At 44.3% G+C, this 49172-nt stretch carries 46 protein-coding genes; 45 read left to right on the top strand and 1 reads right to left on the bottom strand.

All coding sequences use genetic code 11. From position 1 onward, the window contains the following. Window positions 1–118: 118 nt before the first annotated feature. Complete coding sequence (locus BUA79_RS10060) at window positions 119–1723, bottom strand: CTP synthase (RefSeq protein WP_073994299.1); 1605 nt, start codon at window positions 1721–1723, stop codon at window positions 119–121. 181 nt (window positions 1724–1904) lie between these two features. On the opposite strand from BUA79_RS10060, the gene ftsH reads away from it, so the two are divergent. The 45 genes from ftsH to BUA79_RS10285 all read left to right on the top strand — a co-directional run bounded on the left by ftsH (window position 1905) and on the right by BUA79_RS10285 (window position 48851). Next, window positions 1905–3800 carry an ATP-dependent zinc metalloprotease FtsH gene (ftsH, locus tag BUA79_RS10065; protein ID WP_073994300.1) on the top strand — a complete coding sequence of 632 codons (1896 nt, stop codon included), beginning with the start codon at window positions 1905–1907 and terminating at the stop codon, window positions 3798–3800. Then, window positions 3793–5649 carry an excinuclease ABC subunit UvrC gene (uvrC, locus tag BUA79_RS10070; RefSeq protein ID WP_073994301.1) on the top strand — a complete coding sequence of 619 codons (1857 nt, stop codon included), beginning with the start codon at window positions 3793–3795 and terminating at the stop codon, window positions 5647–5649. The genes ftsH and uvrC overlap by 8 nt, the downstream gene beginning before the upstream one ends. Before the next feature lie 56 nt (window positions 5650–5705). Beyond that, window positions 5706–6632, top strand: a complete 927-nt coding sequence (gene hprK, locus BUA79_RS10075) for an HPr(Ser) kinase/phosphatase (RefSeq protein ID WP_073994302.1) — start codon at window positions 5706–5708, stop codon at window positions 6630–6632. Window positions 6633–6634: 2 nt separating this feature from the next. Beyond that, a complete protein-coding gene (locus tag BUA79_RS10080; RefSeq protein WP_073994303.1) occupies window positions 6635–7585 on the top strand; it encodes an ROK family glucokinase in 951 nt (316 codons plus the stop codon). A 7-nt stretch (window positions 7586–7592) separates the two neighbouring features. Continuing rightward, the gene (murB, locus tag BUA79_RS10085; RefSeq protein WP_073994341.1) at window positions 7593–8498 is read left to right on the top strand and encodes a UDP-N-acetylmuramate dehydrogenase; all 906 of its coding nucleotides are present in this window, start codon (window positions 7593–7595) and stop codon (window positions 8496–8498) included. 13 nt (window positions 8499–8511) lie between these two features. Then, the gene (gene rapZ / locus BUA79_RS10090) at window positions 8512–9357 is read left to right on the top strand and encodes an RNase adapter RapZ (RefSeq protein WP_073994304.1); all 846 of its coding nucleotides are present in this window, start codon (window positions 8512–8514) and stop codon (window positions 9355–9357) included. Between the two features lie 18 nt (window positions 9358–9375). Next, window positions 9376–10359, top strand: coding sequence for a DNA-binding protein WhiA (whiA, locus tag BUA79_RS10095; protein WP_073994305.1), 984 nt, complete (start codon window positions 9376–9378; stop codon window positions 10357–10359). After that, a complete protein-coding gene (locus BUA79_RS10100; protein WP_073994306.1) occupies window positions 10334–10597 on the top strand; it encodes an HPr family phosphocarrier protein in 264 nt (87 codons plus the stop codon). The genes whiA and BUA79_RS10100 overlap by 26 nt, the downstream gene beginning before the upstream one ends. 99 nt (window positions 10598–10696) lie before the next feature. After that, window positions 10697–14182: a DNA polymerase III subunit alpha gene (locus BUA79_RS10105; protein WP_073994307.1), complete on the top strand. Its 3486-nt coding sequence runs from the start codon at window positions 10697–10699 to the stop codon at window positions 14180–14182. Further along, window positions 14179–15165: an ATP-dependent 6-phosphofructokinase gene (locus BUA79_RS10110; RefSeq protein WP_073994308.1), complete on the top strand. Its 987-nt coding sequence runs from the start codon at window positions 14179–14181 to the stop codon at window positions 15163–15165. The genes BUA79_RS10105 and BUA79_RS10110 overlap by 4 nt, the downstream gene beginning before the upstream one ends. Before the next feature lies 1 nt (window position 15166). Then, entirely contained in the window at window positions 15167–15937 is a 771-nt protein-coding gene (locus BUA79_RS10115; protein WP_073994309.1) for a TrmH family RNA methyltransferase, read from the top strand. Between the two features lie 101 nt (window positions 15938–16038). Next, on the top strand, window positions 16039–17208 hold the full coding sequence (locus BUA79_RS10120) for a cell wall hydrolase (protein ID WP_073994310.1): 1170 nt from the start codon (window positions 16039–16041) through the stop codon (window positions 17206–17208). Between the two features lie 129 nt (window positions 17209–17337). Next, window positions 17338–17784, top strand: coding sequence for an NfeD family protein (locus tag BUA79_RS10125; RefSeq protein WP_073994311.1), 447 nt, complete (start codon window positions 17338–17340; stop codon window positions 17782–17784). Then, on the top strand, window positions 17777–18691 hold the full coding sequence (locus tag BUA79_RS10130; protein WP_073994312.1) for an SPFH domain-containing protein: 915 nt from the start codon (window positions 17777–17779) through the stop codon (window positions 18689–18691). Before BUA79_RS10125 ends, BUA79_RS10130 begins: the two co-directional genes overlap by 8 nt. 92 nt (window positions 18692–18783) lie before the next feature. Further along, the gene (gene argF, locus BUA79_RS10135; RefSeq protein ID WP_073994313.1) at window positions 18784–19731 is read left to right on the top strand and encodes an ornithine carbamoyltransferase; all 948 of its coding nucleotides are present in this window, start codon (window positions 18784–18786) and stop codon (window positions 19729–19731) included. A gap of 12 nt (window positions 19732–19743) precedes the next feature. Continuing rightward, window positions 19744–20028, top strand: a complete 285-nt coding sequence (locus BUA79_RS10140) for a DUF6637 family protein (protein ID WP_073994314.1) — start codon at window positions 19744–19746, stop codon at window positions 20026–20028. A gap of 13 nt (window positions 20029–20041) precedes the next feature. After that, window positions 20042–20368 (top strand): DUF6145 family protein, encoded by a 327-nt coding sequence (locus BUA79_RS10145; RefSeq protein WP_073994315.1) that lies wholly within the window; start codon window positions 20042–20044, stop codon window positions 20366–20368. 18 nt (window positions 20369–20386) lie between these two features. Further along, on the top strand, window positions 20387–21157 hold the full coding sequence (locus BUA79_RS10150) for a type III pantothenate kinase (protein WP_073994316.1): 771 nt from the start codon (window positions 20387–20389) through the stop codon (window positions 21155–21157). An 8-nt stretch (window positions 21158–21165) separates the two neighbouring features. Continuing rightward, window positions 21166–22119 (top strand): tRNA dihydrouridine synthase DusB, encoded by a 954-nt coding sequence (dusB, locus tag BUA79_RS10155; protein WP_073994317.1) that lies wholly within the window; start codon window positions 21166–21168, stop codon window positions 22117–22119. Window positions 22120–22223: 104 nt separating this feature from the next. Continuing rightward, window positions 22224–22706: a transcription elongation factor GreA gene (gene greA, locus BUA79_RS10160; RefSeq protein ID WP_073994342.1), complete on the top strand. Its 483-nt coding sequence runs from the start codon at window positions 22224–22226 to the stop codon at window positions 22704–22706. A 67-nt stretch (window positions 22707–22773) separates the two neighbouring features. Then, window positions 22774–24213 carry a lysine--tRNA ligase gene (gene lysS, locus BUA79_RS10165; protein ID WP_073994343.1) on the top strand — a complete coding sequence of 480 codons (1440 nt, stop codon included), beginning with the start codon at window positions 22774–22776 and terminating at the stop codon, window positions 24211–24213. Between the two features lie 24 nt (window positions 24214–24237). Further along, window positions 24238–24690, top strand: coding sequence for a hypothetical protein (locus tag BUA79_RS10170; protein ID WP_073994318.1), 453 nt, complete (start codon window positions 24238–24240; stop codon window positions 24688–24690). Further along, a complete protein-coding gene (locus BUA79_RS10175; RefSeq protein ID WP_073994319.1) occupies window positions 24668–25639 on the top strand; it encodes a hypothetical protein in 972 nt (323 codons plus the stop codon). Before BUA79_RS10170 ends, BUA79_RS10175 begins: the two co-directional genes overlap by 23 nt. Before the next feature lie 26 nt (window positions 25640–25665). Beyond that, window positions 25666–26544 (top strand): diadenylate cyclase CdaA, encoded by an 879-nt coding sequence (gene cdaA / locus BUA79_RS10180; RefSeq protein WP_073994320.1) that lies wholly within the window; start codon window positions 25666–25668, stop codon window positions 26542–26544. Next, the gene (locus BUA79_RS10185; RefSeq protein WP_073994321.1) at window positions 26525–27769 is read left to right on the top strand and encodes a CdaR family protein; all 1245 of its coding nucleotides are present in this window, start codon (window positions 26525–26527) and stop codon (window positions 27767–27769) included. Before cdaA ends, BUA79_RS10185 begins: the two co-directional genes overlap by 20 nt. A gap of 2 nt (window positions 27770–27771) precedes the next feature. Further along, the gene (locus tag BUA79_RS10190) at window positions 27772–28041 is read left to right on the top strand and encodes an HPr family phosphocarrier protein (protein WP_073994322.1); all 270 of its coding nucleotides are present in this window, start codon (window positions 27772–27774) and stop codon (window positions 28039–28041) included. Between the two features lies 1 nt (window position 28042). After that, entirely contained in the window at window positions 28043–29389 is a 1347-nt protein-coding gene (gene glmM / locus BUA79_RS10195; protein WP_073994323.1) for a phosphoglucosamine mutase, read from the top strand. Continuing rightward, window positions 29386–30300 carry a glycosyltransferase family 2 protein gene (locus BUA79_RS10200; RefSeq protein ID WP_073994324.1) on the top strand — a complete coding sequence of 305 codons (915 nt, stop codon included), beginning with the start codon at window positions 29386–29388 and terminating at the stop codon, window positions 30298–30300. Before glmM ends, BUA79_RS10200 begins: the two co-directional genes overlap by 4 nt. Then, on the top strand, window positions 30297–31328 hold the full coding sequence (gene galE / locus BUA79_RS10205) for a UDP-glucose 4-epimerase GalE (RefSeq protein ID WP_073994325.1): 1032 nt from the start codon (window positions 30297–30299) through the stop codon (window positions 31326–31328). Before BUA79_RS10200 ends, galE begins: the two co-directional genes overlap by 4 nt. A gap of 48 nt (window positions 31329–31376) precedes the next feature. Beyond that, window positions 31377–33047, top strand: a complete 1671-nt coding sequence (gene leuA, locus BUA79_RS10210; protein WP_073994326.1) for a 2-isopropylmalate synthase — start codon at window positions 31377–31379, stop codon at window positions 33045–33047. Then, window positions 33037–33450 carry a GtrA family protein gene (locus tag BUA79_RS10215; protein WP_073994327.1) on the top strand — a complete coding sequence of 138 codons (414 nt, stop codon included), beginning with the start codon at window positions 33037–33039 and terminating at the stop codon, window positions 33448–33450. The genes leuA and BUA79_RS10215 overlap by 11 nt, the downstream gene beginning before the upstream one ends. Window positions 33451–33488: 38 nt before the next feature. Beyond that, window positions 33489–34331, top strand: a complete 843-nt coding sequence (gene rfbD / locus BUA79_RS10220; RefSeq protein ID WP_073994328.1) for a dTDP-4-dehydrorhamnose reductase — start codon at window positions 33489–33491, stop codon at window positions 34329–34331. Between the two features lie 89 nt (window positions 34332–34420). Continuing rightward, complete coding sequence (gene rfbB, locus BUA79_RS10225; protein WP_073994329.1) at window positions 34421–35497, top strand: dTDP-glucose 4,6-dehydratase; 1077 nt, start codon at window positions 34421–34423, stop codon at window positions 35495–35497. A 66-nt stretch (window positions 35498–35563) separates the two neighbouring features. Further along, window positions 35564–36433 (top strand): glucose-1-phosphate thymidylyltransferase RfbA, encoded by an 870-nt coding sequence (gene rfbA, locus BUA79_RS10230; RefSeq protein WP_073994330.1) that lies wholly within the window; start codon window positions 35564–35566, stop codon window positions 36431–36433. A 22-nt stretch (window positions 36434–36455) separates the two neighbouring features. Then, on the top strand, window positions 36456–37013 hold the full coding sequence (gene rfbC / locus BUA79_RS10235) for a dTDP-4-dehydrorhamnose 3,5-epimerase (RefSeq protein ID WP_073994331.1): 558 nt from the start codon (window positions 36456–36458) through the stop codon (window positions 37011–37013). A gap of 177 nt (window positions 37014–37190) precedes the next feature. Then, complete coding sequence (locus tag BUA79_RS10240; protein ID WP_073994332.1) at window positions 37191–38483, top strand: lipopolysaccharide biosynthesis protein; 1293 nt, start codon at window positions 37191–37193, stop codon at window positions 38481–38483. Between the two features lie 104 nt (window positions 38484–38587). After that, window positions 38588–39298 (top strand): glycosyltransferase family 2 protein, encoded by a 711-nt coding sequence (locus BUA79_RS10245; RefSeq protein ID WP_073994333.1) that lies wholly within the window; start codon window positions 38588–38590, stop codon window positions 39296–39298. A gap of 25 nt (window positions 39299–39323) precedes the next feature. Further along, window positions 39324–39665, top strand: a complete 342-nt coding sequence (locus BUA79_RS10250) for a DUF2304 domain-containing protein (RefSeq protein WP_073994334.1) — start codon at window positions 39324–39326, stop codon at window positions 39663–39665. 252 nt (window positions 39666–39917) lie between these two features. Beyond that, window positions 39918–40739 (top strand): ABC transporter permease, encoded by an 822-nt coding sequence (locus tag BUA79_RS10255; RefSeq protein ID WP_330389251.1) that lies wholly within the window; start codon window positions 39918–39920, stop codon window positions 40737–40739. A 9-nt stretch (window positions 40740–40748) separates the two neighbouring features. After that, window positions 40749–41483 carry an ABC transporter ATP-binding protein gene (locus BUA79_RS10260; RefSeq protein ID WP_073994335.1) on the top strand — a complete coding sequence of 245 codons (735 nt, stop codon included), beginning with the start codon at window positions 40749–40751 and terminating at the stop codon, window positions 41481–41483. 72 nt (window positions 41484–41555) lie between these two features. Then, the gene (locus BUA79_RS10265; RefSeq protein WP_073994336.1) at window positions 41556–43325 is read left to right on the top strand and encodes a hypothetical protein; all 1770 of its coding nucleotides are present in this window, start codon (window positions 41556–41558) and stop codon (window positions 43323–43325) included. 305 nt (window positions 43326–43630) lie between these two features. Next, window positions 43631–44542 (top strand): NAD-dependent epimerase/dehydratase family protein, encoded by a 912-nt coding sequence (locus BUA79_RS10270; protein ID WP_073994337.1) that lies wholly within the window; start codon window positions 43631–43633, stop codon window positions 44540–44542. Window positions 44543–44692: 150 nt separating this feature from the next. Further along, window positions 44693–46828, top strand: a complete 2136-nt coding sequence (locus BUA79_RS10275; protein ID WP_073994338.1) for an RICIN domain-containing protein — start codon at window positions 44693–44695, stop codon at window positions 46826–46828. Window positions 46829–46838: 10 nt separating this feature from the next. After that, window positions 46839–48143 (top strand): glycosyltransferase, encoded by a 1305-nt coding sequence (locus tag BUA79_RS10280; protein ID WP_094757422.1) that lies wholly within the window; start codon window positions 46839–46841, stop codon window positions 48141–48143. 348 nt (window positions 48144–48491) lie between these two features. Further along, complete coding sequence (locus tag BUA79_RS10285) at window positions 48492–48851, top strand: hypothetical protein (RefSeq protein WP_073994340.1); 360 nt, start codon at window positions 48492–48494, stop codon at window positions 48849–48851. Window positions 48852–49172: the final 321 nt, after the last annotated feature.

Genomic DNA, 49172 nt, shown 5'->3' on the forward strand with positions numbered 1-49172 from the left:
ATTTGCTTTTTAAATTCAAAACTATATTTTGCCATAAAAAAACTGACCTCCCATAAGTTAGATTTTTAGGTCTAACTTATGGGGGTCAGTTCAAATCCGGCGGTCCATCTTTTTTATACTAGGACTGAAATTTAATGGCTGCGTTTATGAATCCGTTGAAAAGGGGATGAGGCCGGTTGGGTCTGGATTTCAGTTCCGGATGCGCCTGTGTGGCCAAAAACCATGGATGATCCTCTAATTCTATCATTTCCACGATTCGTCCATCCGGGGATATTCCGGATAAAATCATCCCTTTTTCTCTCAGTACGTTCCTGAAATCGTTATTTACCTCATAACGGTGTCTGTGGCGTTCATGGATAACATCTTGTCCGTATAATATATATGCTTTGGAATTTTGATCCAGTACGCAAGGATAGGAGCCGAGGCGGAGTGTTCCTCCCAGGTCCGTGATTCCATTCTGCTCCGGCATGATATGGATTACCGGATGGGTTGTGGATGGATCCAGTTCCGTACTGTGTGCATCGGCGAATCCGACCACATCACGGGAAAACTCCACAATGGCAAGCTGCATTCCCAGACAAAGTCCCAGGAAAGGGATCTTGTGTTCTCTTGCGTATTTGATGGCAAGGATTTTTCCTTCCACGCCTCTGTCGCCGAATCCTCCTGGAACCAGGATTCCGGACACATCCTTGAAAACCTCGTTAATATTGCATTCATTCAGCTTTTCGGAATCAACCCACTCAATACAGACATTGGCCGCATTGGCGACGCCGGCATGTTTCAGGGATTCCACAACGCTTATGTAAGCATCATGAAGCTGGACATATTTACCTACCAGAGCAATTTTTACAGTATCAGTCAAATGCCTTGCGGCCTCAACCATGAGCTTCCATTCCTCCAGATCCGGTTCAGGACATGGAAGTTTCAGGCATTCGCAGGCTGCCTGTGCCAGGTGTTCTTCTTCCATCGCCAGAGGAACCGCATACAGGTTATCCACATCCAGGTTCTGGATGACACGGTTGTTAGGAACATTGCAGAATAATGCAATTTTATCCTTCATCTGCTGGCTGATCGGGTGCTCCGAACGGCAAACCAGGATATCCGCATGAAGACCCATGGATTGGAGCTCCCGGACGCTGGCCTGGGTCGGCTTTGTTTTTAATTCACCGGAAGCCGTGAGGTAGGGAATCAGAGTCACATGCAGAAGGATGGCATTTTCGGGCCCTACATCATGCTGGAACTGACGGATTGCCTCCAGAAAAGGCTGGCTTTCTATATCGCCGACGGTTCCGCCGACTTCAATAATGGCGATCTCTGTTTTGGTCTCTCCTGGATTCCGGTAGAATCTTCCCTTGATCTCATTGGTGATATGAGGGATTACCTGTACGGTTCCGCCGCCGTAATCGCCCCTGCGTTCCTTGGATAATACGGACCAGTAGATTTTGCCTGTGGTGACATTTGAGTTTTTGTTTAAATTCTCATCTATAAATCTTTCATAATGGCCCAAATCCAAATCGGTTTCGGTGCCGTCGTCTGTTACAAATACTTCCCCATGCTGTATTGGATTCATGGTACCCGGATCCACATTGATATACGGGTCAAATTTCTGCATGGTTACTGCATAGCCTCTGGCCTTCAAAAGACGGCCCAGAGAGGCTGCCGTGATACCCTTGCCGAGACCGGACACAACACCTCCGGTTACAAATACGTACTTCACTGCCATGTAATGACCTCCCAAATAAAATAAACTTAATTATACACCATAGAAGCATGAAGTCCACCATTTTTTTGAGAGTTTGTGAAATATGTTTGAAATATATACGTTCCTTATTGATTTATAATTCGGATGAATCTATAATAAATAGAACAATGGTTCTTAAACTAGTATTTAGAAAGAGGCTAATATGAATAACAATAACCGGGATGACAAAAAACCAAAAAATAATTCGACCATAATGATCATTATTATTGTGGGAATCATTACCATTCTGGGAATAAGTGCTTTATCCAGCATGTTGGAAAAAGCTACTTCAAAGGAAGTTACCTACAACGAATTCCTCACCATGATTGACGAAGGAAAAGTTGAATCTATTATTTTCAGCAACGACAACAAGATTATGATCACGCCAAAAGGAATGGATGAAGCCCTTGTGGGGTATACATACTGGACCACCAACCTGAATGATCCGGAGCTGATACCCCTTCTTAAAACGAAACCGGATATCAAATACACGGGTGAACAGGCGGATTCTCAATCCACTCTTTTGAATTTCGTTTTTGTATGGGTGCTGCCCTTTGTGGCAGTCTATTTCGTGATGGGGATCATATTCAAAAAAATGGGAAAAGGCGGCGGAGTAATGGGCGTCGGCAAGTCGAACGCCAAGATTTATGTGGAAAAATCTACCGGAGTGACCTTCCGGGATGTGGCCGGATGTGATGAAGCCAAGGAATCTCTTACGGAAATCGTGGATTTCCTGCACAATCCGGGCAAGTATTCCCAAATCGGCGCAAAGCTTCCCAAAGGAGCCCTTCTGGTCGGACCTCCGGGAACCGGCAAGACACTCCTGGCCAAAGCGGTTGCAGGAGAGGCCAAGGTGCCATTCTTCTCCCTGTCCGGATCGGATTTTGTGGAGATGTTTGTAGGCGTCGGAGCATCCCGTGTGAGGGACCTTTTCAAACAGGCCCAGCAGCAGGCACCCTGTATAATATTTATTGATGAGATTGATGCTATCGGCAAGAGCAGAGATACGAAGTTCGGCGGCAACGACGAGCGTGAACAGACTCTGAACCAGCTGCTTTCTGAGATGGATGGTTTTGATTCTTCCAAGGGAGTATTCATACTGGCGGCTACCAACCGTCCGGAAGTACTGGATAAGGCCCTGCTCCGTCCAGGCCGTTTCGACAGGAGAATCATCGTGGACAAGCCGGACCTGAAGGGCCGGGTGGAAATCCTGAAGGTACACTCCAAAAATGTGGCCATGGATGACACGGTGGATCTGGAGGCAATCGGACTGGCTACCAGCGGTGCTGTAGGATCGGATCTTGCCAATATGATAAATGAGGCAGCTATCAATGCAGTCCAGAACGGAAGAAGCGCCATTTCTCAGAATGACCTTTTTGAATCCGTGGAAGTAGTCGTAGCGGGCAAGGAAAAGAAGGACAGGATACTTAATAAGGAAGAAAAGAAAGTGGTTGCCTACCATGAGGTAGGGCATGCCCTGATAACGGCTTTGGAGAAAAAGGCGGAACCGGTACAGAAAATCACCATCGTTCCAAGAACCATGGGTTCTCTGGGATACGTCATGCAGGTGCCAGAGGAAGAAAAATACCTTATGTCCAAGCAGGATCTGGAGGCACGTATTGTTACCCTTCTGGGAGGCAGGGCTTCCGAGGAGATCGTGTTTGAGAGCGTGACTACAGGTGCTTCCAACGACATGGAAAAAGCAACCAAACTGGCAAGGGCCATGATCACCCAGTTCGGAATGTCCGAAAAATTCGGCTTGATGAGTCTGGAAACCATCGAAAACCAGTATCTGGATGGAAGGGCATCCCTGAACTGCAGCGAAGCCACAGCTGCGGAAGTGGACAAAGAAGTGCAGGAAATGCTGCGAACGAGCTATGGTAAAGCGAAAGAGCTGATACTGGCCAATCGGGCGGCATTGGATAGAATAGCAGAATATCTGTATGAGAAGGAAACCATTACCGGAGCCCAGTTTATGGAAATCTTCAATCAGGAGAATCTTGAGGGTCTGGAGACTGAAACAGGCGAACCGGTTGTGCAGAACGGGGAAAATGTTTAATATTGAGGAAGAATTAAAAAAGCTGCCGTCATCACCGGGTGTCTACCTGATGCATGACGGCAGGGATACAATCATATATGTTGGGAAGGCCATAAACCTGAAGAACAGAGTGCGACAGTATTTCCAGAAGAGCAGAAATGTGTCGTCCAAGATAGAGCAGATGGTCACCCGGATCACTTATTTTGAATATATTGTAACGGATTCGGAGTTGGAGGCCTTGATTCTGGAGAGCAATCTGATCAAGGAACACCAGCCCCGTTATAATACCATGCTGAAGGATGATAAAAGTTATCCGTATATCAAGGTGACGGTGCAGGAGGATTATCCCCGCATCCTTTTCTCTCGGGATCAGAAGAAAGACAAATCCAAGTATTTTGGCCCGTTTACAAGTGCGGGAGCCGTCAAGGACACAATAGAGCTACTGACAAAAATCTATAAAATAAGAACATGCAGCAGGGTCCTGCCAAGAGATATCGGGAAGGAAAGGCCCTGCTTGAATTATCATATCCAGCAGTGCGATGGACCCTGTCAGGGATATATCAGCAAAAGAGATTACGGACAGGCTGTCCAGAGCACCATGGAATTTCTGAAGGGGAATTTCAAGGATGTGCTGAATCTGCTGGAAGACAAGATGAACCAGGCTTCAGAGGAGCTGGAATTCGAAAAGGCCATCGAATACAGGGAGCTTCTGTTCAGCGTCAGACAGATTTTCCAGAAACAGAAGATGGAAGCAGACAATAACGAGAATAAAGATATTATTGCGTATGCGGCGGATGGTCTGGATGCCGTAGTACAGGTTTTTTTTATCCGGAATGGAAAGCTTCTGGGGAGAGAACACTTTCATCTCCGTATAGCACTTCAGGAATCAGGACGCCAGATACTGGGAAGCTTCATCAAGCAATATTATGCAGGCACTCCGTTTATTCCGAAGGAGCTTTTAGTCCAGGAAGAGCCGGAGGATGAAGAGGTCATTGAGGAATGGCTCTCTGGCAGACTCGGACAGAAGGTCCGGATTACCACCCCCAAGAAGGGCGGGAAGGAAAAGCTGGTGGAGCTCGCCAAAAAGAATGCGGACCTGATTATTTCCCAGGACAAGGAAAAACTCCGGATAGAACATATACGAACAGCCGGAGCCATGGAGGAAATAAGGGAACTGCTGGGACTAGAGAAACTGAACCGCATAGAGGCTTTCGATATTTCCAACACCAGCGGTTATGAATCCGTTGCGTCCATGGTGGTTTATGAAGGCGGGAAACCCAAGAGGAATGATTACCGTAAATTCAGGATAAAGTGGGTGAAGGGAGCAGATGATTATTCCAGTCTGGCAGAAGTGCTGACGAGAAGGCTTGCCCATGGCATCAAGGAAGCACAGGAACTGGAAGAAAAAGGAATCAGCCAGAACCTGGGGAATTTCACTAAATTTCCGGATCTTATCCTGATGGATGGAGGCAAAGGCCAGGTAAATATTGCTCTGCGTGTACTGGAAGAGATGGGTCTGGACATTCCGGTCTGCGGGATGGTGAAGGATGACAATCACAGAACAAGAGGGCTTTACTACCGGAATGAAGAGGTTCCCCTGAAGAAGTCCAGTGAGGGATTCCGTCTGATTACCAGAATCCAGGATGAAACCCACCGGTTTGCCATTGAGTACCACAGGAAACTCCGGGGAAAAGAACAGCTTCATTCTATACTGGATGACATAGAGGGAGTCGGACCGAAACGGAGGCTGGAGCTTATGAAAGCTTTTAAAAACATTGATAACATTAAAAATGCAGATATGGAAGAGCTGAATGCGGTGCCGGGAATGAACATGGCGGCTGCCAGAAAAATATATGAATTCTTTCATTAGTCTGATATAATCAGCTGAGTAGCTTTTATGGCTGTAAAGGGTCTGGAGGGTAAAATATGCAGAGTATTGCACTGACTGCGATTGCAGAGAAATTGGAACTGAAAAGTCTGACACCAGAGATGAATATCGAGAATATTGAGATCGTGGAGCCGGATATAAACAGGCCGGCCCTGCAGCTTGCAGGTTTCTTCGATCATTTTGACAGTGGACGTGTCCAGGTTATCGGACATGTGGAACACACCTTCGTCCAGACGTTGGAGAAGGATGTCCGGATCAAAAGATATGAGCAGCTGCTGAGCCACAATCTTCCATGCGTAATTTTCTGCCGTGACCTTATCCCGGATCAGGATTTTATGGATATCGCAAGGGACAAGAACATACCGGTGTTTTCCACCGGTAAGGTGACATTTCCGTTTATTGCCGAAATTGTTGCGCTTCTTTACAGACTGCTTTCTCCGAGTATGACGGTTCACGGGGTTCTGGTGGACGTTTACGGAGAAGGAATCCTTATCATGGGCGAGAGCGGCATCGGTAAAAGCGAGGCTGCCCTGGAGCTGATCCGAAGGGGACACAGGCTCGTAGCGGACGATGTGGTGGAACTGCACCGTGTTACACCGGAACAGCTGATTGGAAGGTCCCCGGATATTACGAGGCATTTCATTGAAGTCAGGGGCATCGGTATTCTGGATGTCAAGACCCTGTTCGGTGTTGGAAGCGTCAAGGACGAACATCCGGTAGATATTGTCATAAAATTCGAGGACTGGGACCGGGAAAGAAAATATGACAGACTCGGGCTGGAAGATGAATACATGGAATTTCTGGGGAACAAGGTCGTAGCCCATGCCATTCCAATCCGTCCGGGACGGAATCTGGCAGTCATCGTCGAATCTGCGGCAATCAACTGCCGCCAGAAGAAGATGGGTTACAATGCTGCCCAGGAACTGTACAAAAGGGTGCAGGAAAATATCAACAGGAAAAAGTGATAATGGAACGAATCGTATTTGGCGTGGACGTCGGAGGGACGACTATTAAAGCAGGCTGCTTCACGATGGAAGGCAGACTGCTTGAAAAGTGGACAATTCCCACAAGGACACAGGAGGAAGGAAGGGATATCCTTCCGGATATAAGTGGGCTGATACATGGGAAAATCAGCGGAAATACCGTTTTGGCCGGTGTGGGAATCGGTGTGCCGGGTCCAGTGACGGAAGCCGGTCTGGTGCTCGGCTGTGTCAACCTGGGTTGGGATACATTCCATCTTGAAAAGAAGTTCTCAAATATGTTGGGAGGCGTACCGGTGAAGGCCGGTAATGACGCCTCCCTTGCGGCTTTGGGTGAATATGTGATGGGTGCCGGCAGGGGATGCCCGGATATGGTTCTGGTAACCCTGGGGACGGGAGTCGGTTCCGGAATAATTATTGACGGGCACCTTGTCACGGGCTATAATGGAGCCGCAGGCGAAATTGGGCATATGCCTCTTGTGCCGGAGTGTGAAGACACATGCACATGCGGGAAAAAAGGATGTCTGGAGCTGGCTGCCTCGGCTTCCGGTATTGTCCGGCAGGCGAACAGACTTTTGGCAGGCACGGATACGGATTCGCAGCTCCGGGGAATAAAATCCTTTACGGCCAAAGATGTATTTGAACTGGCAAAAAAAGGGGATTTCCTGTCACTCAGTGTGATAGAGAGGGCAATGGATTACCTTGCATCCGGGCTTGCATGCACAGCGTCGGTGGTAAATCCGGGCCTGTTTTTGATTGGCGGAGGAATGAGCGGGGCCGGCATGTTTCTTGTGGACATGCTGGAAGAAAAATTCAGGGAAAAAGCATTTACGCCCTGCGGAGATGTGAAATTCGGCATAGCCTCCCTGGGACCGGATGCGGGCATATACGGAGCTGCAGCACAGATTATCCAATCGCTGAGAAATGAAAGGCTTTAAGACTGATATGGAAAAAGATATTATAAGACAATTTTGCGATATTGCAGGGACAGACAACGTGGAAACGGATGCGCCCATGAACCGATATACAACCTTCAGAACGGGCGGACCGGCAGACTGTATGGTTTCACCCGGAACCATAGAACAGATACGCCAGCTGCTGAAAATCTGCAGGGAAAACAAGATAAAATACTTTGTAATGGGAAATGGCAGCAATGTAATCGTAAGAGACAGCGGATACAGAGGGCTGATTATACGCATAAATAAAAATTTCAGTGGAATCAGGCTGGAAGGAGAAATGATAACTGCCCAGGCCGGCATGATGCTTTCCAAGGTCGCGGCAGCCGCCAGCACAGCCGGGCTGACAGGCATGGAATTTGCCTCCGGTATTCCGGGCACTCTGGGAGGAGCCCTGGGCATGAACGCTGGAGCTTATGGCGGGGAGATGAGCCAGATAGTCGAGTGGGTCAAAGTCATGGACCAGAACGGGGATTTACGGACCCTTTCCAGGGAAGAGCTGGAGTACGAATACAGGAACAGCAGAATTCTCAAAGAGAATTATATTGCACTGGAAGCGGGAATCCGGCTCGAAAAAGGAGACCCGGACCGCATCAAACAGACAACGGAGGAGCTTGGGAACTGCCGGAGGGAAAAACAGCCTCTGGAATACCCCAGTGCCGGAAGCACATTCAAACGGCCGGCCGGAAGCTTTGCCGGAAAGCTGATAATGGACGCCGGGCTTGCCGGACGCAGAGTAGGGGATGCCCAGGTGTCCGAAAAGCACTGCGGCTTCATCATCAACCGGGGGAATGCAACCTCTGGGGACATACTTGCGCTGATGCAGGAAGTAAAAGATATTGTATATAAAAAAACCGGTATCAGCCTGGAGTCGGAAGTAAAAATACTGGATTAGGGAGGAAGGCAGCATGTCGGAATGTGTCATTGTAACTGGAATGAGCGGCGCAGGAAAGACAACGGCCCTGCGGGCATTTGAAGACGAGGGATATAACTGCATTGACAATCTCCCCGTTGCCCTGATTGAGAAGCTTACTGAAATCGCCAGTTTTTCGAAGCTTGCCTTGTGTATCGACATACGGAGCGGGGACGCACTGGATGAACTGGAAGAAATGCTGGATATTCTCAAGAGGCGTGAATATTCATATAAAATCCTGTTTTTGGATGCGGACGATGAAATCCTCATCAACCGCTTCAAGGAGACGCGCCGGGCGCATCCCTTAGGAGAAGAGATGCGGGTAGGGGAAGTCATTGCCCTGGAACGTAAAAAAATGGATTTCCTGAGAAAAAAGGCCGATTATATCGTTGATACCAGCAGGATCAAGGCGAAGGACCTCCGGTCGAAAATAGAAGAGATATTCGTCCAGCATAAAGAATTTGACAATATGTTCATAACGATTTTGACTTTTGGATATAAACACGGCATTCCCCAGGATGCGGACTATGTGTTTGACGTAAGGTTTTTGCCGAATCCATTTTATATTCCGGAGCTGAAGCCACGAAGCGGGTTGGAAAAAGAAGTCAGGGGTTATGTGTTTTCCTTTGAAGAATCACAGATTTTTTGTGATAAGGTGGAGGAAATGATCCGATATCTGGTACCGATGTTTATAAGAGAAGATAAGAATCAGCTGGTCATCGCAATTGGATGTACCGGGGGCAGACACCGTTCGGTTGCCATGGCAGAGGAGATTTTTGACAGGCTGGATGACAATCGGGAATATGGAATCAATATTATTCACAGGGATATCAGCAGATAAAAGGAAAGGTACGGGAAGATGTCATTTTCGAGTGATGCCAGGGATGAAGTGGCAAGGGACATTGTAAAAGCAAGGCATTGCCGTCTTGCGGAATTATCTGCCATCATAGGTTTGAACGGCAGACTTTCAGTCAGCAGCGAAGGAAGATATTCACTGAGTCTTCATACCGAAAACATTGCAGTGGCAAGAAAGTACTTTACAATCATAAAAAAAACATTTAATATAGTTACTGTGATTTCAATTAAGAACAATGCCTACCTGAAGAAGTCAAGAACCTACACAATCACGATAGGAAAGCATGAAGGCGCGTTAGCCGTTTTGCAGGCTGCAAAGTACATCGACAGGGAAGGTAATGTATCCAAAAACCTGTTGCTGCAGGATAAGACGATCGTCATGAACGCCTGCTGCAAAAGAGCATTTCTGCGAGGAGCATTTCTGGCAGCTGGATCCATAAGCGACCCGGAAAAGTTCTATCATCTTGAGCTAGTGACATCCGATATGGAAAAAGCATTGGAATTGCAACACGTAATCACCGCATTCGGAATTGATGCAAAAATCGTCGGAAGAAAAAACAATTTTGTTGTTTATATCAAAGACAGTGACAGCATCGCTGAATTTCTGAATGTCATGGAAGCCCACGTGGCTCTTATGAACTTCGAAAACATAAGGATCCTCAAGGAAATGAGGAATTCGGTAAACCGTCAGGTGAACTGCGAAACAGCAAATATCAACAAGACGGTATCCGCTTCATTGAAACAGATAGAAGACATAACCTATATTAAAGAGACCGGGAATCTGCACACACTTACGGCAAATCTAAGGGAAATAGCTGAAATCCGGTTGGAATTTCCAGAACTGCCGTTGAAGGAACTAGGGACAATGTTAAATCCACCGATTGGAAAATCAGGAGTTAACCATAGATTGCGTAAGATAAGCGATATTGCTGATAGTTTAAGAGAGGTTAAGGAGGTACACAATGGTTACAAAGAACATGACAATTGAAATTAAGACAGGACTCGAGGCAAGGCCGGTCGCGCTGTTCGTACAGGTGGCAAGCCAGTTTGAAAGTTCCATTTATGTGGAAGTGGGTACCAAAAAGGTGAATGCCAAAAGCATTATGGGCATGATGACCTTAGGGCTTGCGGCAGGCGAGGAAGTGCATGTTATCGCCGATGGAAATGACGAAACAGAGGCCATCGAAAAAATAGAAGAATACTTAAGCTGCGGAAGCAGCAATTAATTTTCAAGTATACGGGCGCCGGTCAACGGTGCCCTTTTTGATTGTCGAAACAGCCTGTTTGTACTATAATGGTAACAATACTAAGCGGAGGTAAAGGAAATGGCGTTCACGCATTTACATGTACATACGGAATACAGCCTTTTGGATGGATCCTGTAAAATCAAGGAGCTGCTCAGGCAGGCAAAGGAGCTTGGAATGGACAGCCTGGCCATAACGGACCATGGTGTTATGTACGGAGCCATTGATTTTTATAAGGCCGCCAAGGAAATAGGAATCAATCCGATAATCGGATGTGAAATATATGTATCGCCCGGATCCCGTTTTGAAAAGGAAAGCAGCGCAGGGGAAGAACGGTACCACCATCTGGTTCTGCTGGCTGAAAACAATACCGGCTATGAAAACCTGATGAAGATAGTATCCTCGGGCTTTATAGAGGGCTTTTATTATAAACCCCGCGTGGATTATGAGATTCTGGAGAAATACCACGAGGGTATCATTGCCTTGAGCGCCTGCCTGGCGGGAGAAGTGCAGAGATATCTGTCGAGAGGCCTTTATGACGGCGGCCGGGAGGCGGCACAGCGTTACGAGAGCATCTTCGGGAAAGGCAACTTCTTCATGGAGCTGCAGGATCATGGCATTCCGGAACAGAAGCATGTAAACATGCAGCTGCTGAAGCTGAGCCGGGAAACCGGCATAGGGCTTGTGGCAACCAATGATGTCCATTACACCTTTGCGGAGGATGCGGAAGCCCACGATATCCTTCTGTGCGTGCAGACCAATAAAAAAGTGACCGACGAGGACCGGATGCGTTATGAAGGCGGACAGTTTTTCCTGAAGTCAGAAGATGAGATGAAAGCCCTGTTTCCCTTTGCCGTCGAAGCGCTGGAAAATACTGCCCAGATTGGGGCGAGATGCCATGTAGATATTGAATTCGGTGTTCTGAAGCTGCCGGAATACCAGGTGCCGGAAGGATATACCCCCGCCGGATACCTGCGGGAGCTCTGCAGCAGGGGTCTGGATGCCCGATATGGGGAAGAAGCGGATTCCCTGCAGGAAAGACTGGAATATGAACTGGATACCATTGAAAAAATGGGATTTGTGGAATATTTCCTGATTGTATGGGATTTCATTCATTATGCGAAGCAGCATGGAATAGCCGTGGGTCCGGGAAGGGGTTCTGCTGCCGGAAGCATCGTGTCCTACTGTCTGGATATAACGGACATCGACCCGATCCGTTACAGCCTCCTTTTTGAAAGGTTCCTGAATCCGGAGAGAATATCCATGCCGGATATAGATATTGACTTCTGCTATGAGCGCCGGCAGGAGGTCATAGATTACGTCATAGAAAAATACGGGAAAGAAAAGGTGGTGCAGATCATCACCTTCGGTACCATGGCTGCCAAGGGAGTCATCCGGGATGTAGGCAGGGCGCTGGATCTGCCTTATTCGTCCGTGGATGCCATTGCAAAGATGATCCCCAATGAACTCGGGATTACCATCGAAAAGGCCCTTAAAATGAATCAGGAGCTGCGCAGCGCCTATGAGATGGATGAAAGAATCCACTATCTGATAGACATGTCCAAAAGGCTGGAGGGGCTTCCGAGGCATGCCTCCATGCATGCGGCCGGCGTGGTGATCAGCCGGAAGGCCGTGGACGAGTACGTTCCCCTGTCCAGGGCATCCGATGGTTCCATCACCACTCAGTATGTCATGACCACGTTAGAGGAACTGGGGCTCCTGAAAATGGATTTTCTGGGCCTGCGGACTCTGACGGTCATCCGGGATGCCGTCTATCTGATCAATAAGGATCCGGACATCAGTCTGGATATCAACAAAATCGAATTCAACGATCCGAAGGTCTTTGAGCTGATCGGAAGCGGAAAGACGGAGGGGATTTTCCAGCTGGAAAGTGCCGGAATGAAGAGCTTTATGAAAGAGCTGAAACCGGAAAGCCTGGAGGATATCATAGCGGGCATTTCGCTGTACAGACCCGGACCTATGGACTTTATACCTAAATATATCCAGGGCAAAAACGACAGAAATGCGATCCGCTATGACTGCCCGCAGCTGGAACATATCCTTAAGCCTACCCATGGCTGCATTGTATACCAGGAACAGGTTATGCAGATTGCAAGGGATCTGGGCGGCTACACGCTGGGGCGGAGCGATCTGGTCAGGCGGGCCATGTCCAAGAAGAAGGCTTCCGTTATGGAAACGGAAAGACAGAATTTTGTATATGGAAATCCCCAGGAAGATGTAAAAGGCTGCATACAAAACGGGATTCGCGAGGATATCGCCCATAAGATCTGGGATGAGATGACAGATTTTGCCAAATATGCGTTTAACAAATCCCACGCGGCCAGCTATGCGGTCGTATCCTACCAGACGGCCTGGCTGAAGTGCTACTATCCGCTGGAATTCATGGCAGCCCTTATGACTTCGGTAATCGATAATTCCACAAAAATCGCGGAATATATTCTGGCCTGCCGGAATCTGGGCATCGCCATACTTCCGCCGGATATAAATGAAGGGGAGGGAGCTTTCTCCGTTTCCGGAAATGCCATCCGTTTCGGACTGCGGGCCATCAAGGGCGTAGGCAGAAACATCATCGAGGATATCGTCAGCGAAAGAGATATCAGGGGCAGATACGCCAGTCTGCGGGTTTTTCTGGAGAGGACATCCGGGATGAATCTGAATAAAAGGGCAATCGAAAACTTTATTAAAGCAGGAGCCCTGGACAGTCTGGAAGGCACCAGAAAACAGCTGATGCAGGTCTACGCGGCCGTGCTGGATGACGTAAACCAGGAGAAGAAAAATTCCATATCCGGGCAGATGAGCCTGTTCGATCTGGTCAGCGAGGAACAAAAGGCGGATTTTGAAATCAAGCTGCCGGACATAGGGGAATTTGCCAAGGATGTGCAGCTGGTTTTAGAGAAAGAGGTGCTTGGCGTTTACATAAGCGGACATCCTCTTCAGGAAGAGGAAGGCAAATGGAGGAAGAATGTAACTGCCATAAGCTCGGACTTTATCGTGAATGAGGACGGTGCCAGCAACGTGACGGACGGCGCGGATGTGGTAATCGGAGGGATCGTCTCGGGAATTTCCAGAAAAATAACCAAGAACAACCAGATGATGGCTTTTCTGACCATCGAAGATCTGGTAGGTACCGTGGAGGTTATCGTGTTCCCAAGGGATTATGAAAAATATCGGGACTTCATGCTGGAGGACGGGAAAGTCTTCGTCAGCGGCAGGGTTTCTGCCTCGGAGGACGAGCAGGGAAAACTGATTGCCAGGGAGGTCATCCCCTTCGAAAAAATCGCTAAAGAGGTCTGGGTAAAATTTACCGATATGGACCAATTCATGAACAGCGAAAAGGAGCTGGACAGGATAATCAGCATATATAAGGGTTCGGATACACTGATCGTTTACATTGAAAAGGAACGCCAGAAAAAAGTATATCCGTCGGCTTATCAGATAAATGCAAAGGAGTTTCTGGAGGTTGGAATCCGGGATATAATTGAAAAAGATGCGGTGCGTGTGGTGGACAAAGCCCTCAAGACCGCAGACAGGAGGAAAGGCAGATGAGCACCGATATGAAGACAATAGGCGTATTGACCAGTGGAGGAGATTCCCCGGGGATGAACGCAGCCATAAGGGGTGTCGTACGGACCGCTATTACTCTGGGTATGAAAGTTGTAGGAGTACGCAGGGGCTTTCAGGGCCTGATTGATAATGATCACGAGCATATGACGGGCAGAAGCGTGTCGGAAATCATCCAGAGAGGCGGAACAATCCTGTATACAGCCCGTTCGGACGAGTTCATGACCCGGGCTGGCCAGGAAGCAGCGGCAAAAACCTGCAGGGAGCTGAATCTGGATGCTCTCGTGATAATCGGCGGGGACGGCTCCTTCAAGGGGGCGGCAGATCTTTCAGATCTGGGAATCAATGTGATGTGCATACCCGGCACCATCGATCAGGATATTTCGTGTACGGAATATACCATCGGGTTTGATACGGCAGTAAATACAGCCATGGAGGCCATCGACAAAATCCGTGATACCTCCACCTCCCACGAAAGGTGCAGCATTATCGAGGTAATGGGAAGACACAACGGCCAGATTGCCCTGTGGTGCGGAATTGCAAACGGGGCGGAAGAGATTCTGCTTCCGGAAAATTATGATTACAATGAGCAGAAAATCGTCGAAAACATAATCAAAAGCAGGAAAAAGGGCAAGAGGCACCATATCATTATCAACGCAGAAGGCGTGGGGGATTCGGAAAAGATGGCAAAGCGGCTGGAGGCAGCCACAGGAATCTCTGCCCGGGCCACCATACTGGGCTACATGCAGAGAGGCGGCAACCCCTCCTGCAAGGACCGGGTTTATGCATCCATAATGGGAGCCATGGCGGTGGAGGCAGTCAGCCAGGGAAAGAAAAACCGCGTCATTGCCCGTGTAAAAGGAGAGTTCGTGGATATCGACCTGAAGGAAGGCCTTGCCATGGAGAAGAAATTCCCTCAGGAGTATTACCGGATCAGTAAACAGTTAGACAGAGTGAAGGAGAATTAAGTTGATATCATCAGCTGCAAACAGCAGGATAAAGAACATTGTCCAGATCAGAACCAAATCCTCCGCCCGCAGCGAACAGAATGCGTATGTGGTGGAGGGGAAGAAGATGTTTCTGGAAATCCCTCCCGAGGATATCCTGGAAGTGTATGTATCGGAAGGCTTTGAACAGGAGGGAGAAAACCAGGAACTGCTTGGGAATCTGTCCTATGAAGCGGTAAGCGACAAGGTGTTCAAATCCATTTCGGATACAGTTACCCCCCAGGGAATTCTGGCCCTGGTCCGCATGAAACATTATACTCTGAAGGACATGAAAAATAAGAATAGAAATATATATCTGGTTCTGGAAAACGTCCGGGATCCGGGCAATCTGGGCACCATGGTACGGACGGGAGAGGGCGCCGGGATTTCTGGAATCATCATGAGCCGGGAGACCGTGGATATCTATAATCCCAAGGTCATCCGCTCCACCATGGGTTCCATTTTCCGTGTGCCGTTCCTCTATACGGATAATCTGACGGAAACCATCCTGGAGATGAAGAAGGATGGAATCAGGATCTATACCGCCCACCTGAAGGGGGAAAGCCTCTACGAGAGAAGCCGTGACAGACAGGATGCGGCCATCATCATCGGCAACGAGTCTGCCGGAGTCAGCAATGGGCTTGCAGGGCTCTCAGATGCCCTGATCCGGATACCGATGTGCGGACGGGTAGAATCGCTGAACGCCGCTGTCAGTGCGGCTTTGCTCATGTACGACTTCCTTTGGAATTCCTGAAGGGTTGACAAACGCCTCTGAATTTGTTATATTACTTTTGCAACATGTTTAACAAATTCGTAACAATTATAAAACTAATTTGTAATTGTTGGAGGTTGCTTATGGAAATGAAAACAAACAAAATTAAATTCACGATAATGGCGATAGTATTAGGCTTCTCCGTTATGCTGACTTCACTGGGAACCAGTATGGCCAGCACGGCAAAGGAAGAGACTGTTTCTCAGACAGCCGGCACCGCAGTGGAAGCGAGAGCACTTTCCGCAACGAACCTGGACGAAACCCAGGCGGCGACTCTGGAGACAAAACCGGTATCCCCTTTTATGGGTAAATTCATCACGAATATTTCTGACTACGTGAATGTCCGTGCAGAAGCATCCGCAGACGCACAGCTGCTCGGCAAGCTTTATGCCGGTTCCGGCGGGGTTGTCCTCGAGCGGGGAGACGAGTGGTCAAAAATCAGTTCTGGAAACCTGACAGGATATGTCCTGAATGAGTTCATCGCAGTTGATGAAGCGGCAGAGGCCCTGGCAAACCAGATTTGTCCATGGATTGCAACGGTGAACACAGAGACCATGAAGGTCCGCAAAGAACCAGGAACCGATTCCGGTGTATGGGGACTGGCAAGCAGCGCAGAAACATTTACGGTTACCCAGATCCTTGACGGATGGGTTGCCGTCGACTATAACGGAAACACCGGTTACCTGTCTACTGAATTCATAACCCTGGCGCAGAAAATCGGCACAGGCGTAACTGTGGAAGAAGAAGCCGCAGCCGCCCAGGCAGAACAGGAAAGACTGGCAGCCATCGAGGCAGAGAAGCAAAGACAGGAAGCAGCAAAACAGGCCAAGATACAGCAGGCTATAGCAGCAAGTTCCCTTCCGATGACCGTGCAGACATCTGCATACGGCGTTACCGAAAATGATGCATATCTCCTGGCGTGTGTCGTTGCCTGTGAGGCCGGCAGCGAACCGTACGACGGAAAGCTGGCTGTGGCAAACGTTGTACTGAACAGACTGAACAGCGGACGTTATGGAAGCACCATCTCCAGCGTCGTATATGCCAGCGGACAGTTTTCTATTGTCGCATCGGGAGCCCTGGACAGAAAATTGCAGTCCGGACCAAATTCCGAATCCCTGAGAGCAGCACAGGATGCTTTATCCGGAGTGAACAATGTACCCGGCTTTACCAGCTTTTGCGCAACAAGTGTAGCCAATTACGGCTCATACAGTGATTACGCCGTAATAGGAAACCAGGTATTTTATCACAGATAATACATAAACATATTTGATCGGGCTTCCGCAGGGAGCCTGATTTTTAGTTGTGTGCCAGAATTGCTTGTCAAACCCTTTGAGATAATGTATCATAGGTCTAAATAAGCTCATGAACAGGGGGGTTATGCAATGGAATTTGTATATTGGCTTCTGTTATTTGCAGTATTCGTGCTGGTTGAAATTTTTACCCAGGGCCTCACGTCCATATGGATGGCGGGAGGGGCGCTGGCAGCATTGGCGGCGGCCTTTGCGGGAGCGGACTTTGTTGTTCAGGTTGTGCTGTTTCTGTTGATCTCGGCGGTTCTTCTCCTTTTTACGAGGCCATTTGCAAAAAAATACGTGAATGGCCGGTCAATCAAAACGAATGTAGACAGTCTTGTCGGAAAGACCGGAAGGGTATCCGAGACTATCGATAATCGGAAACCTGCCGGTACAGTATATATCAATGGACTGGAATGGATGGCCAGATCCGAAGAGGGCGACGTGATTGTGAAGGACAGTATCGTAACGATAGAGAAAATCGAAGGCGTTAAGCTGATTGTAAGAAAAACAGAAGGAGGAGATAAAAATGCTTAGTCCCAATAGTGGAATATTTTCAACAGGCGGTTCCGTCCTGGTAGTTCTGATTATAATCATTCTGGCGATAATCATCAGCTGCATCAAGATAGTGCCCCAGGCGAATGCTTTCGTTATCGAGAGGCTCGGAGGGTATAAGTCAACTTGGTCCGTAGGACTGCATTTCAAGGTCCCGTTCATTGACAAGATCGCCCGAAGGGTGAACATGAAGGAGCAAGTGGCAGATTTTGAACCCCAGCCGGTCATCACGAAAGACAACGTAACCATGCGGATAGACACGGTGCTGTTCTTCCAGGTTACGGACCCGAAGCTGTATGCCTATGGAGTGGAAAATCCCATAAGGGCGATCGAAAACCTTTCGGCAACCACACTCAGGAATATCATCGGAGACCTGGAACTGGATGAAACACTCACCTCAAGGGAAGTCATCAACACAAAGATGAGAGTTGCCCTGGATGTGGCCACGGATCCCTGGGGCATCAAGGTGAACCGGGTCGAACTTAAGAATATCATCCCGCCTGCAGCTATCCAGGATGCAATGGAGAAGCAGATGAAAGCAGAAAGAGAACGAAGAGAATCCATTCTAAGGGCTGAAGGAGAGAAGACCTCCACCATTCTCGTGGCCGAAGGAAACAAACAATCCGTCATCCTGGAAGCGGAAGCCCAGAAAGAAGCTACCATCAGGGCAGCACAGGGCGAAGCGGAATCCATACGTATGGTCCAGATGGCGTTGGCGGACGGTATCCGGTACATTAAAGAATCAGCACCGGATACGGCGGTAATCCAGCTTAAAAGCCTGGAGGCGTTTGCAAAAGCAGCGGACGGTCAGGCGACAAAGATTATTATCCCATCCGATATACAGGGAATTGCCGGCATGGTAAGAGCCATAACGGAAGTTGCAAAGTAAGATACCAGATCCGTGAAAGAATGGTTTTATATCCGGCGGGGTATAAGCCATTCTTTCACAACGTTGAAATAGTGAGTAGGAGGAATACCAACATGGACACAAGAAAAAACTTAAAAGGACGCAGTTTTCTGACACTGAAAGATTTTACGCCGGATGAGATCCAATATATGCTGGATCTGGCTGCAAACCTGAAGGCGAAGAAGAAAAAGGGAATAACGGGAACCACTCTGCAGGGAAAGAATGTGGCCCTGCTTTTTGAAAAGCCTTCTACCAGAACCAGATGTGCCTTTACGGTTGCCTGCATCGACGAGGGAGCCCATCCGGAATACCTGGGAAAAGACGATATCCAGCTTGGACACAAGGAAAGCGTGGAAGATACAGCCAGAGTTCTCGGAAGAATGTTTGACGGTATTGAATTCAGGGGATTTTCCCATGAAACCGTTGAAAAACTTGCAAAATACAGCGGTGTGCCTGTATGGAACGGCCTGACGGACACATACCACCCTACCCAGATTCTGGCGGATTTTCTGACCTTGATGGAAAACTTCGGGCATCTGAAGGGGCTCAACCTGGTGTATATAGGCGACGGAAGAAACAATATGGCCAACAGCATGCTGATCGGATCCGGAAAAATGGGCGTAAACATCACAATCATTGCGCCTAAGGAGCTGTGGCCGACCCAGGATATCGTGGATGTTGCCAAGGAATATGCCCAGGAATCCGGAGCCCAGATCCTTGTCACGGATGAAGTGTCTGCCGTGAAGGACGCAGATGCAATCTATACGGACGTTTGGACTTCCATGGGTGAAGAGGACAAGGCAGCGGAAAGAATCGGGCTTCTGCAGCCGTACCAGGTAAACCGGGAACTGATGGAAATGACCGGCAAGAAGGAAACGATTTTCATGCATTGCCTGCCTGCTGTAAAAGGAAACGAAGTTACGGAAGAAGTATTTGAATCAGAGAAATCCGTAGTTTTCGATGAGGCTGAAAACCGCATGCATACTATTAAGGCAGTTATGGTAGCGACTTTGGGAAGATAACGGTGGGACACCATGAATATTAAGAGGAATATCAGACTGGTCCGGAAAATCTTTAACGTGCTGGATTTGGTGAATATAGTTCTGAGCGTAGTGATCATAGTACTGGGGATATTTATATTTGTTAATATCAGCGGAAATAAGGCGCTTTTTCCCGTACTCTTTCTGATGGCGTTTGTGCTGAATCTCTCAATCGCCTTCAGAGCCTGGCTCAATGACAATAAAGGAAGATATATAATCCAGCTTGTGATCAGCGCATTTCTTCTTTGCGTCACATTTTTAGGATTTATTGCAGTCTGATGGAGGAACAATCATGAACAGGGAAAATGTGGTGCTCTGCGCATCGAATTTTTATGAAAAGAAATATTACTTTAACGAGGATTACGCATTGCTGCCGCAGATTGTAAGGGACGAACTCAAAATTATGTGCGTTACCTTCACGGAGGATATCGGCGGGATACTGACGTTGGAGTTTGATAAGAAAGGCAGCCTGCAGTTTCAGGTCAACTTTGATGAAGAAGATCTGTTCTTCGATGAGATTGGCTGTGAATTGAAAATAAAGCAACTGCAACAGGAAAAACAGGAACTTTTCGAGTCCCTGGAAGAATTTAACCGGGTTTTTTTCCGGGATGCTGAATGATTTGTGGAGGAATAAGATATGCTGCTGGCGATAGATGCAGGGAATACAAATATAACGATTGCGGTATTTGAAAAAGAAAAGATGGTCGCATCTTTCCGGCTGACAACCAAAATCCCAAGAACCTCGGATGAATATGGTCTGCTGATGCTGGACCTGCTTGCCCATAATAAAATTGATGCAACAAAGATTGACAGTGTCGTCATCGCCTCTGTCGTTCCAAACATCATGCATTCTCTGAACAATGGGATTACCCATTATCTGAAGACCAAACCGCTGATCCTGGGACCGGGGACAAAGACCGGCATCAAACTGACCAGTGCGAATCCGCATGAAATCGGGGCGGACCGAATCGCGGATGTGGTTGGGGCCTACGAGATATACGGAGGGCCTCTCATCGTGGTGGACTTTGGCACCGCGACAACCTATGATTTCGTAACAGCAGACGGAACCTTCGCGACCGGAATAACCTGTCCGGGCATCCGAACGGCCGCCCAGGCTCTGTGGCAGAATGCGGCGCAGATACCGGAAATCGAGATAAAAAAACCTACTTCCATCATGGCAAAGGATACGGTGACCAGCATACAGGCAGGCCTTGTGTACGGGTGCATCGGCCAGACGGAATACATCATAGACAAAATCAAGGAAGAGGCCGGCATACCGGGGATAAAAACGGTGGCCACCGGCGGACTTGGAAAAATAATCGCGGATGCAACCAATAAAATCGATATATATGACAGCGGCCTGACCTTACATGGCCTGCGTCTCATCTATAATAAAAACAAGAAATAAGAGCGGATATGAAGATAGGCAATTTAGAAGTAAAGAACAATCTATTCCTGGGGCCCATGGCTGGCGTAACGGATCTATCCTTCCGCCAGCTGTGCAGGGAACAGGGCTGCGGCTTTTCCTGTACGGAAATGGTAAGCGCCAAGGCCATTGTATATGAAAACAAAAGAACAATAGAGCTCATTAAGACAAACGAAAATGACAGTCCCCTGGGAATCCAGCTATTTGGATCAGAACCGGAAATCATGGCCAGGGCTGCGGCTCTGATTGAGGATGACAGCTTCGAGCTTTTTGACATCAACATGGGCTGCCCGGTTTCCAAAATCGTAAACAACCAGGAGGGCTCGGCCCTGATGAAGGACCCGAAGCTTGTGGGGGAAATCGTATCAGCCATGGTGCGTGCCGTTTCCAAACCGGTCACGGTGAAAATCCGCAAGGGCTTTGATGATGAGAACATAAACGCAGTGGAAATCGCCCAAATCGCTGAAGGTGCAGGTGCCTCGGCGGTTGCGGTCCACGGCAGGACCCGGACGCAGTTCTATTCGGGGGAGGCAGACTGGGAAATTATCCGGCAGGTAAAAGAGGCGGTTTCCATTCCCGTTATCGCCAACGGAGACGTCCGGGACGGGGCTTCCGCGCGGAAAATACAGGAAGTCACCGGATGCGACGGAATCATGATCGGCAGGGCGGCAAAAGGAAATCCATGGGTATTCTCCCAGATCAGGCAATATCTGGAAACGGGCACGGAGCCGGAAAAACCTTCCCTGGAAGAGGTCAAAGACACCATTCTGCGCCATGCGCGGATGCAGGTTGCGTATAAGGGCGAATATATCGGAATCCGGGAGATGCGCAAGCACATGACCTGGTATGTTGCCGGATTTCCCCATTCCGCAAGACTCAGAAGCCAGGTAAACGCAGTCGAGACCTTCGAGGAGCTGGTTGGGATTCTTGACATAATACATTGAGTATATTATAATACTCTGAAAGTTGCAGAACCGTCTGCGCTTGTTTTTTTAATGAAAAAAACAATATGTGCGGGATAATATATAATAGGGAAGGATGTATGAACATGATAGAGAAGAAAAATATATTGACGTATGAGGGACTCACGAGACTGGAGGGCGAACTGCAGGATCTGAAAGTGGTAAAACGTAAGCAGGTAGCGGAGAAAATCAAGGAAGCCAGGGAGCAGGGCGATCTTTCCGAGAATGCAGAATACGATGCTGCAAAGGACGAGCAGAGAGATATCGAGACAAGAATCGAGGAACTCGAGAAAATCCTCAAAAATGCCGAAGTGGTTGACGAGGACGAAGTGGATCTCGGTAAAATCAACATCGGATGCATGGTAAAACTTCTGGACAAAATTGACCAGGAAGAAGTAATTTTCAGAATCGTCGGATCAACAGAAGCCAACAGCATACAGCGTAAAATCTCCAATGAATCACCGGTAGGGAAAGCCCTTATCGGTAAAAAAGTCGGCCAGGTGGTGGACGTGGAGACTCAGGCAGGAACCTTGAGATATAAAGTACTCGATATACAGCGGGTAAAATAAAGGAGTGAAAATTTTGTCAGCACAGGAAAATAACGAAACTAAGCAGCAGGAGCTCAGCGAACTGCTGATGGTCCGCAGAAACAAATTATCAGAATTTATCGCAGAGGGAAAAAACCCTTTTGAAATAATGAAATACGATGTAAGCCACCACAGCCAGGATATCAAGGGGAATTTTGACACCCTTGCGGATGCGGAAGTAAGCATAGCCGGAAGAATCATGTCCAAAAGAATCATGGGAAAGGCATCCTTTACCAACGTTCAGGACGTGCAGGGAACCATACAGCTGTACGTGGCAAGAGACTGTATCGGACAGGATTCCTATGCTGACTTCAAAAAATATGATATCGGCGATATCATCGGCGTTAAAGGAAAGGTTTTCAAGACCAAGACGGAAGAAATCTCCATCCACGCAGAAGAAATCGTTCTTCTTTCAAAGAGCCTTCAGATTCTGCCGGAGAAATTCCATGGCCTGACCAATACGGATATACGTTACAGACAGAGGCACGTGGATCTGATAATGAACCAGGAGGTCAAAGAGACCTTTATCCGCCGTTCGAAAATCATCACCGAAATCAGGAAACACCTGGATGCGCAGGGATTTATGGAAGTAGAGACGCCGATTCTGGTGCAGAATGCCGGCGGAGCGGCCGCAAAACCGTTCCTGACCCATTACAACGCATTGGATGAAGATGTGCATCTGCGCATCTCTCTTGAATTATATCTGAAACGACTGATTATCGGAGGACTGGAAAAGGTTTATGAAATCGGAAGGGTATTCAGAAATGAAGGACTCTCCACGAGACATAACCCGGAGTTCACACTTCTTGAATTATACCAGGCTTATACCGACTATTACGGCATGATGGATCTGTGCGAGAACCTTTTCAGGGCCGTGGCACAAAACGTCCTGGGCTCAATGGTTATCAGCTATCAGGGCACGGAAATCGACTTATCCCAGCCTTTTGAACGCCTTACCATGGCGGAAGCTTTAAAGAAATACTCAGGTATTGATTTCAGCGGGATAAAGACCGAGGAAGAAGCAAAAGCCCTGGCCGACAAAAACAACGTACACTACGAAAAAAGACATAAAAAAGGAGATATCCTCAACATTCTGTTTGATGAATTTGTAGAGGATAAGCTGATCCAGCCTACATTCATACTGGATCATCCGGTGGAAACATCCCCACTGGCCATGAAAAAGCCGGGAGATCCGGAATACACCGAAAGATTCGAGCTTTACATCACAGGCCGGGAGATGGCAAATGCATTCTCAGAACTGAATGACCCGATTGACCAGAGGGAAAGGTTTGAAGCCCAGGAAGAATTGAAGGCCCAGGGGGACGAGGAAGCAAACAGCGTGGATGAGGATTTCCTTAACGCCATGGAAATCGGCATGCCTCCGACAGGCGGAATCGGAATCGGAATTGACCGTCTTGTCATGCTGTTTACGGATTCTGACGCAATCAGGGATGTGCTTCTCTTCCCGACCATGAAGACAAAAGAGTAGACCGTAATTCCGGGAGGGATGACCATGCTTAATGAAGAGAAAATAAAACTAATGACAAAATTAGCTTTATATGAACAGAAAAAAGGCAGTGCCGCCTTTCGGGCGAATAAGTATTACAGGGCTGACTTTGTCACTCTGCATGTCATAGCATCAGCCATTGCGGCAACAATAAGCTTTCTGCTGTTGTTGCTTATTTGGGTGATAGTGAAAGTGGATTATCTGATGCAGAACCTGACGAACCTGAACATTGTGTCCATGGGCGTGAAAGCTGCGGTAATTTTCGTAATATTGTTGATTTTTTATATGGTTTTATCGTATTATTTATTTACAAAGAAGTATGTGGACATAAAGAGCGAGTTGATTTCTTATAACGAAAATCTTAAAGAACTCCATAAGATAAACAATAAGGAAGAAAAGGCAAAGAAAGAAAAGCTTATGGGAGGGTACGACATTGATGGCGAAAATTTTAATGATTAAGGAACTTGCCAAGCAGATATACAACAGACATGAAAGATATGTGACAATGGGGCTCCGTTTTCTGTTGGTGCTTTGTTCACTTTTTGTTATCAGCTTTTTTGCCGGGTTCAGTTCAATATTTTCCAATCCGCTTATAATAGTGGTGGTTGCCATCGTATGCGCGTTTTTACCAATGAATATAGATCTGCTGGTGATTCTGCTGGTGATCCTTGCGCACTTTTATGCACTCGCGCCTGAGGTTGCCCTGGCCGCCATACTGATTTTTATAGTAATGTATCTTATGTATTTCCGGTACACGTTTCAATACAGCCTGGCTGTAATGCTGCTTCCAGTCCTGTTCTTTCTCAAGATACCGCTGGTAGTACCCCTTATTCTGGGATGTGTGGCCACACCGGTTACGATTATTCCTACCATATTCGGGGCAATCATATATTTTATGCTGCAGTACGCCTCGGAAAGTGCCTCTCTTCTCAACAGCCTTTCTTCCGGCTCAGGAGTCACGAAGATGACGATGCTGTTCGATGCGGTATTTTCCAACCAGGTGTTTTACCTGACCGTTATCGCCCTTGCAGCCGCCCTGACGGTAGTTTATGCCATCCGGAGAATGTCGGTGAATTACGCTCCTCTGGTTGCTGTGTCCGCAGGCGGGCTTGCAAATGTCATCATCATGCTGGGAGGCTATATTGCCCTTGGATTGTCAAAACAGATTTCAATTGCGGCAGTAATAGTGGGCTCCATCGTAGCTGTCGGTGTGGGGTATGTGATACAGGCGGTGGTGTTTTCTGTAGATTATTCCAGGACAGAATACACCCAGTTTGAAGACGAGGATTTCATTTACTATGTAAAGGCTGTTCCCAAGGTATCCCTGGGCGCCCAGAAGGTAAACGTCAAGAGGATCAATGTACAGAGAATCAATGTACAGAGAATCAAAGGAAGAAACAAGCGGTAGCAGCATTAAAGGAAGAAGGATAACCGATGGAAATATTTAACGCAATCACATATTTTTTTGAAAAATATTTTGCATTTCCTTCTATATCTGTAACGGATATTGTTGAAATTGTCATAATTTCATTTTTGTTTTATGAATTTATTATATGGATAAAAAGGACCAAGGCGTGGACGCTGGTTAAGGGTATCGCAGTTGTCCTTATTTTCACGCTCTTGGCCTTAATTTTTAATCTGACGACCATTCTCTGGATTGCGGAAAAAACGTTTAATGTGGGCGTCATTGCCATTATAATCGTTTTCCAGCCGGAGCTTAGGAAGGTCCTGGAGCAGCTGGGCCGGAAAAATATATTCGGTACTCTGTTTCCCGGCGATGAATCCAAAAATGTAAGCCAGAGGTTTAAGGACATTACCGTGAACGAAATCGTAAAGGCTGTCCTGGAAATGAGCAGGGATAAGACGGGGGCGCTTATAGTCATTGAGCAGGAGGTAATCCTGACGGATTATGAACGTACCGGAATCACCATAGATGCAGCACTGAGCAGCCAGCTTCTGGTCAATATTTTCGAACATAATACTCCGCTTCATGATGGGGCGGTTATTATCCGGGGAGACCGGATCGCGTCTGCGACCTGTTACCTTCCTCTGTCGGATAACATGGAGCTCAGCAAGGAGCTGGGAACCCGTCACCGGGCTGCTGTGGGAATCAGCGAGGCAACGGACGCTCTTACCATCGTGGTTTCGGAGGAGACCGGCAAAATTTCCATTACACTGGGCGGAAAGCTGCTGCGCGATCTGGACGGGGAGAGCCTGAAAAAGAAACTGGTTTATGTGCAGAACAAGTCTATTGACGTGAAACGTTTCAGATTCTGGAAGGGAAGAAGAGGCCATGAGAAAACTCCTGACTAACAATATCGGTATTAAGCTGCTGTCCATTGTGTTTGCGGTTATCCTCTGGCTGGTGGTTGTGAATATTGACGATCCTTCCGTTACGAAGACCATAACGGGGATTCCGATTACAATACTAAACGAAGATTCCATTACCGCACATGATTATGTCTACACGGTGACATCCGGGGAGACCGCCACGGTCCGTGTGAAGGGTCCCCGTTCCATACTGGATAATCTGGATAAGACCGATTTTACGGCCACGGCAGACTTTTCAGAAATGTCCATCACCAACTCCGTGTATGCTACTGTGGAGCTGACGGATGAAAATGCTAAATATTCGAGCAAGATCGAGTTCTTAAGGAATTCAAGCGTAATGAGCATCCAGCTGGAAAGCATCCAGACCAAAGAGATGAATGTGACAGTCACTTACAGCGGGAACCCGGAAGAAGGTTTTGCTGTGGGTACCCAGGAACTATCCGTTCCTTCCGTGGTTGTATCTGCACCGGAATCCATCCTTAAGACTATTTCCAGCGTCGAAATCAATATAGATACGACTGGTAAAAATGCAGAGTTTACGACCTATGAGGAACCGGTCCTTAAAACGGCGGACGGGGTAACCATAGATTACAGCGACAATGTAACCATAAGCAGCAGCCGGATATCCGCAAAAGTCATTATGCACCGCATTAAAGAAGTACCCCTTGTCTTCCAGACAGTCGGAACGCCTGCAGAAGGATATGCATTCCTGGAACTGGATTATGAACCGACATCCGTCAGTGTCCATGGACTCCAGGAGAGTCTGGATGGACTGGCAAGCCTGGTGATTTCTGGAACACCTATAAACATAGAGGGTGCCAGGGAAAACGTTACGGTTCAGATAGATATAAGCCAGTATCTTCCTGCAGGGGTGATGCTGCAGGATGAAAACCAGAAGATGATAAATGTGACGGCTGTGATTCAGGGACCTGTCAGTCAGATCTTTACGCTGGATCCATCGGCTATAACCCTGCAGAATACACCTGCCGGATATACGGCAAAGATTACCACATCTTCCATCCAGGCATCCCTGCAGGGGACTGCCACAACCCTGGACCAGCTGAGCAAGAGCGGGCTGACCGGCTATCTGGATCTGTCTGCCGCCAAGGCAGGAGCAAATGAGGTAAATCTGAAACTGAACCTGCCAGCCGGGGTGACAATGGAGAAGGCCGTGGATATAACGGTGGAACTGACTCAGGGAGGATGAGAATGATTAGGGAAAGATTAGACATAACAAACCCATCCGGACTGGATCTTGCCCCGGCGGGACTGCTATGCCACACGGCCACGAGATTCCTGTCCAGGATTGAAATCTGCTGTGCGGAAGGAAATACCATCAATGCGAAGAGCATCCTGAGCGTCCTGGGTGCATGCGCAAAGTGCGGCGATGACATAGAATTAATCTGCGAAGGGCCTGATGAAGAAGAGGCCTTCCTTGCAATATCTGACTTGATAAAAAATGGATTGGGAGAAAAGTAATATGGGCAAATATTTTGGAACGGACGGATTCAGGGGAGAAGCAAATGTGGAGTTGACGGCGGAGAAAGCCTTTAAGGTTGGCCGTTTTCTGGGAGCCTATTTTGGAAATGGTGAAAAGGCCAGGATAGTCATTGGAAAGGACACCAGGAGAAGCAGCTACATGCTGGAATACGCTCTGGCAGCCGGTCTGACCGCATCTGGAGCGGAGGCTTACCTTCTGCACGTAACTACCACGCCCAGTGTCTCCTATGTGGTCCGCACGGAAGGGTTTGACTGCGGCATCATGATCTCGGCCAGCCATAACCCGTACTACGACAATGGACTCAAGCTGATCAATGGAGCCGGACAAAAAATCGAGGCAGAGATTGAAAATAAGATTGAAGCCTATATTGATTCAGAGAAGGAGACTCTTCCCTATGCTACCAGGGAAGAAATCGGAAGAACCATCGATTATACCGCGGGGAGAAACCGGTACATCGGATATCTGATTTCCCTGGCCACCAGATCCTTCAAAAATATGAAGGTAGGACTGGACTGCTCCAATGGCAGCGCCTCTGCGATCGCCAAGAGTGTATTTGACGCATTGGGTGCGAAAACCTATGTGATCCACTGCGAACCGGACGGAACCAACATCAACAGGGACTGTGGATCCACCCATATGGAACCATTGCAGAAATTTGTGGTGGAGAATCAGCTGGATATCGGATTTGCCTATGACGGGGATGCGGACCGTTGCCTGGCGGTGGATGAACACGGCAAGGTCGTGGACGGGGACGCCATCCTGTACGTATGCGGAAAACACATGAAGGACCGTGGCCAGCTGGAGAAAAACACGGTTGTAACCACCATAATGTCGAACATAGGATTATACAAGGCTTTTGACAAAGCCGGAATCAGCTACGAACAGACCGGGGTGGGCGACAAATATGTCACCGAAAACATGGTGAGCAACGGCTACAGTCTAGGCGGAGAGCAGTCCGGACATGTGATTTTTCTGAAGCACGCCACCACCGGAGACGGCATACTGACTTCCCTGAAAATAATGGAGGCCGTAATTGAAGGCAAGTCCACCTTGGGAACATTGACACAGGATCTCAAACTTTACCCGCAGATACTCAAGAACATCCGGGTAAAGGACAAGAATCTGGTAATGAACGACGCCGACGTGCTGGCCGCCGCGAAGCAGGCGGAGGAAGACCTGGCGGGTGACGGCAGGATCCTTCTGAGATCCAGCGGTACAGAATCCCTGATCCGGGTGATGGCAGAAGCCGGCAGCGAAGAACTGTGCAATGAATCCATAGAGAAAGTGACAGACGTAATCAGGAAAAAGGGATATGAATCATTATGACAGACGTAATCATACCCACATATAAACCAGGAAAAGCTCTTGGCATATTGCTGGAAGCACTCAACCGGCAGACGATACGGCCGGATAATATATTTATCATCAATACAGACGAGAAATGCCTGCAGGAAACAGACTATGCAGGTTTTTCTAATGTCAAAGTGCACCATATCTCCCAGTCGGAGTTTGATCATGCAGCTACCAGGAATATGGCAATCCGGATGTCCGGGGCTGAGTATGTCATACTGATGACCCAGGACGCCATCCCGGCGGATGACAGGCTTATCGAGGAGCTGATAAAACCTTTTGCGGATGAGGAGGTCGTCCTCACCTACGGGAGACAGCTGCCCAGGGAGGACTGCAACCCGGTGGAAAGTTACACCCGGTCCTTCAACTATCCGGCTCAGGATATGATGAAAACAAAGGAAGACATTCCCAGACTGGGAATAAAGGCCTATTTCTGTTCTGATGTATGCGCAGCCTACCGGGTAAGCAGCTATAAAAGCCTGGGCGGTTTCGTGCCAAGGACCATCTTCAACGAGGACGCCTTGTACGCTGCCAAGGCCCTGAAAAATGGATATAAGGTATATTATGCGTCCAAAGCCAGGGTGATCCATTCCCACAATTATGGCGCCATGGAATATTTCCGGCGAAACTTTGACCTGGGCGTGTCCCACAGGGAATACCGGGAAGTGTTTGAAGGCATCAAAACAGAGGGCGAGGGAATCCGCCTGGTAAAAAACACCATGAAGCACCTTATCTCCATACGCAAGACCCGGCTGATTCCGGGGCTGGTGTGGGACAGTGCATGGAAATATATAGGTTACAGACTGGGGAAAAAATATGACAGCCTTCCCAAAGGGCTCGTGATAAAATGCTCCATGAATAAACAATATTGGGAGGAAATGCTATGACAATACTGGTAACAGGAGGCGCAGGCTATATCGGGAGCCATACCTGCGTGGAACTGCTTAATGACGGATACGAAGTGATCGTATTGGATAACCTGAGCAATTCATCGAAGGAGTCCATAAACCGGGTAGAGGAGATTGCCGGAAAGAAACTCCGGTTCTATAAAGGGGATATCTGCAGCAGAACAGATTTACAGAGGGTATTCACCGAAAATAAGATAGATGCCGTAATCCACTTTGCCGGATTGAAGGCAGTGGGCGAATCCGTAGAGAAGCCACTGGAATACTATATGAATAATATCACCGGAACCCTGGTTCTGTGTGAAGTCATGCGGGAATACGGGGTAAAGAATATGGTGTTCAGCTCCTCTGCCACTGTTTACGGGAATCCGAAGTCGGTTCCCATCCGGGAAGATTTTCCGCTATCCACAACAAACCCATACGGCTCCACCAAGCTGATGATTGAAAATATCCTGACAGACATCCAGAATGCAGATAAACAGTGGAACATCATCCTTCTCCGGTACTTCAACCCGATTGGAGCCCATGAGAGCGGGCGGATCGGGGAAGATCCCAACGGAATCCCCAACAACCTACTTCCCTATGTAGCAAAGGTGGCCGTCGGAAAGCTGCCGGTGGTCAACGTATTCGGCAACGATTACGACACGAAGGATGGAACGGGCGTCCGGGATTACATCCACGTGGTGGACCTGGCCAGAGGCCATATCCGCGCCATCGGGAAGCTGGACGAGAATCCGGGGCTAAAAGTATATAACCTGGGAACAGGCACGGGATACAGCGTGCTGGAGGTCATCGCAAGCTTCTCGAAGGCCTGCGGGAAAGAAGTGCCTTACCGGATTGCCCCAAGACGTCCCGGAGATATCGGCGTCTGCTATGCGGATCCCGAGAAGGCCTGGAAAGAACTGGGATGGAAAGCGGAATATTCCATCGGAAAAATGTGCGAGGATACGTGGAGATGGCAAAGCAAAAATCCGGACGGGTACGCAACGCCTTGCAATACAGAAAAGTAAATGGTATAATTCTTGGAAAATGCATTGAAATATGTAAGGAGAATGTCTATGAGAAACTATCAGAAGTACCAAAAAGGAATCACAATCGACCTTCCTGACAGACAGTGGCCGAACAGGGAAATAACCAAAGCTCCGATCTGGTGCAGCGTCGACCTGCGGGATGGCAATCAGGCCCTAATTGAACCCATGCTGGTGGAAGAGAAAGTGGAACTATTCAATCTCCTTGTTAAGCTAGGCTTTAAAGAAATAGAAATCGGATTTCCATCCGCATCCCAGATAGAGTATGATTTCCTGCGTGAACTGGTTCACAAGAAGCTGATACCGGATGATGTCACCATCCAGGTGCTTACCCAGTGCAGGGAGCATCTGATTGAAAGGACGTTTGAATCCCTGCAGGGAATAAAGAACGCCATCGTGCACATCTATAATTCCACATCCGTCCTGCAGAGAGAAGTGGTCTTCAAGATGGATAAGGAAGAAATCAAGAAAATCGCTATCGAAGGGACCCAGCTGGTCAAGAAATATGCCATGAATTTCGATGGAAGAATTCAGCTGGAATATTCTCCAGAAAGCTTCACCGGAACTGAACTGGAGTTTGCGCTGGATGTCTGCACGGCAGTTCAGGATGCCTGGGGACCGACCCCGGATAACAAGATTATTTTCAACCTTCCGGCTACCGTGGAAATGACCAGCCCGAATGTCTATGCGGATCAGATCGAATGGATGGACAGACGGTTCAAGGACCGTGGAAATGTAATCCTCAGTGTCCATCCCCACAACGACAGGGGAACCGGCGTTGCGGCAACGGAGCTTTCCCTTATGGCAGGCGCGGACCGTGTGGAAGGAACTTTATTTGGAAACGGTGAGAGAACCGGAAACGTGGATATCCTGACCGTTGCCTACAATATGTTCTCTCACGGAGTGGATCCGCAGCTGAACCTGGAAAATGTGGATGAAATCATAGATGTATATGAAAGATGCTGCAAGATGCCGGTGGACATGCGCCATCCTTATGCAGGCAAGCTTGTATTCACGGCTTTTTCCGGCTCCCATCAGGATGCAATCAGCAAGGGAATTACCATGCTTCGGGACAGGGAAGACGGAATCTGGGCGGTGCCCTATCTGCCAATCGATCCAAGCGACCTGGGACGCAAATACGAGCCGGTGGTGCGCATCAACAGCCAGTCTGGCAAGGGCGGCGTAGCCTTTGTCATGGACACCTACTTTGGCTACAAACTGCCTAAGCCGATGCATAAGGAATTTGCGGATGTCATCCAGAAGATTGCGGAACAGACAGGCGAAGTGTCACCGGAAGTCATTATGGAGAAATTTAACGAGGAATATCTAGCACTGCAGACACCGTATGAATTCATACGGATGCAGGTCGCCGATATAAATGAAGAAGATACCAAGGCAAACATCACGTTCAAGTACCTGGGAGAAGAAATGGTCGCGGAGGGAATCGGCAACGGTCCTGTGGATGCAGTCCGTACTGCCCTGAAACGCAAAATCGGTACCGACGTAAAGCTGCTTGACTTCTCCGAGCATGCCTTAAGCGAAGGCGCCCAGGCGAAAGCTGCCGCCTACGTACAGATGATGGACGTATCCACAGGCATAACCACCTTTGGAGTCGGCGTAAGCGCCAACATCACCAAGGCATCAGTCCGGGCCATGTTCAGCGCTCTGAACCGACTGGCGCGTCTGGAAAATGAACGGTAAATACAAGGCTTTCATACAATTTGTCAAGTTTGGAATCGTGGGTCTGGGCAACACTTTCGTAAACTATGCGGTATATGCCATAGTCATCCTTCTGGGGCTTCATTACCAGGTGGGAAATGTGCTGGGCTTTCTGATCAGCGTGCTGAATTCCTTCTACTGGAACAACCGATATGTTTTCCGGCAGCAGGAAGGGGAGAGCCGCGTCAAATGGAAGGCACTGCTTAGGACCTATTTATCCTATGCCTTTTCAGGGCTGGTCATCACTCCCGTCTTACTGTATTTATTAGTAGAGACAGGGGGCCTGTCCGAGTACCTGGCACCATTTTTGATTATGATCATTACCATTCCGCTGAATTTTTTTATGAATAAGCATTGGGCATTCAGACCGGAAAGACGAAATTAGAAAATGGGAGATTATATTTAAAATCCCGGAGGAGAAGCATGAAAAAAATATTAGTCACAGGCAGCAATGGGCAGCTTGGCCGAGCAATTAATGAATTCTATGCCAATAAGACCGGGATAGAGTTAGTAAATACGGATGTGACCGAGCTGGATATAACATCTATCAAGGATACGTTGAAATTGGTCAGGGAAGTTAACCCAGATGCAATAATCAACTGCGCCGCCCATACCGGAGTGGATGCCTGCGAAACGGACATAGACAACGCCTACAAGATTAATGCGATTGGACCTAGAAACCTAAGCATAGCGGCAAAGGATATAGGTGCTAAAATAGTACACATCTCAACGGACTATGTTTTTGATGGGAAGACTGATAAACCATATATTGAATTTGATACGCCAAATCCTCAGGGAATATATGGTAAGACAAAACTTGAAGGGGAAAATTTTGTAAGGCAGTTCGCAGATAAATTCTTCATCATCCGGACGGCATGGCTGTACGGGGATGGAAAAAACTTTGTAAAGACGATGCTTCGTTTATCTGAAACAAACGACACAGTGAGGGTGGTAAGTGACCAGTATGGAACCCCAACCAGCGCCGATGAACTGGTTAAGTCAATAGATTTTCTTTTGCGTTCAGATAACTATGGAATCTTTCATGGAACTTGTGAGGGAAGCTGCAGCTGGGCAGACTTTGCAGAAGAAATATTTCGGCTGGCAGGTAAGACCACCAAGGTTGAACGTATAACAAGCAGGGAATATCCAACTCCTGCTGATAGGCCTGCGTATTCTGTATTGGAAAACAATATGTTTCATCTTACCTGCGGATATAAATTTATGAACTGGCAGGATGCTTTTAAGATGTACATGGATAAACAATAAACTTGTAACGAATGAAAAACGGTGTTATAATACATCGGTTAATGAATAAATTACAGATTTAATGAAATATTTTTGGAGGAATATGTACGATGAGAACATATTTAGTAACAGGTGGCGCAGGTTTTATCGGGTCAAATTATATTCATTACATGTTCAAAAAATATGATAACGATATCCGCGTTATAAATGTTGACTGCCTGACTTATGCGGGCAATCTTGAAAATCTCAAAAGCATTGAACATCGGGAAAACTACTCTTTTGTAAAGGCCGATATATGTGACAAAGAAGCAATCGCAAAGATATTTGCAGAGAATGAAATCGACAGGGTGGTTCATTTTGCTGCAGAAAGCCACGTTGACCGGAGCATCAAAAATCCGGAGGTTTTTGTACAGACCAATGTTTTAGGGACACTGGTAATGTTGAACTGTGCAAAAAACTCTTGGGAGCTGGAAGATGGCTCCTTTAAACCGGGCAAGAAATTCCTGCATGTATCAACGGATGAAGTGTACGGGTCACTGGAAGAGGAAGGCACATACTTCTATGAGACGACTCCTTATGATCCACACAGTCCTTATTCAGCAAGCAAGGCATCTTCAGACATGCTGGTAAAATCCTATATGGATACCTATAAATTTCCGGCTAATATAACAAACTGCAGCAACAACTACGGGCCATATCAGTTTCCGGAGAAACTGATTCCTTTGATTATCAACAACGCTTTATCAGGGAAGAAGCTCCCAATCTATGGAGACGGAAAGAATGTCCGTGACTGGCTTTATGTAGAAGATCATGCAAAAGCAATCGACATGGTGCAGGAACAGGGACGACTGTTTGAAACCTACAATATCGGCGGACATAATGAAAAACAGAATATTGAGATCGTTAATATAATAATTGAAACATTACAGGAGATGCTCCCTGATTCAGACCCGAGAAAAGCACATATTAATAAGGATCTGATTACCTATGTTGAAGATAGAAAAGGTCATGACAGAAGGTATGCGATTGCACCAGATAAGATTAAAGCAGAGATGGGCTGGTACCCGGAAACTATGTTTAAAGAAGGTATCAGGCTTACAATTGAATGGTTCTTCGAGCATGAGGACTGGATGAAGAGTGTAACGAGTGGTGATTATCAGAAATATTATACAGAAATGTATAAATAATGATTATGGGAACATGATAATTCATCATGTTCCCATAAAGTATGTATAAAATTAAGGAGAGTACAAATGAAAGGTATAATATTAGCAGGAGGTTCAGGTACCAGGCTGTACCCATTGACAAAAGCGGTATCAAAACAGATTATGCCGGTTTATGACAAGCCAATGATTTATTATCCCTTGTCAACATTAATGTTGGCAGGAATTAGAGAAATACTGATTATATCTACTCCTAGGGATTTACCTGTGTTTGAGGAATTGTTTGGAACGGGAGAGCAGCTTGGATTAAAAATCTCATATTCAATCCAGGAAGAACCCAGGGGGTTGGCAGATGCCTTTATCATCGGTGAAAAATTTATCGGTGACGATAATGTCGCACTGGTATTAGGCGATAACATTTTCTACGGTCAGAGCTTCTCCAAGGTGCTCAAAAGCGCAGTTGCAAGAGAAACAGGTGCAACAATTTTCGGATATTATGTCAGGGACCCCAGGGAATATGGCGTTGTAGAGTTTGATGAGAATTGTAAAGCTCTCTCTATAGAGGAAAAACCTGAAAATCCAAAGTCAAATTATGCTGTACCAGGGTTGTATTTCTATGATAATGACGTAGTTGAGATTGCCAAGAATATAAAACCTTCGGCCAGGGGTGAGATTGAAATCACAGCGGTCAATAATGAATATCTGAAAAGAGGGACTCTTCACGTAGAAACTCTTGGAAGAGGATTTGCATGGCTCGATACGGGGAATCATGACGCCCTTTTGGAAGCTTCGGATTTCGTTGCGGCGTTCCAGAAAAGACAGGGTCTATATATTTCCTGCATAGAAGAAATAGCCTACAAAAGAGGATTTATTGATAAAGAGCAATTGATTGAACTTGCCCAGCCTCTTTTAAAAACTGAGTATGGACAGTACTTAATGGAGATCGCTCAGGGATTGTAGAGAAAATTTTAAGGAGGATATAATGGGAAAAATTACAGTTACGACATGTGAAATCGATGGCTTGAAAGTAATTGAGCCTGCTGTTTTTGGTGATGAACGTGGATATTTTATGGAAACATATAATTATAATGATTTTGCAGAGGCCGGAATAGACGTTGACTTTGTGCAGGACAACCAGTCTATGTCAAAAAAAGGTGTACTGAGAGGACTCCATTTTCAGATTAACTTTCCACAAGATAAGCTGGTCAGAGTTATAAGTGGTGAGGTTTTTGATGTAGCAGTTGATTTAAGAAAAGGATCTGAGACATACGGCAAATGGTTCGGTGTTATCTTATCTGCCGAAAATAAAAAACAATTTTTTATTCCAAAAAACTTCGCACATGGATTCGTTGTTCTGTCTGAATCTGCTGAATTTGTTTATAAATGTTCTGATTTTTATCATCCAAATGATGAAGGCGGTGTGAGCTGGAATGACCCCAAAATCGGTATTAAATGGCCTATCCCGGAAGACATGGAATTAATCATTTCTGACAAAGATCAGAAATGGGATGGGATAGATACTATAACTAGAACTGCTTGACCTGTTTGGAACGTTTCCCCATACCTAATGATTTATCCTAAATATGGAATACAGTAATCAAAATTCCGATTTCAATTGCTGGAGACTTTATTTTGTAGGGACTAATTGAAAAACTAATGGATAGATTTGGTAAAACGCCTATTGGAAGGCTAGTTTTGGCTGAAAAGGGAAATAAAAATGATTGAAGCTATAAGAAAAATTGTAATAGGACAAACTACAACTGATGATAAAAAGAATTTTATTTGGAATATGATAGGTTGTGGTCTATATTCGGCAGTATCCATGTTTTTTTCATTTTATGTAATAAGGGTTCTAGGTGAAAAGTCTGGAGGGATTTTCGCGATTGCTATCACAATTAGCCAGATGCTCATGTATATTGGCTATTTTGAATTGAGAACCTACCAGGTGACTGACATAAACAGAAAATACAGTTTCAAAGAATATCATACGGTCAAACTCATAGTCTGCTTTATGATGATGGTGGTGAGTGTTATATATGTCCTGGAAAAAGGATATACTTTTGAAAAAGCTATAATTTTATTGCTTCTATGTGTTTACAGAATGCTAGATGCTTATGCTGATTTATATGAAGGCATGTTCCAAATCGATGGTAGACTTGATTTGGCGGGTAAGACGATGACATTCAGAACTATATTGTCTTCAGGAGTGTTTTTTATTTCACTGTGGATAACTAGGAACATGATTATCACTTTGCTTTTTACAGTTGTTTCTGCGGTGGTGGGGGTAATCATATTTGATATGCTAATTATAAGCAAATGGCATAGTCTGAGGTTGGCTATAAGCTGGACGAAAGTAAGGGGGATTATAAAAGCATGCTTTCCCTTGTTTATTGGAGCTTTTTTATGGACATATATTTTAAGCGCTTCTAGAATAGCAATTGATGCAAATATGTCGAGTGAATATCAAGCATATTATCAGACAATATTTATGCCAGTTTCGGTTATTAATTTGTTTGCCATATTTTTCTTTAGACCTGTATTAACTAAACTTGCACATCTCTACAACAGCTATCAAATAAAAAAACTTGTTCATGAAATATTGAAAGTTATTTTATTGGTGATTGCCGTTACAGGAATCTGTATGATGGGTGCATACATGATTGGAATACCCGTTTTATCTTCTATGGTTAATATTGATCTGAGCCCTTACAGGGGTGTACTTGTATTCTTGTTATTTGCAGGTGGGTTCAATGCAATTTCGTATTTTATGTATTACATTCTCACCATCATGCGTAAACCAAAAAGCATTTTGCTGGGTTATATTTCAGCTGCGCTTTTAGCATTTTTTGCATCTTCACCGTTAGTAAAATTGCATGGAATAAACGGTGCAGCATGGAGCTTTTTTATTGTAGTAATGTATTTATGCTTGATTTTTGTGACGTTAATCCTGTTTGAATACAAGACGGATCAAAAGAAAAAGTTATGGAGTTCGTCCTTCGAAAATAAGTAACGGAAAGATTTGGAATTACGGGGTGGACAAATATTGGTCGGGGAGATTGTCTGTCATGTATCGTTTGAATTATAAGTATATTTGAATTATTAAGGGGAAAAAATATGAAAAAACTAGTAATTATTCCAGCCTATAATGAAAGCGCAAGCATAAGAAAAACTGTAGAAGATATAAGAGAGAATGCCCAAGAGTTCGACTATGTTATTATTAATGACTGCTCTACTGACGATACAATGCAAGTGTGCAGAGATAATGGATTGAACTTTATTAATCTTCCAGTGAATCTTGGTATAGGCGGTGCCGTTCAAACCGGTTATATGTATGCGTGGGAAAATGGATATGATATAGCTGTTCAATTTGACGGAGACGGACAGCATAATGCCAAATATTTGGAGACAATGGTAGAATGTATGGAAAGTAATAAAGCTGACATGGTCATCGGATCAAGATTCATTGAATTGGAGGGATTTCAGTCATCAGCAGCTAGGAGAATAGGGATTAAATACTTCACTGGGCTCATTAAGGTCTTAACCGGTACAAAGATTTCGGATCCGACCTCAGGTCTACGTATGATAAACAGAGATACAATAAAAATGTTTGCGAATGACTATCCGGTTGATTATCCAGAACCCGAAAGCGTTGTTGCGATTTTACGAAGAGGTAAGAAAGTCGTTGAAATTCCGGTAATAATGAATGAACGCGAAGAAGGAGTTTCGTCTATTTGCTTTCGTAAATCCATATATTATATGGCAAAAGTTAGCCTGGCAATATTGATAGAATGCATCGGCGAAAAAAACGGATTGGCAAGTTGTTAATAATATATAACAGATTGGAGTAGATATGACCTTAAGAATTCAATTGATTGTTGGTTTGGTATTATTGGTTTCACTTGTAGTAATAGTGAATATGATACATAAAAAAAGATTAGAGCTCAAGTATGCACTGTCATGGATTAGTGTAATAGTAGCATTGTTAATTCTGGATGTTTTCCCGGATATTATGAGATTTATCTCTACAGTCATGGGAATTGAGACACCAATAAATATGTTGATTTTTTGTGGATTTTGTTTCTCGATGGTAATTATTTTTACATTGACGGTTGCTTTATCGAGAACGGCAAAACGTTTGAAAAAATTGGCTCAGAATTTGGCATTATTAGAAATGAAATTACATGAGGACTAAGATTGTTTCCTTTCGCAATGTACAAATTCAACCAACTGAACGGGAAAAGTAGGATGACAACGAAATACAACTATGATATATTCATCCAATAGATTTCATCAGTCCAGATATTACGAGAGCGATGTCCGCTTCTCACAATCCTCTTGGGAAATGGTTCGGAATACTTTTCTGGAAAGACCCAGAGGTTGGAGTTGTGTGATCCGTATTGAAAAATTTGTAATTAATCATTTCTGAAAAAAGATCAGAAATGAAGTGGAATCGATACTATCAATAGATAACAGAGGTGCAATTTTGAAGATTAAAGTTTATATAAGTAATTTTATGCAATATAAGCTTCTCTTGAAGGAACTCGTTTTAAGAGATGTGAAAATCAAGTATAGAAGATCAGTCCTGGGGCTATTATGGACGTTGTTAAATCCGTTGCTGATGATGATTGTCCTTACTATTGTTTTTTCGAATATGTTCAGGTTCGATATAGATAATTTCCCAGTGTATCTGATGTGTGGACAGGTTATTTTTAACTTTTTTAGTGAAGCAAGTTCAACAGCTATGTCGTCCATAATTTTCAATGCACCTTTGATTAAAAAAATATATGTTCCAAAATATTTATTTCCATTATCCAAAGTTTTATCATGCTTTGTAAACCTTGTTTCGTCTGTGATTGCACTTGTAATCGTAATGTTTATTACAAAAACTCCAATCACAGGCACTGTGGTCTTGTTCTTCATCCCTGTAATCTATGCTTTAGTGTTCTCCATTGGGATGGGGGTTCTTCTTTCATCACTGGCGGTTTCTTTTCGGGATATAATGCACCTCTATGGAGTTTTAATAACTGCATGGATGTATTTGACACCAATATTTTATCCGATTTCAATGTTGCCAGACTTTTTAAAAACAATTATTATGTTTAATCCGTTAGCGAGTTTTGTTGAAATGTTTAGGGATGTTATTTTATATGGGAACATACCTTCATGGAGCCTTCATTTGAGGTGCTTTGTACCTTGCCTGATTGTCTTGGTACTGGGAGTTTTTGTTTTTAAAAGACAACAGGATGAATTTGTATTGAAAATTTAGGAGGTATTCATGAAACCGGAGAATGCAATTGAAATTACAGATGTTTCAATGAAGTTTAATCTATATAAAGAAAATGTGGATAATTTAAAAGAGTATTTCATTAAATACTTAAAACGTCAATTATCACACGATGAATTCTGGGCTCTTAAAAATATCAGCCTCGAAATAGCAAAAGGGGACTCAATGGCTTTGATTGGACGGAATGGTTCTGGTAAAAGTACATTGCTAAAAATCATTGCAGGAGTCTTAAAACCGACAAAAGGAACAGTGGAAAGGAGTGGAAGTATTGCTCCACTGATTGAGCTCGGTGCCGGTTTTGATCCGGATCTGACTGCCCGTGAAAATGTTTATCTGAACGGAGCTATGCTTGGATATTCACGTTCAATGTTAGATGAAAAATATGATGATATTATTAGTTTTGCTGAACTAGAACCATTTGTTGACGTTCCATTAAAAAACTTTTCGTCTGGAATGTATGCTAGACTTGGCTTTGCAATAGCTACAATAGCAAAACCGGATATACTTATCATCGACGAAGTTTTGTCAGTAGGTGATTTTAAATTCCAGGAAAAATGTGAAGAAAGAATTGCCAAGATGATGGAAGGTGGAACAACCGTTCTCTTCGTTTCACATTCAATAGAGCAGGTGAAAAAAATATGCAACAAAGCCGCTTGGCTGGATCATGGGACTATGGTAATGCATGGTGATGTATTTGAAGTATGTGATATGTATTCGAAGAATTAGTTTGTGCCGGGGGTTGACCAGCCTATGTGATACGAGGTCAAAGGTGCAGACAATTGGCTAGGGGGAAGCGTTTTGGAAATCATAAAATCGATTTTTTTTGTGTTGATTTTTCTTATTACTGTTATCGGGATTTTGTGTGTAAAAAAGACTGACAGAAAATTAAATATTCTGACATGGATAACAATTTCGATTGTAACGGTATTCTGCTATCAAGTATTTACTGCAGCAATTTTAAACTGGGTCGGTATCCCAATAAATTTGATTAGTATTTCAGCGTGCAACGCAATATTGTCAATATTTATTTTCGTTAAGTGTGGGAGTGTTAAAAACTATCAGAAATATGAAATCAGCATTTTTGACATTATTTGTCTCGTTGTATTACTTGCTACCGTATGTATTGTGTTTCTTAGGCAGTTTGGCCTCGACTTAAAAATTAATTATGAAACAAGTGATCCATCACAACATTTTCAGTTTGCAATGGACATAGTGAATTCGGAATCTGTTAAGGGGATGTTTTTTGCACCATTAAATAATGGAATGTTTTTAAGTGTAGCCTCAAATTTTATAAATGCCACGCTCCTTTATAAGGCTTATATCTTGACGGAATCAATTATGCTATTATTATCAGGCCTTATGTTTCTGGCATGTATAAGAAAATATCTAAATAACGGCATAATGAAAATAAGTGGGCTTATAGCAGTATTAATATATGTTTTGGGATATCCATTGAATAATATGGTGTTTGGATTTGGATATTTGGGAGTTGGAATAACCTTAATTGGATTCATCATTTGCGTGACTGAGATGTATATAAATGATGAAATTTCGAAAAGATTCAATGTCTTACTTATGGGATTAGGAAGCTTAGGTATTTTAACATGTTATGTACTTTTTGCTCCAGTTGTATTAGTTTCAACATTCGCTTGCGTATCCATATATCACTTGAATAAAAAATCTCTTTTGAAAATCAGTACATTTATAAATTATTTTATAATGTATTTAATACCATGTATCATTGGATTTATATATATTTTCTTTGATGTGTTTTTTTCGACAGGTACTAGTGTAAGTGGAGCAATAAACCTTGAGGGTTATATTTATAAAGATTTATTTTCTAATTTTATTTTATATTTGCCTGTCTGTTTGTTTGGTATATTTACTTTGTTTAGGAATAGAAGTCATAACTTAGTAAAATACATGTTGCCAATACTCACTTTATACATGCTTTTTTTATTATACAGAGGGTTGGGGGGGCATGTATCATCATATTATTATTATAAAAATTATTATTTTATGTGGTTGCTTGCAATGTATTTATTTGTTTATGGCTTGTCAATAATATATAAAAAAGATGCATTATTGACAATAGCGGTGATGATTTGTATATTGATTCTTTTTGCAATCAATATATTTAATGTTGAAAAAAAAATATCAGAAAAAAATGCGTTGTTTAATTCAAACTACGTATCTAACAGCCTTTTTAACATTTACAATTTTAATATGGAAAGAAACGTGGATGAGGGTGGGAAACTTGATCAGAACAAAGTGGATCTGTTCTCCTGGGTTGCCGAAAATCTTACATCAAAAGGTGAAAAGATTCCCGTGGTTGGAGAATGGTTAGATTATTACTGGTTTGAAGGGATATCGAATCAGAGACACGATGAAATTTATCCATGGATAATGGGAAATTACAATTTTTTTGAATATATTAAGAATGATAATTCTGTTAGATATCTTCTTGTACTAACAGATAGCACATATTATTTGGAAAATCAGAATTATTATGAAAGCTTAACCAAAATATATGAAAATGAAAAAGGTTATGTTGTCAGAATAAAATGAAAAGTCATTAACATCTCAACGAAAAAACATTCATTTTTTAATAATTCAAGTTCTCTTTAAAATAATAAGAAATAGTTATTGCAAAATGAATTACAGCAAATCTTGGCTTTTCCATGATATAATGGCATGACTTGGATTATCAATTGTTGACGAAACGATATTAGTCGGAGATTTTATTTTAGAGGAAAATGTTAAGAAAGAATAAGTCATATGATGAATGGATTGATCAAAAAAATCTGATACAAGGCGAGGTGTGCGCTGCTCACTCTGTGAATTAATCAAAGCGCAAAAACTAGGAGGTAATTATGTCAAGGAAACGAATAGTTGTAACAGGAGCCGGAGGGTATATAGGACGTCATGTGGTTAAGCAGCTTTTAGATTTAAATCACCACGTTATTGCAATTGACATTAACACAAAAAATGTTGATGCCAGAGCCGAAATCATGAATTATGATATATTTAACCCATCCGGGAATATATTTGAAGAATTAGGAAAACCTGATATTTGCCTACATCTGGCTTGGAAGGACGGTTTTGTTCATAATTCAGACGCTCATATTGAGTTTTTACCGCTTCATTACAAATTCATTAATAATTTGGTTGATGGCGGACTCAGGCAGATTGCAGTTTTGGGTTCAATGCATGAAGTAGGCTATCATGAAGGTGCTATAGATGAGAATACACCTTCAAGACCAAGAAGTTTATATGGAATTGCTAAAAATGCACTAAGGGAATCACTGGAAGTTGTAAATCAGTCAAAGAATTTTAAAATGCAGTGGTTGCGGGCGTTTTATATATATGGGGATGATCTGGGAAATAATTCGATATTCACAAAACTACTTATGAGTGAAAAAGAAGGTAAAGAAGAGTTCCCTTTTACCTCAGGGCTCAATAAATATGACTTCATAAATGTGGATGAACTTGCTTTGGAGATTTCCATGTCTATTCTGCAGGATGAGGTGTTAGGCACCATAAACTGCTGCATTGGAAAACCGGTGGCATTGAAGGATAAAGTTGAAGAATTCATTCAGAATAATGAACTCAAAATCAAATTGAAATATGGCGCATACCCTGACAGGGAATACGATTCACCGGTGATTTACGGAAACAATGCGAAGATAAAAACAATAATTAATAATGCTATTAACAACGATATCTATGGAATAAAATCTAAATTGGAGAGCTTGAGCAGAAAATTCGGATTTTCTCTTAGCTAGCAAAAACGCAATAAAATTTCTTTTGAAGAAGCTGCCAGATGGCAGCTTCTTCTGCATTCATTTCCGAACATATGATTCCGGCAATTTAAGATGTAAAATGCAATTTGTTATGATAAAATATAAACATTAGATGATACAGGAGATTGACGAATGAAGAATATAAGTGGATTGGTTACTAGTGTAATTATTACAATTATATTAACAATAGGTATGTTAGCCACAGTAAGTGCTTCGGATAACGTTACCTACTATTATGATGAATTTGGAAATAAGCTTACTGGTTGGCAGAATATTGATGGATTTAAATGTTATTTAAATGAGTACGGTGTAAAATCTTCGTTATCAGGCATTGACGTCTCGAGTCATCAGGGAAATATCAACTGGGGTGAAGTGAGGTCATCGGGTGTTGATTTTGCGATTATCAGGATTGGATATGGAGATGATATACTAAATCAGGATGACAGATATGCAGTCTATAACATGAGTGAATGTGAGCGGCTGGGAATTCCATATGGAGTTTATCTATATTCGTATGCTTTGAATTTTGATAATGTTAACAGTGAAGTACAGCATACATTGAGAATGATTAATGGAAGAAATCCGGTAATGGGCGTTTATTATGACATGGAGGATGCAGATGGATATAAAGCAAAATATGGTATGCCTACGAATGACATGTTAAGCCAGTTTTGTGTTTCATATATGACTCAGATTTCAAATATGGGTTATCAAACTGGATTGTATGCGAGTAAATACTGGCTTACCAATATTTTGACAAGCCCACAGTTAAATGGATTTGATAAGTGGGTTGCCCAATGGAACGATACGTGTACCTATAGTGAGGATTTTGTAATGTGGCAGTACGCAAGCGATGGTTCAATACCAGGAATAATAGGAAATGTAGATTTGAATGTCAGACTGACATCTGAAACTGGAATGGTTATAAATAAGTCAAGTTTGGATTTGATATCCATCGGATCTTCAGACCTGCTTTTTGCAACTTCAAATTTAGCGGATTCAACATTAGGTGGAGTGATATGGACATCAGACAATGAGTCGGTGGCGACGGTCGACGCTACAGGAAAAGTAACTGCCAATGGGTATGGGACTGCAATCATCACGGCATCACTGGAAGGATATTTACCGGTAACTTGTGAGGTGACGGTATCAAAAGATTACAGCGGAATATATTATATCCGTTCTAAAAACAGCAATCAAGTCATGGATGTATATGGAGGAGGAGACGCAATTGGAACCAATATCATTCAATGGCCTTATCATGGAGGAATTAATCAACAGTGGTTACTTGAGTCTTTGGGGAATGGGTACTATAAAATCACATCCGAACTTAATCCGGTGTATTCGCTGGATGTATATGGAGGAGGAACCATTGCAGGAACCAGAGTCATTCAGTGGACATATCTTGGTGGGACAAATCAGCAATGGAAAATCATTGAAAATACGGATGGATACATTTCTTTTATGTCAAGGCTGTCTAAAGAAAATGGTTCTGATTATCTTTTGGATGTATATGGAGGAGGTAGGGATGCAGGAGTTAGTGTGATTCAGTGGTCAAATACTAACGGAGATAATCAAAAGTGGCAGCTTGAGCCGGTTCAAGACTATGTTGCCAGTTATGACAGCAATGGTGGAAGTCCTGTCACTGCAGCAGGCGTAATGACGGGACGTCAGTTGACTGAGCCACAGGAGCCAACGAAAGAAGGCCTGCTATTTGCCGGATGGTATACAGATGATACGTATACAACTCTTTGGGACTTCAATTCAGACAGAATGCCGGCAGAAGATATGGTGCTGTATGCAAGATGGATTAATGATTACAGCGGAACATATATTATCAGATCGAAGAGCAGTAACCTTGTTCTGGAGGCTGATGGAGGAAAAACCGAAATTGGAACAGGGATCATTCAGTCGGCCCATCGGGAAAGTGCAAATCAATTTTGGAAAGTGGAGTCTCTTGGAAAAGGGTACTACAAGATTGTTCCTGCTGTGGACGAGACGTATTCTTTGGATATATATGGCGGTACGTCCGATCCAGGATCAAGAGTCATTCAGTGGACCTATCACGACGGCACTAACCAACAATGGGAGATTATTGAGAATGAAGACGGTACAGTATCCTTTATGTCCAAACTGGCTAAGGAATCGGCTTCAGGATGTTTTTTGGACGTATATGGAGGAAGTGGAAATGAAGGAACTGCCATTATCCAGTGGCCGGCAAATGGCGGTGACAATCAAAAATGGTATATGGAAAATGTAAATTATTGAAAGAAGTTGTATGACTAAGGAGAAATTACTTATGAACAAGTTGGTCAGTGTATTGATGCCAAATTATAATTGTGAGAGGCATATTGCCAAAGCAATTGAAAGCGTGTTGAACCAAAGCTACACGAATTTACAAATTATCATTGTAGATGATGGATCAACGGATTCATCGAGAGAAATTATCAATGGTTATTTAGATGAAAGAATAGAGAAGGTGTATCTCGAAAAAAACAGTCAGATATGTATTGCGCTCAATACTGGCATTGGTTTTGCAAAGGGAGAATATCTTGCGAGAATCGATAGTGATGATATCTGGGAACCGGAAAAAATTGAAAAACAAATCAGATATCTGGAAAATAATCCGGACTGTGGGGCCTGCTTTTCGTGGGTCTCTATCATAGATGAAAACGATGTTGAGGTTACTGATTTTACGCGAGGCGCATATACGCATGTTAATGAGAATCTTTTGAATGTCAGAAATAAATCTCAGAACGGATGGATAAAGGAGCTTTTTTTTCGAGAAAACAGCCTATGTCATCCGTCGGTTATAATTCCAATGAAAGTGGTCAAAGAAGTAGGGCTTTATAATTATGCCATGGTTCAGTTGCAGGATTATGAATATTGGACCAGAATTGTTAAAAAGCATCCGATTTATGTTTATGAAGAAAAACTTGTGAAATACAGGAGAGACTCGGATCCCGAAAAAAATTTAAGTGGTAGCAATATTCCGAGATCAATCAGGATGTTTAATGAAATCCGGAGTATAAAATGCGATTTTCTGGGCGACATGTCCGATGAAAAATTCATTGAAGTATTTGGAACTTTTTTTAGGAATAAACTGTCCCAAAAAAAAGAAGAACTAGATATAGAAAAGGCCATGCTTACGAGAGATGCTTTTAAGATTCATGGACTTGACCTACCACTTGCGAACAGACTTGAGGAATATATCAATGAAGACAATATGAGGATCATTTTGGAAAAAGAGTACGATTTTACCGTTAAAGACTTCTATGAGCTCAATACTCTCCATAATTTTTACGATCCGGTTGCTAAGGAATTTGAAAAGCAATATCGTGTTTATAAGGAATATCATGATAATTACAACAGTAACATGGAGTACTTAAGCGGACAAAGTAGTTTGTATAAAGAAAGACATGAGCAGTTGCAGATAGAACATGAGCAGCTGCGGACAGAATATGAGCAACTGCAGCATGAAAAAGATGGATTAGACCAAAAATATAATGATTTACGGAATTCAATAAGCTGGAGAATAACAAAACCTATAAGAAAATTGCGACAAAGCTTTCGGAAAAAATAGATCTGTGCTGAATCTAAATTCCTCACTGGATTTATATGAGGGCGCAACGAATGAGACGACCAAGCATGTTGTCTAGAGGGTGCCAGTAATTAACTTCACAGCAGTTATAATAAAAGCCTTATATAGAAATGAGCTAATGACAGATTTAATAAAGCATTAGCTTTTTTTTTGAGTTTTTTCGAGTGAGAAAATTGCATTTCATAAAAATATGGTATAAAATAGTATTATTAATTGTGATTGGAAGTACAGTGAAATTCTTAATGAAAAATGAGTGGGAAAGGAGGGTTTTGTATAAAAAACGAATATTCAAATGGGGAGTTTGTTAAATAAAAAAATGGGGGATAATAAATGAAAGGTACAAAAATAAGGGCGAAAATTTCGTTAGCAGTGTGTTTGATTATGACGTTAACTATGGCTTTTTCATCAAACCAGGCATTTGCAGCAAATCCTGTTGATCCTGTAATTGATGAACAAAATAATAATATTGCAAATTATGGATCTATGGTAAATCAACTTAAAGAACAGCCAATTAATACGACACAAAATGTCAATAGCCTTGATTTTGAAAAAATAGAATTAATAAATTCAGTTAAAACAGAGGCTGTAAATACTCAATATTTTTATGAATCAGAGCCAAATAATCAATCTTATCAGGCAGATATATTAGATAATAATTTCTCTGGAGAAAATAATTATTATTGTTTTTGACTCCTTGATCTGACCTGCCACTGCTCACTCACATTGTCCATGGTCAGATATTTTTGCTCTCTTGTTTTGTCCATTGATATCGTATTATAATGCCATTATCAAATAGGCATTGAGGTGAACAGGAAAAACCACAATACGATTTCTCCCCTACCAAAGATTGATTTCGTATTGTGGTCCCAATAAACATGATTATAGTAGCACAATACGAAAAACTCTTCAATACAGATACACATATTTTTCATCAAGAGTAAAGAAGTTTCCTGCTGTCCGGTCTGCAGTGGCAGCTTAAGGGTTCGGGATACCAAGCTCCGCCATATGATT

The organism is Parasporobacterium paucivorans DSM 15970 (assembly GCF_900141895.1).
GTDB lineage: Bacteria > Bacillota > Clostridia > Lachnospirales > Lachnospiraceae > Parasporobacterium > Parasporobacterium paucivorans.

Coding starts and splice junctions, on each gene's coding strand:
- murB (WP_073994341.1), top strand. CDS start 7,593: ATGGAAAAAGATATTATAAGACAATTTTGCGATATTGCAGGGACAGAC.
- BUA79_RS10150 (WP_073994316.1), top strand. CDS start 20,387: ATGCTGCTGGCGATAGATGCAGGGAATACAAATATAACGATTGCGGTA.
- BUA79_RS10260 (WP_073994335.1), top strand. CDS start 40,749: ATGAAACCGGAGAATGCAATTGAAATTACAGATGTTTCAATGAAGTTT.
- BUA79_RS10285 (WP_073994340.1), top strand. CDS start 48,492: ATGAAAGGTACAAAAATAAGGGCGAAAATTTCGTTAGCAGTGTGTTTG.
- leuA (WP_073994326.1), top strand. CDS start 31,377: ATGAGAAACTATCAGAAGTACCAAAAAGGAATCACAATCGACCTTCCT.
- rfbD (WP_073994328.1), top strand. CDS start 33,489: ATGAAAAAAATATTAGTCACAGGCAGCAATGGGCAGCTTGGCCGAGCA.
- BUA79_RS10170 (WP_073994318.1), top strand. CDS start 24,238: ATGCTTAATGAAGAGAAAATAAAACTAATGACAAAATTAGCTTTATAT.
- lysS (WP_073994343.1), top strand. CDS start 22,774: ATGGTCCGCAGAAACAAATTATCAGAATTTATCGCAGAGGGAAAAAAC.
- glmM (WP_073994323.1), top strand. CDS start 28,043: ATGGGCAAATATTTTGGAACGGACGGATTCAGGGGAGAAGCAAATGTG.
- BUA79_RS10245 (WP_073994333.1), top strand. CDS start 38,588: ATGAAAAAACTAGTAATTATTCCAGCCTATAATGAAAGCGCAAGCATA.
- rfbA (WP_073994330.1), top strand. CDS start 35,564: ATGAAAGGTATAATATTAGCAGGAGGTTCAGGTACCAGGCTGTACCCA.
- rfbB (WP_073994329.1), top strand. CDS start 34,421: ATGAGAACATATTTAGTAACAGGTGGCGCAGGTTTTATCGGGTCAAAT.
- BUA79_RS10190 (WP_073994322.1), top strand. CDS start 27,772: ATGATTAGGGAAAGATTAGACATAACAAACCCATCCGGACTGGATCTT.
- BUA79_RS10215 (WP_073994327.1), top strand. CDS start 33,037: ATGAACGGTAAATACAAGGCTTTCATACAATTTGTCAAGTTTGGAATC.
- BUA79_RS10080 (WP_073994303.1), top strand. CDS start 6,635: ATGGAACGAATCGTATTTGGCGTGGACGTCGGAGGGACGACTATTAAA.
- BUA79_RS10275 (WP_073994338.1), top strand. CDS start 44,693: ATGAAGAATATAAGTGGATTGGTTACTAGTGTAATTATTACAATTATA.
- BUA79_RS10240 (WP_073994332.1), top strand. CDS start 37,191: ATGATTGAAGCTATAAGAAAAATTGTAATAGGACAAACTACAACTGAT.
- uvrC (WP_073994301.1), top strand. CDS start 3,793: ATGTTTAATATTGAGGAAGAATTAAAAAAGCTGCCGTCATCACCGGGT.
- rfbC (WP_073994331.1), top strand. CDS start 36,456: ATGGGAAAAATTACAGTTACGACATGTGAAATCGATGGCTTGAAAGTA.
- BUA79_RS10120 (WP_073994310.1), top strand. CDS start 16,039: ATGGAAATGAAAACAAACAAAATTAAATTCACGATAATGGCGATAGTA.
- BUA79_RS10100 (WP_073994306.1), top strand. CDS start 10,334: ATGGTTACAAAGAACATGACAATTGAAATTAAGACAGGACTCGAGGCA.
- whiA (WP_073994305.1), top strand. CDS start 9,376: ATGTCATTTTCGAGTGATGCCAGGGATGAAGTGGCAAGGGACATTGTA.
- BUA79_RS10185 (WP_073994321.1), top strand. CDS start 26,525: ATGAGAAAACTCCTGACTAACAATATCGGTATTAAGCTGCTGTCCATT.
- BUA79_RS10110 (WP_073994308.1), top strand. CDS start 14,179: ATGAGCACCGATATGAAGACAATAGGCGTATTGACCAGTGGAGGAGAT.
- dusB (WP_073994317.1), top strand. CDS start 21,166: ATGAAGATAGGCAATTTAGAAGTAAAGAACAATCTATTCCTGGGGCCC.
- BUA79_RS10145 (WP_073994315.1), top strand. CDS start 20,042: ATGAACAGGGAAAATGTGGTGCTCTGCGCATCGAATTTTTATGAAAAG.
- galE (WP_073994325.1), top strand. CDS start 30,297: ATGACAATACTGGTAACAGGAGGCGCAGGCTATATCGGGAGCCATACC.
- BUA79_RS10130 (WP_073994312.1), top strand. CDS start 17,777: ATGCTTAGTCCCAATAGTGGAATATTTTCAACAGGCGGTTCCGTCCTG.
- BUA79_RS10200 (WP_073994324.1), top strand. CDS start 29,386: ATGACAGACGTAATCATACCCACATATAAACCAGGAAAAGCTCTTGGC.
- rapZ (WP_073994304.1), top strand. CDS start 8,512: ATGTCGGAATGTGTCATTGTAACTGGAATGAGCGGCGCAGGAAAGACA.
- BUA79_RS10280 (WP_094757422.1), top strand. CDS start 46,839: ATGACTAAGGAGAAATTACTTATGAACAAGTTGGTCAGTGTATTGATG.
- ftsH (WP_073994300.1), top strand. CDS start 1,905: ATGAATAACAATAACCGGGATGACAAAAAACCAAAAAATAATTCGACC.
- hprK (WP_073994302.1), top strand. CDS start 5,706: ATGCAGAGTATTGCACTGACTGCGATTGCAGAGAAATTGGAACTGAAA.
- BUA79_RS10125 (WP_073994311.1), top strand. CDS start 17,338: ATGGAATTTGTATATTGGCTTCTGTTATTTGCAGTATTCGTGCTGGTT.
- argF (WP_073994313.1), top strand. CDS start 18,784: ATGGACACAAGAAAAAACTTAAAAGGACGCAGTTTTCTGACACTGAAA.
- BUA79_RS10060 (WP_073994299.1), bottom strand. CDS start 1,723: ATGGCAGTGAAGTACGTATTTGTAACCGGAGGTGTTGTGTCCGGTCTC.
- BUA79_RS10175 (WP_073994319.1), top strand. CDS start 24,668: ATGGCGAAAATTTTAATGATTAAGGAACTTGCCAAGCAGATATACAAC.
- cdaA (WP_073994320.1), top strand. CDS start 25,666: ATGGAAATATTTAACGCAATCACATATTTTTTTGAAAAATATTTTGCA.
- greA (WP_073994342.1), top strand. CDS start 22,224: ATGATAGAGAAGAAAAATATATTGACGTATGAGGGACTCACGAGACTG.
- BUA79_RS10250 (WP_073994334.1), top strand. CDS start 39,324: ATGACCTTAAGAATTCAATTGATTGTTGGTTTGGTATTATTGGTTTCA.
- BUA79_RS10270 (WP_073994337.1), top strand. CDS start 43,631: ATGTCAAGGAAACGAATAGTTGTAACAGGAGCCGGAGGGTATATAGGA.
- BUA79_RS10140 (WP_073994314.1), top strand. CDS start 19,744: ATGAATATTAAGAGGAATATCAGACTGGTCCGGAAAATCTTTAACGTG.
- BUA79_RS10105 (WP_073994307.1), top strand. CDS start 10,697: ATGGCGTTCACGCATTTACATGTACATACGGAATACAGCCTTTTGGAT.